Here is a 56,777-nt window from a genome sequence, read left to right on the forward strand (position 1 = left end):
CGTCCCGGTCCGGCACCGACCCGCGCGGCTCACTGCTGCCGGTGGCCGGGCTCGGCGTGGCCGGGGCGTGCACCTGGCAGCTGCCGCCGCCGGCGATTCCCGCGTTCGGCTGCCTGCTGATCGCCGCGCTCGCGGTGGAACGCCGGCCACGTCTCTAGGCTGGACGCCGTGCCCACACTGACCGTGATCATCGCCAGCACCCGCCCCGGCCGCGCCGGCACGCCCGTCGCCCGCTGGGTCGTCGACCGCGCCGAGGCGCACGGCGGCTTCGACGTCCGCGTCGCCGACCTCGCGGAGATCAACCTGCCGCTGCTGGACGAGCCGAACCACCCCCGCCTCCGCCGGTACGAGCACGAGCACACCAGGGCGTGGAGCGCGCTCGTCGACGCCTCCGACGCGTTCGTGATCGTCACGCCGGAGTACAACCACGGGTATCCCGCGCCGCTCAAGAACGCGCTCGACTACCTGCACGCGGAGTGGGCGCACAAGGCGGTCGGCCTGGTCAGCTACGGCGCCGTGGCCGGTGGCGTGCGATCGGTGCAGGCGCTGAAGCCGGTGCTGCAGTACCTGAAGATGATCCCGGCCGGCGAAGGCGTGATCATCCCGTTCGTGGCCCGGCACATCGTCGACGGTGCGCTGCAGCCGACGCCCGCGCTCGAGCAGTCCGCGACCGCGATGCTGGACGAGCTGCGGCGCCTGGAGGCCACGCTGCGCCCGCTGCGCTGACGCGCCGGCCACCTGGTGAAATCCGGCTGCGGCGCCGGCCGGAGATCGCCTACCGTGCCGGTCATGCGTTTGTACCCGTGTTCCCCGCCGGTCGCCCGCTGAGCGGGCGACCCTAAGGGCCTCTCCGGCCCCGGCCCGCCGCGAGCGCCTTCGGCGTGCGCGCGGCGGATGGTCGCTGCCCTCGTTTCGCAGCCCTGATCCGACCATCCGCAGTGGAGCATCCGCATGTCCTGCACACAGACGTCCCACATGTCCACCCCTTCGCCGATGCCGCGGGTCCCGGCCTGGCGCGGCATGGCGCTGATCGCGCTGGCCGCCGTCGCCTGGGGAACCGGTGGCGCGGTCGCCGCCGTCCTCTACCGCACCAGCGGCCTCGGTCCGATCGCCGTCTCCTACTGGCGCTTCCTCATCGGCGCCGTCGCGCTCGCGGTCTACGTGAGCCTCCGCCGCACGCGCCGCGTGCCGCGCGATCCCGCCCGGCGGTACCGGCGGCTGCTCGCGGTGCTCGCCACCGGCGCCGGGCTCGCCGTCTACCAGTCCGCGTTCTACCTCTCCATCGCGCACTCCGGCCTGGCCGTGGCCACCGTGGTCACGCTCGGCGCCGGCCCGATCCTGATCGCCATCGGCGCCCGCGCGTTCCTCGCCGAGCGCCTCGGCCACGCCGGCGCCGCCGCCATCACGCTGGCCCTCTCCGGCCTGGTCGCGCTCTCCCTGGACGGCGGCGCCACCGGCCCGAACCCCGCGCTCGGCCTCGCCTGCGCGCTGCTCTCCGCGCTCGGCTACGCCGTGGTCACCCTGGTCGGCCGCACCGCGGACGCCGCCGGCGACCCGTTCCGGACGTCACTGTCCGGCTTCCTGGTCGGCGGCGTGGTGCTGACCCCGTTCGCGCTGGCCGAGGGCGTGCTCCCCACGGCCGGCGGGCTCGGGGTGACCATCGGCTGGCTGCTCTACCTGGGCGTGGTCGCCAGCGCGCTGGCCTACGGCCTGTTCTTCGCCGGCCTGGCCCACGTCAGCGCCACCACCGCCGCGATCGTCACGCTGCTCGAACCGGTCGCGGCGGCGATCCTCGCGGTCGGCTTCCTCGGCGAGCACCTGTCGCCCGCGGTCCTGACCGGCATGCTCCTCCTGGTCGGCGCCGTGGCGGTGCTCACCCGCCCGGCCCGCCGCTGACGCGCGCCGACGGCGGAGCCGCCCCGGCGGCTCCGCCTTCTCACTCCGCGCCCGTGGCCCGCGGCCGCGCCGAATCCGTGATCCACTCGCTCCACGAGCCCACGTAGAGCGCCGCGTCCGGCCGCCCGGCCAGATGCAGCGCCAGCACCGTGTGCGCGGCCGTGACACCGCTGCCGCAGTACGCCCCGACCGCGCCGGCGTCCGCCGTCACGCCGGCCGCCGCGAACCGGTCCCGCAACCGGCCGGGCGCCAGGAACCGGCCGTCCGCACCGGTGTTCCCCGCGGTCGGCACGTTGACCGCGCCCGGGATGTGCCCGGCCGCCGCGTCCACCGGCTCCACCTCGCCGCGGTACCGCTCCGGCGCCCGCGCGTCGATCAGCACGCCACCCGCCGCGACCGTGGCCGCGCCGGCCGCGTCCAGCACCGGCAGGCCACCGGGCCGTACCGTGAAGTCCCCGGCGTCCACGGCCGGCTCCTCCGACGTGACCTCGAACCCGCCGGACCGCCATGCCCGGAAGCCGCCGTCCAGTACCCGTACGTCCGGATGCCCGGCCCAGCGCAGCGTCCACCAGGTGCGGGCCGCCGCCCACTGGTCGCCGTCGTCGTAGACCACCACCGGCCGGGAACCGGACACCCCGGCCGCGCGCAGCACGTCCTGCAACGCGGCGGGCGCGGGCAGCGGATGGCGGCCCTGCTCGCCGGGCGGCCCGCAGAGCGAGGTGTCCAGATCGACGAAGACCGCGCCGGGCGCGTGCCCGGCCAGGTAGTCGTCGTGGCCGGGCGGTCCGGCGAGACGCCAGCGCACGTCCAGCAGCGTCGGAGCCGCCCCGGAACGCAGCAGCGCCGCGAGGGCCGGGGCATCGATGAGGAGATCGTCCGGTAGGGTCACAATCTCCTAGTCAACACCACCTTCGGCACTTGCCCCCACCATTCCGCGGCCGAGTCCGGTGCCGGGTTCGCAAGGTAGAATCGCCACCCACAGGGAGGGCTGCCGTCGTGAACGACCTTGTCGACACCACCGAGATGTATCTGAAGACCATCCTCGAACTCGAGGAGGAGGGCGTTCCCGCGTTGCGTGCGCGGATCGCGGAGCGCCTGCACCAGAGCGGCCCCACCGTCAGCCAGACCGTTGCCCGCATGGAGCGGGACGGGCTGCTGCGGGTCGAGAACGATCGTCATCTGCACCTGACCGAGGCGGGGCGCCTGCACGCCGTGTCGGTCATGCGCAAGCACCGCCTTGCCGAGCTTCTGCTGGTCAATGTCATCGGCATGCCCTACGAGGAGGCCCACGAGGAGGCCTGCCGGTGGGAGCACGTGATGAGCGACTCGGTGGAGAAGCGGGTCTACGAGCTGCTGAACCGGCCGAGTCGCTCGCCGTACGGTAACCCGATCCCCGGCCTGGAGGCGCTGGGTGACGGACCGTCCACGGAGGAGCGTCCGGGAGAGCGCAACCTCGCGTTCCCGGGCCTGTCCGGCGACGTGGTGGTCTCCCGCATCTGCGAGAGCGTCCAGACGAACGCGGACGTGCTGCGTCAGCTGCACGCGGCGGGCGTCGACCCGGGCGCGATCGTGACCGTGGCGCAGGAGCGCGACGCGGTGACGATCGACCGCTCCGGTGACAAGATCAAGCTTCCGCGCGAGGTCGCGTCCCGGGTCTTCGTGGCCGCGGCGTGAGCTGAGCGGTCCGTTTCATTCCGAGAAACCCCCGGCCCGCGTGCGGAGCGGCCGGGGGTTTGCCGTTTCTCAGGTGGCGACGAGCGTCGCGTCGAGGTCTTTCGCCATGTCGACGAGCACCGGCGCGAGATCGGTCGCGGCGGCCTTCTGCTGATCCTTGGCGAACGTGTACCGCAGCATGAGAATGCGCCCGTTCGACGAGAGCCAGCCGATCTCCGCGGACGGCCCGTGATCCTTGGTGCCGTCCGAGACGAGCTTATAGGCGGCCTTTCCCAGGTCCTTGACCGCTTCCGCGCCCTCGGGCTTCACGTCCGACCCGAAGACCTCCGCGTCCGCCGAGGTCTCGCTCACCGCGAGGCTCAGATCCGGCCACGGGGCGTCACCCTGCTGCAGCACGCAGGTGATGGTCTCCTTCTGCTCGCCGGCCGCGGCCACGTTGAACTCCACGTCCAGGAAGTCGTGCACCACGCCGAAGTTGAGCAGCTCGCAGGCGCCGCCGGCGATCTCCGCCTGGGTGTCCTCGACCCGTGCCCGCACCGGCGGGCCGGCGTCGGTCTCGGTCTCGGCGTTGTTACAGCCGGTGAGCAGGGATCCGGCCAGAATGATGCCCAGCGTCGCCGCCGTCAGCCGGTCACGCACGGTTCCACTCCTCGAATTCGGGTCTGACGCGGAAACCGTACGGGCTGAGCGCCCCGGACGAAAGCCCCGCCACTCCGCTAATTCGGCGAAACCGCAGCGAGACGCGCGACGATATGTTTTGCGATCTCCAATGAACTGGTCGCGGCCGGTGACGGAGCGTTCAGCACATGCACCTGTCCGTCGCGCGACTCGATGAGGAAGTCGTCGACCAACTCGCCGCTCGGCAGAATCGCCTGCGCCCGGACGCCCGCCTCGGCCGGCACCAGATCCGCCTCGGTGATCTCCGGGACCAGTCGCGCGAGGCCGCGCGCGAACAGCGGCCGGGACAGCGACCGGCGCACCTCGGCCAGCCCGTAGCCCAGATGCCGCCGGGCCAGCCGCCACATGCCGGGGAACGCGGCCACCTCGGCCAGGTCGCGCGCGCTGAACCGGCCCCACGAGTAGCCCTCGCGCGCGGTGGCCAGCACCGCGTTCGGCCCCGCGTGCACGCTGCCGTCGATCATCCGGGTCAGGTGCACGCCCAGGAACGGGAAGCGTGGGTCCGGCACCGGGTAGATCAGCCCCTTGACCAGGTGCCGCCGGTCCTCGCGCAGTTCGTAGTACTCGCCGCGGAACGGCACGATCCGCGCGGCCGTCCGGATGCCCGCCAGCCGCGCGATCCGGTCCGACTGCAACCCGGCGCAGTTGATCACGAAGTCCGCCGGGACGTCGCCGGCGCCGGTCTCCACCACGCCGTCGCGGAAGCCGGTGACCGCGGTGCCCAGCATGATCCGTCCGCCGCCGGCCGCGATCAGCGACGCGAGCACCTCGCACACCGCCCGGTAGTCGACGATCCCGGTCGAGGCCACGTGCATCGCCGCCACCGCGGCCACGTGCGGCTCGTGCTCCCGCGCCGCCGCGCCGGACAGCATGCGCACCGGCAGCCCGTTCGCGGTCGCGCGCGCGAACAGCGCGTCCAGGCGCGGCAACTCGTCCGCGGAGGTCGCCACGATCAGCTTGCCGCACGTCTCCACCGGGATGCCGTGCTGCTCCGCGAACGCGACCATCGACGCGCTGCCCGCCCGGCACAGCGTGGCCTTGAGGCTGCCCGGCTTGTAGTAGACGCCCGCGTGGATCACGCCGGAGTTGTGGCCGGTCTGGTGCGCCGCGACCCGCGGCTCCTTGTCGATCACGGTGACCGTGGCGTCCGGGTGGTCGAGCGTCAGCCGATGCGCGGTCGCCAGCCCGACGATCCCCGCGCCGATCACCACGTACCGTGCCATGCCGTTCCCCGTCCGATCGCGTCCCGCACCGCGACGCTACCCGCGCCGACCCGCCCCGAACAGGCAAAAGATCAATCAGCGGTACGTACGCCCACCGTCCACCCGCGGCCCGGCGTCACGAGCGGATCCGCCTGGCCCGGATGCGAGGACTCGGCCACGGTCAGCTCCCCGTCCACGGCCGGGAACCGGTACGGCACGTCGTCCAGGTTCAGCGACGTCACCACCACCTGCCCGCCGTGCGCCGCCCGCAGCGCGATCTGCCGGTTCGTCAGGTGCGTCACCGTCGTCTCCGCCCGGGCCAGCCACGGGAACCGCCGCCGCAGCCCGATCAGCCGCTGGTGCGTCCGCAGCACCTCCGCCCCGAACGGCGCCAACTCCGCCGGTGACGCCGGGAACGCGGGCCGGACGTCGTCGTCCCCACCGGCCCGGTCGTACTTCACGCCGCGGAACGCCTGCTCGTCCCCGTAGTACACGCTCGGCACCCCGGCCACCGTGAACAGCACGGCCAGCGCGTGCCCCAGGTGTCCCGGATCGTCGAGGCGCGAGGCGATCCGCGTCACATCGTGGTTCCCGACGAACGTCAGCGTGTCCGGCGAGTGCCGCCCCAGCGCCCAGGCCAGCTCGAACAGGTTCGCGTCGTTGAGCGCGCTCCAGATCGCCTTCCACAGCTCGTACTGGGTGACCGCGTCCAGGCCCGCCTTCTCCCGGTACTCCAGCCCGTGGATCACCTCGCCGACGATCCACGCGGACGGGTGGCGCTCCCGGACCGCGGGCAGCACCGCCTGCCAGAACTCCGGCGGCACCGCGTACGCCGCGTCCAGCCGCCACCCGGCCGCGCCCCGGTCCAGCCAGTGGTTCATCACGGTGGTGACGTGCTCGCGTACCGCCTCGGCGCCGTGATCGAGCGCGACCAGCGCGTCGTGCCCCTCGAACGTCGCCCACCCGCCGTCGCCCGTGCGCCGGAACCACGCCGCCGCCTCCGCCGCGCCGCGCTCCGCGGCCCGGAACCTCGGAAAGTCCCGCCCCACGTGGTGGAAGACGCCGTCCAGCAGGACCGCGATCCCGCGCTCCCGGCAGGCCGCGATCAGCCGGTCGAAATCCGCGTCGTCGCCCAGCCGGGGATCGATCCGGAGGTGGTCGACCGTGTCGTAGCCGTGCGTCGACGAGGCGAAGACCGGGCCCAGCTGGAGCCCGTTGCAGCCCAGCTCGATCAGGTAGTCCAGCCACGCCTCGACGTGCCGCAGCCGGTGCGTGACCGGCTCGTCCGGCCCGGCCGCGCGCGGTGCCCCGGTGAAGCCGAGCGGGTAGACGTGCCAGAAGATCGCGTGCTCGACCCGGCCCATGCGCCTTCTCCCAAAGATGAGCGGTTTTACTGAGCCTAACTCACTAACGCGGTACGATGGACGCGTGACCCGCACCGATCGACGCCCCCGGCAGCGGCTCGGCGAGGCGGCCCGCCGCGAGGCGATCCTCACCGCGGCCGGCCGAGCCTTCGCCGACCGGCCGTACGACCAGGTCGCCGTGGCCCGCGTGGCCGAGGAGGCGGGCGCGTCCGAGGCGCTCGTGCACCGCTACTTCGGCAGCAAGAGCGGCCTCTACCTGGCCACCGTCCGCGGCTCGGTCAAGCTGCTGCTCGACCGCCAGCGCGCCGCCGACGCGGCGCTGCCCGCGGACGCCACGCCGCGCGACCGGCTCGCCGAGAGCGTCCGCGTCTACCTGGACTCGGTGACCACCTGGGCGGTCGGCTGGCTGGCGCCGCTGCAGTCGCCCGGCGGCGAGCCGCCCACCGCGGCCGAGCTGCGCACCGAGACCCGGGCGTACTACGTGCGCCTGATGCGCACCATGCTCGGCACCGAGGACGGGAGCTGCGACTACGCGCTGCACGGCTACCTCGGCTTCCTGGACGCGGCGTGCCTGGCCTGGGCCGCGCGCGGCTACCCCGACGCCGACCGGGCGCTCATCACCGGCCAGGCGCTGAACGCGCTCGACGGCGCCCTGCGCGCGGCGGGGCATCGGGGGCTGTAGATAGAAGTCTCACAGCTGGTCCGCTGAGCGGCCGATCCGCGTGCGACGATGGCCGCATGGAGAGCCCGACATCAGGTTCAGCCGGCACGGTCGTCGTCTGGGACGAGTCCCTCCTGCAGTACGACCTCGGCGACCACCCGCTCAACCCGGTCCGGGTGGAACTCACCATGGCCCTCGCCCGCGAGTTCGGCATCCTCCGCCGCCCCGGTGTCCGCGTGATCCCGCCCGTCATCGCGGAGGACGCGCTGATCGAGCGCGTGCACAGCCGCGACTACCTGGAAGCGGTCCGCACCGCCATCAACGACCCGTTCTTCTCCGGGTACGGACTGAACAGCCCGGACAACCCGGTCTTCGAGAACATGCACGAGGCCAGCGCGCGCATCGCGGGCGCCACCGTCGCCGCGGCGGAGGCGATCTGGAAGGGCGAGGCCGTCCGCGCGGTCAACGTGGCCGGCGGCCTGCACCACGCGATGCCGTCCCGCGCCGCCGGCTTCTGCGTCTACAACGACCCGGCCATCGCGATCGCCCGCCTGCTGGACCTGGGCGCGGAGCGGATCGCGTACGTCGACGTGGACGTGCACCACGGCGACGGCGTGCAGGCCGCGTTCTACGACGACCCGCGCGTGCTCACCATCAGCCTGCACGAGACGCCGCTCGCGCTGTTCCCCAACACCGGCTTCCCGGACGAGACCGGCGCGCCCGGCGCGGAGGGCTACGCGGTCAACGTCGCGCTGCCGCCCGGCACCACCGATCCGGGCTGGCAGCGGGCCTTCCACGCGGTCGTGCCCGGGCTGCTCCGCGCGTTCCGGCCGCAGATCCTCATCACCCAGTGCGGCGCGGACGCGCACCGGCTCGACCCGCTCGCCGACCTGCGCCTCTCGGTGGACGGGCAGCGAGCGACGTACCTGGCGTTCCGCGCGCTCGCCGACGAACTCTGCGGCGGGCGCTGGCTGGCCACCGGCGGCGGCGGATACGCGCTGGTCGAGGTGGTGCCGCGGGCGTGGACCCACCTGCTGGCGATCGCCACCGGCGAGCCGCTCGACCCGGCGCGGCCCACGCCGCCGGACTGGCGCGCGTTCGCGCGGCAGCGCATCGCGCAGGGTCACCTGGGCGACGCGGACATCCCGTCGCGGATGACGGACGAGGTCGACCCGAGTCACGTGCCGTGGGAGCCGGAGGGCGAGCCGGACGCGGTGGACCGGGCCGTGATGGCCACCCGCCGCGCCGTGTTCCCGCTGCACGGCCTGGACCCGCACGATCCGAGGGACTGATGACCGAGATCGCGGCCCGGACCGCGCGCGACGCGGACGTGCTGCTCAGCGACGGCAGCACGGCCCACCTGCGGCAGATCAGGCCGGAGGACGCGCCGGCGATCGTGGCGATGCACTCCCGCTTCTCCGAGCGCACCCGCTACCTGCGCTACTTCAGCCCGTACCCGCGAATCCCGGAACGCGACCTGCGCCGATTCGTGGTGGTGGACCACCGCGACCGGGAGGCGCTGGTGGTGACCAGCGGCGACAAGATCTTCGCGGTCGGCCGGTACGAGCGTCTCGGCGCGGACTCCCCGGAGGCCGAGGTCGCGTTCGTGGTCGAGGACGCGCACCAGGGCCGCGGCATCGGGTCCGTGCTGCTGGAACACCTGGCCGCGGCCGCCCGGCAGGAGGGCATCACCCGGTTCGTGGCCGAGGTGCTGCCGGCGAACGGCGCGATGCTGCGCGTCTTCGCGGACGCCGGCTACTCGATTCAGCGCAAGTACGAGGACGGCGTCGTCCACCTGACGTTCCCGATCGCGCCCACCGAGCTCTCCCGCGAGGTGCAGGAGCGCCGCGAGCACCGTACCGAGGCCCGCTCGATCGTGCCGCTGCTCTCCCCGCGCGCGGTCGCGGTCTACGGCGCCAGCGCCAGCGGCCAGGGCATCGGCGCCGCGCTCCTGGCGCACCTGCGCGACGGCGGCTTCACCGGCCCGGTGCTGCCGATCCACCCCACGGCCGGGCGGGTGGCCGGGCTGCCCGCGCTGCGCAGCGCCGTGGACGCGGGCACCGAGATCGACCTGGCGCTGGTCGCGGTGCCGCCGGGCGCGGTCGGCGAGGTGGTGGCGGACGCGGCCCGGGCCGGCGTGCGCGGCCTGGTCGTGGTGTCGGCCGGCTTCGCGGAGACCGGACCGGCGGGCGCCGCCGCCGAACGCGACCTGCTGCGCGGAGCCCGCGACGCCGGCATGCGGCTGATCGGCCCGAACTGTCTCGGCATCGCGAACACGTCCTCGGACGTCCGGCTGAACGCCACGCTCGCGCCGCGCCTGCCCACCGCGGGCCGGGTCGGCTTCTTCAGCCAGTCCGGCGCGCTCGGCGTGGCGCTGCTGGACGCGGCGGACCGGCGCGGGCTGGGCCTGTCCAGCTTCGTCTCGGCCGGTAACCGCGCGGACGTCTCCGGCAACGACCTGCTCCAGTACTGGCAGGACGACCCCGCGACCGACGTGATCCTGCTCTACCTGGAGACGTTCGGTAATCCGCGCAAGTTCGCCCGGCTGGCGCGCCGGATCGGCCGTACCAAGCCGGTGGTGGCGGTGGCGTCGTCCGCGCGCCCGGCCTCGCTCGCGCCGTCCGCGTCCGACGTGCCGGGCCTGGACCCGGCCGCGGTCACCGCGCTGTTCGCCCGTTCCGGCGTGATCCGCGTCGACACGGTCGCGGAGATGTTCGACGTGGGCGTCCTGCTCGCGCACCAGCCGCTCCCGGCCGGCCGGCGGATCGGCGTGGTCGGCAACTCCTCCGCGCTGACCGCGCTCGCGGCCGCGGCCGTGCACACGTCCGGGCTGACGCTGGCGGAGAGCTACCCGCACGACGTGCCGCCGGTGTCCGGCGCGCACGACTTCGCGGACGCGCTGGCCGACGCGGCCATCGACGAGCGGGTGGACGCGCTGGTCGCGGTGTTCGCGCCGCCGCTGCCCGGCCAGCACGCGGACGAGGACGTGGATTTCGCCTCGGCGGTGGCGAGCGTGGCGCTGGCGGGGGAGAAGCCCACGGTCGCGATGTTCCTCGCCGGCACGCTGCCGGAGCGCATCCCGTCGTACCCGTCGGTGGAGGAGGCGGTGCGCGCGCTCGCCCGGGTCGCCACCTACGCCGACTGGCTGCGCCGCCCGCCCGGCGCGGTCCCCGACCTGTCCGGCATCGACCGCCCACGCGCCGCGGAGATCATCAAGAACGGCCCGGTGGACGCGGCCGAGCTGCTCGCCGCGTACGGCATCCCGGTCGTCCCGTCCACGACGGTGCACGCCGCGCCGGATGCGGTCGCCGCCGCGGACGCGCACGGCTACCCGGTGGCGCTGAAGGCGGCCGGCGGCGGGCTGCGGCACCGCATCGACCTGGGCGCGGTGCGGCTCGACCTGGGCTCCGCGGCCGAGGTGGAGCGCGCCTACCGCGAGCTGTCCCCGTTCGGCGCCGGCGTGATCGTGCAGCCGATGGTGGCGCCCGGCGTCGCGTGCGTGGTCGAGATGGTGGAGGACCCGCAGTTCGGCCCGATCGTCGGCTTCGGGCTCGGCGGCGTGGCGATGGAGCTGATCGGGGACCGGGCCTGGCGCGCCGCCCCGCTCACCGACCTGGACGCGGACGCGCTGATCGGCGAGCCGCGGAGCGCACCGCTGCTGCGCGGGTTCCGCGGTGCCGCGCCGGTGGACCGGGCCGCGCTGGCCGAGCTGCTGGTCCGCGTGGGCCGGCTGGTCGACGAGCACCCGGAGATCCGCGCGCTCTCGCTCAACCCGGTGCTCGCCCGCCCGGACGGCTTCGCCGTGCTGCACGGTTCGGTGCGGGTGGGTAGCCCGGGGGAGCGCGGCGACCCGGGCCCGCGACGGTTGCGCGGTGGATCGTGACACGAAGGTGTGAGTGCAACTTGCAACTTCCACACTTTGTGTGCACCAGGCGCTCAAAGTCGCATTGATCGACTCATGGTGACCACTTGTTTACTCGTCAGAGTCAGTCAATAGTGGACGGAGAGATCCCCGCCGTACCGTGACGATCGTGCCGACGCCGGCAATCCCGGCCACGCCCGGTCCCTCCCCTCACGGACAACATCGACTTTCCTCGGCCTGCCCGAAGGACGACGCGATGATTGACCATGATGTCCGGATCGAGATCGACCTGTTCCTGCCGGCCACCGACCATGCGCTGGGTGCGGGCGACATCCTCCGGATCGCGCAGACGGACTACTGCTACGGCAACGGTCCACTGACGCTGCGCATCACCCGGCTGGGCGCCGACCCGGCCGCGTACCCCGCGCTCGAGTGGCTCGGCCTCACCGGCGTCGAGCTCACCCCGGACGGCGCGGAGGGCGACGTCCGCCACGTCCTGGTCCGCGCCGACGTGATCCGCGGCGTCCGCGTCCCCGGCCCGCCACGCACCGGCTGACCCCCGCCCCGAGCGGGCGCCGGTCCCCCCAGACCCGCACTCTCCGCAACCGCGGCCCCCGGGCGCCTCGCCTCCCCCCGCGACCCCACCCGGGACGCCGCACCCCGCGCCGGCCGCCGACCCGATCACTCCCCCCCGATCGGTCCGGCGGCCGGCGCGTCCCTCCCCCGCCCCCGCCCCCGCCGCCCCCCTCGCGTCGATCTAGGGCATTTTCCTGCGTTTCGATCTCCATTTACGTGAATACGGCCTAGATCGACGCGGCGGCGCGGTGTGCGCGGCGCGGTGTGCGCGGCGCGGTGTGCGCGGTGTGCGCGGTGTGCGCGGTGTGCGCGGTGCGGGCGGCGCGGTGCGGGCGCCGCGGGCGGCGCGGCGGCGCGGGGGTGATCAGCAGGCGTAGGCCTCGAGGCGGCTGGCGCGGCTGGGGTCGCGGAGCTTGAGCAGCGTGACCTTTTCGATCTGGCGGATGCGCTCGCGGGACAGGCCGAACTCGCGGCCGACCTCGTCGAGCGTGCGCTGGCGGCCGTCGTCGAGGCCGAAGCGGAGGCGGATCACGGCCTGCTCACGCTGGGAGAGCGAGGAGAGCACGATCTCGACCTCGTTGCGCAGCTCGCCGGGGGACGTGCCCTCGCCGGGCTGGGTGCTGTCCGCGGCCACGAAGTCGCCGAGCGCGCTCTCGCCGTCCTCGCCGACGGCCTGGTCCAGGCTGACCGGCTCCCGGTCGTACGAGATGAGCTCGATGACCTGGAACTCCTCGACGCCCATCGCGGTGGCGATCTCCGCGACCGAGGGCTCGCGGCCCAGCGACACGGACAGCTCGCGACGGGCCCGGACCATGCGGTTGACCTGCTCGACCATGTGCACCGGGATGCGGATGGTGCGGGCCTGGTCGGCCATGGCGCGGGTGATGGCCTGGCGGATCCACCAGGTGGCGTAGGTGGAGAACTTGTAGCCCTTGGTGTAGTCGAACTTCTCGACGGCGCGGATGAGGCCGAGGTTGCCCTCCTGGATGAGGTCCAGGAACGCCATGCCACGGCCGGTGTAGCGCTTCGCGATGCTGACGACCAGTCGCAGGTTCGCCTCGAGCAGGTGGTCCTTGGCCTTGCGGCCCTCTGCCACGATGACGGTCAGATCCGCGGCCAGTGCCCCCCGGTCCGCGGTGCCGAGCAGTTCCTCCGCGTACAGGCCGGCCTCGATCCGCTTGGCGAGCTCGACCTCCTGCACCGCGGTGAGCAGCTTCGTGCGGCCGATCCCGTTCAGGTAGGCCCGCACCAGGTCTGCCGAGACGCCGCGCTCGTCCGTGGCGTCCAGGTCGACAACGGTCTCCAGGGCGTCGTCCGCCGTGGCGATGTTGTCTCCGGCCGCGAGGGCCGGGCTGATCGCGTTCTCCGTCATCATCTGCAGGACCACCGTGCGTCCCCTCCCCGCTTCCAACAAGTGGCGCGTTACCAACACGTCGTGCCGGTGAGAGACAGCTTTCTCCAAACCCCGTTAAGCGGAGGTAAGGCGAACCCCTTGTGGCACTAATCCGGGAGATGGTCTCTGCGTCGGGGGCGGATGAGGAGTGCTCAGTCAGGTTTATGGCAGGGTGGCGGCCATGCGAGCGGTGATTCAGACGGTCAGTAGGGCCAGCGTGACGGTGGGTGGAGAGGTGGTCGGCTCCATCGGCGAGGGCCTGCTGGTGCTGCTCGGCGTGACGCACACGGACACGCCGGCGATCGCGGAGACCATGGCCCGGAAGATCCATGAGGTACGGCTGCTGCCCGGGGAGCGGTCCGCGGCCGAGCTGGCGGCGGGGATCCTGGTGGTCAGTCAGTTCACGCTGTACGGCGACGCGCGCAAGGGACGGCGGCCCACCTGGTCGGCCGCGGCGCCGGCCGAGGTCGCGGAGCCGCTGTTCACCGCCGTGGTGGAGGCGCTGCGCGGGCGGGGCGCCAAGGTCGAGACCGGCCGGTTCCGCACCCACATGCTGGTGGAGAGCGTCAACGCCGGGCCGAACACCCTGATCCTCGATCTGTGACCAGGGTGTCCGGGCGCGGTGGTCAGAAGAACAGGCCGCGGCGCTGGGCGGACTGCCGCAGCCAGTTGTCCAGCTGTGCCGTCCAGTTCGTCTGGTCCGCGGTGGCCCAGTCGACCGTGAACCGGCCGAACGCGTCGTGGCCCTCGGTGAAGAGGCCGCCACGCTTGTCGATCTCCAGCACCACCTGGAGGTGCCGGGCGGTGGCCACGAAGGTCAGCTCCAGCTGGTTGATGCCGGACGCGTACTGCGGCGGCGGGTAGAACTCGATCTCCTGGTAGAACGGCAGCGTCTGCTCGACACCGTAGATGCGGCCGCGCTCCACGTCCGCCCGGGTGAAGCGGAAGCCGAGCTGCTGCAACGCGTCCAGGATGCGCTCCTGGGCCGGCAGCGGGAAGATCGCCACCTGGTCCAGGTCGCCCTTGTCCACCGCGCGCGCCACCTCCAGCTCGGTGCGCAGGCCCATGGTCATGCCGTGCAGGTACTGGTTGTAGACGTGCGTGATCGGGGTCTCCCACGGCACGTCGAAGCGGAACGGGATGTCGTGGCGCTGCCCCGGCTCCAGGCGGAACGCGCCGGTCAGCCGCACCCGGTGGAACTCCTGCGTGGTGTCGTACTCGCTGTCGCCGCTCTCCACCTCCACGCGGGTGACCAGGCCGAGCGATACGTACTCGATGTCGGTGGCGTGATCGCCGCCCTGGACGTGCACCTGGCCCTCCAGGTAACCACCGGGACGGGCGTTGGGGTTGGCGAGCACCGTCTCCACCGACGGGCCGCCCACGCCAAGGGCCTGCATGAACCGCTTGAAGACCACGACGTCCTCCGTAGGATCTCTGTCTGGCTCGGGCCCGGGACCGTCCCCCGGGGTGGCTCAGCCTCAGGGACAGTATCCGCCGGTGGCAAGGCCCGCGCTCGTCACGCGGCGGGGACGACCAGCCCGCGTTCGACCAGGTGACCGATCAGCGGCAGCGCGGCATCGACGAGATCGTCCTCCGGTGCGTCGTGCGCGATCGCCAGCACGGACAGCTGCTCGCGCAGCGGCACCCGGCCGTCCGCGCCGCTGACCAGCGCCAGCACCAGCGGGTCCACCTCCTCGGACCAGCGCAGCCCGTGCGTCATCCGCAGCACCTGCCGGTCGACCAGCCAGCCCTCCTCGCCCATGGTCGCCTCCTGGAGAAGCTGTACCCCGTCCGCCAGCGCGTACCGCGCGGCGAGCAGCCCCTCCCGGTCGTGCGCGCGCAGCCAGTCCTGCCGGCCGAACCACTCCCGGACGCGCTCGCCCAGCGTGCCCTCGACCTGCTGGCGGAGGTCCTCGACCCGGACCACCGGGTCGGCCGCGCCGGTGTGCCGCAAGCTGATCAGGCCGAACCCGACGGCCTCGATCCGGTGCTCGTCGAACCAGTCCAGCCACGCGGCCTTGCGGTGCGGGTCGGCACCGTCGGACGCGTCGGCCAGCCACAGGTCCACGTACGCCATCGGGTCCGCCACCTCGCGCTGGATCACCCACCCGTCCAGCCCGGTGCCGGCCAGCCAGCCCGCGACCCGGTCCTCCCACTCCTCGCCGGCCACGTGCACCCAGTTCGCCAGGAACTGCATGGTGCCGCCCTCGGTCAGCAGGCCCGGGGCGGCCTGGGCCAGCTCCGCGCAGACCGCGTCGCCCGGCCGGCCCGAGTCCCGGTAGGTGTGCGTGGCCACGCCCGGCCCGACCACGAACGGCGGGTTGCTGACCACCAGGTCGAAGCGCCGACCGCGGACCGGCTCGATCAGGTCGCCGCGGAGCAGCTCCCAGCTCTGCCCGTTCAGCGCGGCCGTGGTGGCGGCGAAGCGCAGCGCGCGCTCGCTCAGATCGGTGGCGGTGACGTGCTCGGCGTGCTCGTTGAGGTGCAGCGCCTGGATGCCGCAGCCGGTGCCGAGGTCGAGCGCGGAGCCGACCCGGCGGCGCACGGTCGCGGCCGCCAGCGTGGTCGAGGCGCCGCCGACGCCCAGCACGTGATCGGCCGGGAGTGGACGGCCCGGGCGCGCCGGCACGTCCGACACGATCCACCAGTCGTCGCCGTACGGCTCCAGGTCCACGCCTTGGCGGAAGCCGTCGCCGTGCCGCTCCACCAGCCCCGCCTCGATCGCGTCGGCCAGCGGCAGCGGCGACAGCGCGTCCGCGACGTCCCGCTCCGGCTCGGTCTGCGCGCAGACGAACAGCCGGATCAGCGTCGCCAGCGGGTCACGCTCCTCCGTGGCGCGCAGCGCGGCCCGGAAGTCGTTGCGCCCGACCCCGGCCGTCGCGACCGGGCCGAGCCGGTCCGCGATGCCCTTGGCGGTGTAGCCGGTGCGGGTGAGCGCCTCGCGGAGCCGCCGGACGCCGTCGTCGGAGAGGAGCATGTCGGTCACGGCGCCCATTGTTCCCTATGCGAGATTTGCGCTACGCCAGGCGCCAGTCCTCGTACTCGAATCCCGGCGCCACGATGCAGGTGACCAGCGCCGGCTCGTGCCCCGCCGGCGCCGCCGCCTGCCACGTCCCGGCCGGCACCAGCCCCTGCGGTCGCTGCCCCGCCGCCAGGTCCGCGCCCAGCACCAGCGACCGCACGAACTCGCTCGGCCGATCCCCGTCCCCGCCCATCCGCAGCGTCAGCGGCCCGCCCGAGTGCCACAGCCACAGCTCGTCCGAGCGCACCTGATGCCAGCGCGCCTCCTCACCCGGATGCAGCAGGAAGTAGATCGCGGTCGCGGCCGCCCGCACCCCCGGATATCCCTCCGGCGCGAACTCGTGCCCGCTGCGCCAGGTCTGCCGATACCAGCCCCCCTCCGGGTGCGGCGAAAGATCCAGCTCCTCGGCGATCGACGGCCTGCTCATCCCGCCATTCTCCACCACCGCGACGTCCTTTACCGGCCCCTCGCCGGCGCGCCCGGCCATCGGGTAGCAAGATGGCGGTATGACGTTCTCGCTGCCCATCGACGCCGAGGCCAACGCGCTGCTGGACCGCGATCCGCTGGCGATGGTGATCGGCCTGACGCTCGATCAGCAGATCACCATGGAGAAGGCGTTCACGTCCCCGTGGGTGCTGGCACAGCGGCTCGGCCATGAGCCGACCGCGACCGAACTGGCCGAGTTCGACCCGGACGAGCTGATCGCGATCTTCGCGGAGCCGCCCGCGCTGCACCGCTTCCCGAAGGCGATGGCCGCCCGCGTGCAGGAGGTGTGCCGGGCGATCGTCGAGCGGTACGACGGCGACGCCACCGCCATCTGGCGCGACGTGCCCACCGGCGCGGAGCTCTACCAGCGGGTCGTGGCGCTGCCCGGCTTCGGCAAGCAGAAGGCGCAGATCCTGGTGGCCCTGCTCGGCAAGCAGTGCGACGTGCGCCCGCCGGGCTGGCGCGAGGCCGCGGGCGGCTACGGCGAGGAGAACGCCTACCGCTCCGTCGCCGACATCACCGACGACGACTCCCTGGCGAAGGTCCGCGAGTACAAGAAGCAGGCGAAGGCCGCGGCCAAGGCCGCCAAGCCCTGACCGGCGGCCCGTCCCCGCCGGCCCGCTCCCACAGCGCCGCGTCCGGGCTCGCCTCCCACTCCCGCGCGGCCTCCGCGTAGGCACCGCGAAGCCCGGCCTGCCCGTCCATCAGGCCCAGCTCGATCCGCGACGTCGATGCCGCAGTCGGCGGTGACCTCCTCGGGGCCGAAGCCGTTCAGGTGCGGCCAATGGACGAGGCGGGACACGATCAGCGCATGCTCCGGCGACGCGGGCAGCATGATCGCGGTACCGACGATTGCCGGTTCTCGCGGTCCCGTACCACCCTTTCGGTGGCCACGAAGGCCGGCGGCCCCGGCACGCGAGGTGCCGGAGCCGCCGGTGGGGGGATGCGATGATCACTCGGGGGATACGAGTGATCAGTGCTTCTTGATGTACGCCTTCTTGACCAGCGGGATGCTGGCGGCCTTGCAGTCGGTGACCGACGTGTTGTTGAGGATGTTCGACAGCACGTTCACGTTGATGCCGCAGAAGACGGCCGCGACCGGCACGGTCACGTTCTCCAGCACGGTCACCTCGTTGCCGGTGAGCACGTCCTGGACGGTGACGTCGACCAGCGTCGGGCTGGTGGAGCCGGTCGCCATCGCCGGGCCGGCCATGGTCAGACCGCCGAAGGTGGCGACGCCTGCCAGTGCGACACCGGCGACGAACTTCGAGATACGCATGTACTACTCCCAATTTATGTGATTGCGGCCCTTTCTTACGGCCGTGCCAAATTTGTACTCAATTGCCCACCATGATCGGAATGCCGAAACACGCGTAAATCGGGTGAGTCGGTTTTTATACAGGCAAAAGGAATTGCGTTCGGAATTCATCGGAAGGCGTCGGGACGAAGAAAAGTTTCAGTCCCGACGTGTCCCGCGCCCCATCGCGCACGCCCGCCCGGTGGTCCGGTGGAGAAAGTGCGAGGATGGGACATCGGGGGCGCGAAGGCCCCGGAAATGAGGAATCGGTGAGACGCCCCGAGCACAGGCCCAGCCTGATCACCGACGCGCCGCGCAGCCCCGAGGAGGAGCTGCGCAGCCGCCAGATCCGCTACGTCGTGATGATGCTGATCCGCACCCTCTGCCTGATCATCGGCGGCATCCTGCTCAGCGTGCGCGCCCCGTGGCTGCCGCTCTGGCTCTCGCTCTGCGCCGCCGGCATGGTCATCCTGCCCTGGCTCGCGGTCATCCTCGCCAACGACCGCCCGCCCAAGGACAAGCACCGCCTCCGCCGCCCCACCGCACGCGTCGACCCGGGCCCACCCGCACTCCCCGCCCAGCAGGCCCCGCCCACCATCGACCACGAGCCCTGACCCCGAGAACCTCAGAAGCGGATATTCCCGCTTCCGGCCCGGTCCGGCCCGCATGCTCCCGCGGGCAAACCTCCGGCTTCCCTCCGACTCCGCTGGCGCTCCGCTCCGGTCCGCCGGTCGGAGCCGGTGTCCGTGTGGTCACCCGAGACCCCGCCACCCGGCGCCGCCGGTCACCTCCCGGCCGCCGTCCCGTCCCGTCCCGTCCGCGCCGCTCGCCGCTTCCCGAACCGCCCCGCGGAACCGCCCCGCGGAACCGCCCCGCGGAACCGCCCCGCGGAACCGCCCCGCGGCTGAGCGGAGAACATGGTGACCGGCACTGAAGACGGTCCAGCGACGATTCCCGGCGGTCCCCTCGGCGTCCTGCCTGCCCTGGCCCACGACCGCGCCGCCGGCCGTGGTGCTTGATAGCTTCGGCGGCGACCTCGTCGCCTGCCACCGATGCGGGCCGCAGCGGGCACGCCGCGCGGGAGCAGGGCCGCGGTCGGTCGGTGGCGTCGCCGGCCGGCCGGAAGGGTGGGCGTCGATCACGGCCACCACACGGGTGCCGACCGCATCCCCCACGTCAGCCGCGCCGCCCGCCGTCGCGACGTGAGGGCCGGAGGGCGGGTGCGACGCGCGTGACCGAGGCCCCGATCCGTCAGTGACGCTCCCGGACGGCCGGAGGGCGGGCGCCGATCATGGCTACCGCGCGGGCGCCGAGCGCATGGCCCGCGGCGAGCGCGTCCAGCGGCGCTGCACCGCGAAGGAGGGCCGCGAGAAGACCCGCCGCGAACGCGTCTCCCGCCCCCGTGGGGTCCGCCGGGTCGACGGCGACGGCCAGTTCCGGCGGCAGCGCGATCGCCGTGCCGTCCGCCGACGCCCACACCGCCCCTGCCGCGCCGCGCTTCACCACCGCGTTTCCGCCGGTGGCGGCGGCGAGGCGGCGGGCCTGGTCCGGTGGTGTGCCGGGGCCGGCCAGCGCCTCGGCCTCGTCCGCGTTGGCCAACAGGAGGTCGCAGCCGCGTACCCACTCCAGGAAGGTCTTCGCGCCCACCTGCCGCAGCGGGGCCGCGGAGGCCGCGTCGACGCTGGCCGGGATGCCACGGGAGAGCGCGTGCCGCGCGGCCGGGCGGGTGGCCGGGTCGAGCAGCGCGTAGCCGGACAGGTGCAGGCGGGCCACGTCCGGCGTGTGCGCCGCGTCCACGTCGGCCGGGGAGAGCAGCAGGTTCGCGCCCCGGTCGGTGATCATCGAGCGCTCTCCGCCGCCGCTCAGCACGATGATCGTGCCGGTGACCGCGCCGGCGGCCCGCCGCACCGCGGTGGTCACGCCCGCGGCGGTCAGCTCCGCCAGCCGCGCGTCCCCGGCCGGGTCGTCGCCGGCCACGCCGGCCAGCGTCACGGGTACGCCCGCGGCGGCGAGCCAGGCGGCCGTGTTCGCGGCCTGGCCGCCCCCGGCGACGCGGACCGCCGCCGGGGTGTCGGAGCCGGGCGCGAGCGGACCGCCGAGCACGGCCACGACGTCGGTGATCACGTCGCCGACGACGAGGACGCGGCCCACGGTCAGGACCGCGCGGCGGCGGCGACCGCGACCTGCCCGGCCAGCGTGGCGTTGCGCAGGATGATCCGGATGTTGGTCGCCAGGCTGGCGCCCTCGGTCGCGGAGTGGAAGTAGGAGAGGAGGAACGGCGTCACGGCCTTGCCGGTGACCTTGTTCTGCTCCAGCAGCGCCAGGCCGTCCGCGAGCGTGCGGTCGTGCAGCGCGGTGTCCAGCTGCTCGTCCACCGGCAGCGGGTTCGCCACCACGGTGGCACCCTCGGTCGCGCCGAGCGCGGCCTGCGCGGCGATCATCTCGGCGATCTGCTCCGGCGAGTCGACGGACCAGTCCAGCTCGTACCCGCTGTCGGTGATGAAGAAGCCGGGGAACCGGCGCGTGCGGTAGCCGACCACGGTCACCCCGAGCGTCTCCATCCGCTCCAGCGTGGCGCTCACGTCCAGGATCGACTTCACGCCGGCGCAGACCACCACGATCGGTGTGCGGGCCAGCGTGGTGAGGTCCGCGGACTCGTCGAACGTGATGTTCGCCTCGCGGTGCACGCCGCCGAGGCCGCCGGTGGCGAACACGCCGATCCCGGCCGCGGCCGCCACCGCGCTGGTCGCCGCCACCGTGGTGGCGCCGTCCGCGCGCCGCGCCGCCGCCACGGCGAGGTCGCGGACCGAGAGTTTCGCCACGCCCTCCGCGCTCGCCAGGTGGGCGACCCGCGCGTCGTCCAGGCCCACGACCAGCTCACCGGCGATCATGCCGATGGTCGCGGGTACGGCCCCGGTGGCCCGCACCGCGTCCTCGATCTCGCGCGCCACGCGAATGTTGTCCGGATGCGGCAGCCCGTGCGAGATGATCGTGCTCTCCAGTGCCACCACCGGGCGGCCGTCGCGGAGCGCGTCCGCCACCTCGGCGCCGTAGCGGAGTGATGAGTTTTTCACGATCACCACGGTACGGACCTGCGGTTGCGCGGAGTCCGGTGGACCGGTGCCGAGTGAGCTGTCAAACTGGGACCTTTGGAGGTGTGAGGCTATGACGACCCAGATCCTTGAGCGTCCGGAGATCAAGGAATCCGATACCGGACCCGAGATGTTCCACTACGTCCGGAAAGAGAAGATCGCGGAGAGTGCTGTGATGGGCACCTTCGTCATCGCGCTGTGTGGAGAGAAGTTTCCGGTCACCAAGGCGCCCAAGCCGGGTTCCCCGGTGTGCCCCGCGTGCAAAGAGATCTACGACTCGCTGCAGGACTGACGTTCACCCGACCGCGCCGATTCGCCGGGGGGCGATGAGCGGTTCCCGGCAGGCCCAGGCCGGGAGGGCTCATTCGTGACCGGCGCGGTTCCCCGGTGCCGCCCCGCAGCGGTCATCTAACCTGCGGCGGTGAGCACCCCCAGCGCCCTTCTGATCGCCGACCTGGCCGGCGTGGCCGTCTTCGCCGCGTCCGGGGCCTCGGCGGCGATCGTCAAGCGCCTCGATCTCTTCGGCCTCATCTTCGTCGGCTTCGTCGCCGCGCTCGGCGGCGGCATCGTGCGTGACCTGATCATCGGCGCCGTACCGCCGCTGGCCTTCGCGGACTGGCGGTACGCGATCACCGCCGCGGTCGCCTCCGGCGCAACCTTCTGGCTGCACCCGCAGTTCTCCCGGCTGCGCTGGTCCGTGCTGCTGCTGGACGCGGCCGGGCTCGGGCTGATCACCGTCACCGGCACGCTCAAGGCGCTGGAGGCCGGGCTCCCCGCGGTCGGCGCCTGCCTGGCCGGCATGATCACCGGCATCGGCGGCGGCGTCGGGCGCGACCTGCTGCTCGGCGAGATCCCGGTGGTGCTCCGGCGGGAGATCTACGCGGTCGCCTCGCTGGCCGGGGCCGTGCTGGTGGCCGTGCTGGTCGGGACCGGCGTGCACGACGGGCTCGCGCTGGCCGTACCCGCGGTGCTGATCTTCGTGATCCGCGTGATCGCGCTGCTTCGCTCCTGGTCGGCACCGGTGCCGCCGGCGCTCACCTGACCGGGCCGGTGATCTGTCTCCTTCCGGCCAACCGCGATCCTGGCGCGCGGCTATGCTGGATCGGGCCTCCGCGCCGTACGTCTTGACGCGGAGGCATTTCTGTGTAAGCACATCGTCACGGAGGGGGAGCGAGCGGGTGAGTCCGACGGCGCCGGTGCTGGAGACCTTCCCCCCGCTGCGAGCCTGGCAGCGCAAGGCGCTGGTCAAGTACCTCCGGCAGGGCTCCGAGGATTTCCTGGCGGTCGCCACGCCGGGTGCCGGCAAGACCACGTTCGCGCTGCGCATCGCGGCCGAGCTGCTGGTCGACGGCACGGTCGAGGCGGTCACCGTGGTGGCGCCGACCGAGCACCTGAAGACCCAGTGGGCGCAGGCCGCGGCCCGGGTCGGCATCCACCTGGACGCCGCGTTCCGCAACGCCGACCTGCACTCCGCCTCCGACTTCCACGGCGCGGTCGTGACCTACGCGCAGGTCGGCATGGCTCCGCACGTGCACCGCCGGCGCACCATGACCCGGCGGACGCTGGTCATCCTGGACGAGATCCACCACGCCGGCGACTCGCGCACCTGGGGTGACGGCGTGAAGGCCGCGTTCGAGCCCGCGGTCCGCCGCCTGGCGCTCACCGGCACGCCGTTCCGCTCCGACGAGAACCCGATCCCGTTCGTGCTCTACGAGCGCAACGACGCCGGCCTGCAGCAGTCCCGCTCCGACGCCTCCTACGGGTACGCGGACGCGCTGCGCGACGGCGTGGTCCGGCCGGTCATCTTCCTCGCCTACTCCGGCGAGACGCGGTGGCGGACCAACGCGGGCGACGAACTGGCCGCGCGCCTCGGCGAGCCGATGACGCAGGACCTGGTCGCGCAGGCCTGGCGCACCGCGCTGGACCCGGCCGGCGACTGGATGCCGCAGGTGCTGCGCGCCGCGGACAACCGGCTGTCGGTGATCCGAAAGCACGGCATCACGGACGCGGGCGGCCTGGTCATCGCCAGCGACCAGCAGACCGCCCGGTCGTACGCGAAGCTGCTGGAGAAGATCACCGGCGAGCGCGCCACCGTCGTCCTCTCCGACGACGTGGACGCCTCGAAGCGGATCGCCACGTTCTCCGCCGGTGACCAGCGCTGGCTGGTCGCGGTGCGAATGGTGTCCGAGGGCGTCGACATCCCGCGGTTGTCCGTCGGCGTCTACGCCACCAGTGCGTCCACGCCGCTCTACTTCGCGCAGGCGATCGGCCGGTTCGTGCGCGCCCGGAAGCAGGGCGAGACCGCGAGCGTCTTCCTGCCCAGCGTGCCGCACCTGCTCGGCCTGGCCAGCGAGATGGAGGTCCAGCGCGACCACGTCCTCGGCGCGCCGAAGGAGAAGGACGGCCTCGACGACGAGCTGCTGGAGCGGGCGAACAAGAAGGAGGACGCGTCCGGCGAGCTGGAGAAGCGCTTCCAGGCACTGTCCGCCTCGGCCGAGCTGGACCAGGTCATCTACGACGGCGCCTCGTTCGGCACCGGCGCCCAGGCCGGCACGCCCGAGGAGGAGGAGTACCTCGGACTGCCCGGCCTGCTCAGCCCGGAGCAGGTCACCACGCTGCTGAACAAGCGGCAGGCCGAGCAGCTCGCCGCGCAGAAGCGGCGCAAGGCCGCGCAGCGGGACGATGAACCGAAGGTGCCGGCGCAGGCCGCGCCGCTCACCGCCGGCGAGCGGCGGGTGACGCTGCGCCGCAAGCTGAACACGCTCGTCGCCGCGCACCACCACCGCACCGGGCTGCCGCACGGCAAGATCCATGCGGAGCTGCGCCGGCTCTGCGGCGGCCCGCCGAGCGCTCAGGCGACCATCGAGCAGCTCGAAGAGCGCATCGCCACCATTCAGTCGTTCTGACCGACGACCCACGCCGGCCGCTCACTCATGACGTGCGGTCGGACTCCAGCGTGCCGCCGTTCGCCACGTCCTCCCGCTCGATCTCGTCGAAGCGGATGCGGACCGAGGCGCGCCGCGCCTTGAGGATGTCGACCGCGGCCGCGGTCACGGCCTCGGCGAACTCGCGCCGCTGATCCAGCGTGCGGCCGGACAGAAGCTCCACGGTGATGTTCGGCATGAGCCCTCCCTGTTTCGTCAACGAGAACCATGTCCCATGACGCGGAACGCCGTCAAGGCCTTCGTCGATTCTTATGATCGACCGTAATCGCTGCGTTCCATGTATTGACAGCCCGTTCCGTGTAGCAGAACATCTGTAACGCCCGCGTTACGGCACCGGAGGGAGGGCATGTGACCCCGCTCGATTGGATCGTTATCGGTGGATACTTCGTGGTGATGGTCGGCATCGGCCTGTGGGCCAAGCAGCGCATCCACAGCGTTGCCGACTTCTTCACCGCGCGCGGCATGGTGCCCTGGTGGCTATCAGGGATTTCTCACCATATGTCGGGCTATAGCGCGGTCATGTTCGTCGCCTTCGCCGCGGTGGCGTACAACTACGGCCTCGCGATGTACGTCTGGTGGGCGCTCACCATCGGCCTCGGCGTCGGCATCGGCGCGTTCGTCTTCGCCGCCCGGTGGAACCGGCTGCGCTCCAAGCACGGTGTGGCCTCCCCGCTGGAGTACCTGGCCCGCCGCTACAACGTGCCCACGCAGCAGGCCCTGGCGTACAGCGGCGCACTGCTCAAGGTCGTCGACATCGCGGCCAAGTGGGTGGCCATCGCCGTGCTGCTGCGCGGCTTCGCGGGCGTGCCGATCGTCTGGGGCATCCTGCTCACCGGCGCGGTCACGCTCGTCTACATCACCGCGGGCGGGCTCTGGGCGGACGTGCTCACCGACTTCGGCCAGTTCGTCATCCAGGGCGTGGCCGGCATCGCCATGTTCGTCGCGTTCCTGGCCCACCTGGGCGGCGTCTCCGCGCTCTGGACCATGTGGGACGACCTGCCCGAGGGTCACGGCGACCCGTTCAACGGGCCGTACACGCTGACCTTCTTCATCGCACTGCTGTTCATCAAGACGTTCGAGTACAACGGCGGCATGTGGAACCTGGCGCAGCGCTACATGGCCGCGCCGTCCGGCACCGCGGCCCGCCGGTCCGCGCTGCTGTCCAGCGGGCTGTGGCTGGTCTGGCCGCTGATCCTGTTCCTGCCGATGTTCGCGGCGCCGCTGATCGTGCCCGGCCTGGCCAACGCGGAGCAGGCGTACGTCGAACTGGCCAAGACGCTGCTGCCGCCCGGCATCATCGGGCTGGTGCTGGCCGGCTTCTTCTCGCACACCATGGCGATGGTCTCCTCGGACGCCAACGTGATCTCCTCGGTGGTCACCCGCGACATCGCGCCGGTGCTGGTGCGCGCGGTCCGCACGCTCAGCGAGCGCGCCGAGCTGACGTTCGCCCGGGTCACCACGTTCACGTTCGTGGTGATCAGCATGGTCATCGCGATCACCACGCAGGGCCAGGGCGTGGTGCTCAAGATCGTGGTCGACGTGGTGGCCGCGACCATGGGCCCGATCTCCATCCCGCTGATGCTCGGCCTGCTGCCCTGGTTCCGGCGCAGCGGACCGCTGGCCGCGATCGTCTCCTGGGCCGCCGGCCTGGGCGTCTGGGTCGTGGTCCGGTGGGTGCTGGAGGAGACCAGTCAGACCATGGTGGTCGGCGTCCCGCTGGTCACCTCGCTGGTGCTCTACGTGCTGATCGGCCTGCTCCGCCCGGAGCGCAGCACGGAGCGGGACGACCTGATCGACTCGCTCGACAACGACCCGGCCGACGAACCGCGGACGCCGGTCCCGGCCGCCTGACCCGAAGTGAGGGCGGGGCCGGACGACGCTTCGGCCCCGTTCCATACGTCGATAAGCTGTCCTGTGTAACGGGACAAACGGTACGAGGAGGGCTCATGGAGTCACGGCACGCCACGGCCCCGGACCAGCTGACGGGCATGGACACCGAGCAGTTGCGCCGGCGGTTCCTGGTGGAGGATCTGTTCGCACCCGGCGAGGTGCGGCTGACGTACTCGCACGAGGACCGCATCGTGGTGGGCGGCTCGGACGGCGTGACCGAGCTGCCGTGCCCCGCGGAGCTGCGCGCGGAGTTCTTCCTGGAGCGCCGCGAGCTGGGCGTGGTCGCGCTCGCCGACGCCGGCGTGGTCACGGTCGACGGCGAGCGCTACGAGCTGGCCGCCAAGGAGGTGCTCTACGTCGGGCGCGGTGCCCGCGACGTGCGCTTCGACGGGCGGTTCTACCTCGTCTCCACGCCCGCGCACGCCGGTCACCCCACGGTCAAGGCCACGCTGGACGACGCCGAGCCGGTGCGGCTGGGCTCGCAGGACGGCTCCAACGACCGCACAATCTACAAGTACATCCACGTCAAGGGCATCCAGAGCTGCCAGCTGGTGCTCGGCGTGACCGTGCTCGCGCCCGGCAGCATGTGGAACACGATGCCCTGCCACACCCACGAGCGCCGCACCGAGGTCTACTTCTACTTCGACCTGCCCGAGACCGACCGGGTCGTGCACCTGATGGGCCGTCCGGACGCGACCCGCAACCTGATCGTGGCGCCGGAGCAGGCGGTGATCTCGCCGTCCTGGTCGGTGCACTGCGGCTTCGGCACCCGCAGCTACGCGTTCGTCTGGGCGATGGGCGGGGAGAACCAGGCGTACGAGGACGTCGAGCCGGTCGCGATCGGCGACCTGAGGTGACCACGCCGTTCTCGCTGCACGGCCGGACCGCGCTGGTCACCGGCGCCCGTACCGGCATGGGCCGGGCCATCGCGGTGGCGCTCGCCCAGGCCGGTGCGGACCTGGTGCTGCACGGCCGCACCGACGACCTCGGCGAGACCGAGGCGGAGGTGCGCAAGGCCGGCCGCCAGGCCACCCGGTGGGTCCTCGACCTGGCCGAGACCGCCGCCATCCCGGACGCGGTGACCGCGCTGCCCGAGCTGGACATCCTGGTCAACAACGCCGGCATCATCCGCCGCGCGCCGGCCGCGGAGCATCCGTTCACCGATTGGCGCGCGGTGCTCGACGTGAACCTGGACGCGGTCTTCCTGCTCAGCCGCGCGATCGGCGCGCGCATGCTCGCCCGGGGCAGCGGCAAGATCATCTCGGTGGCGTCGATGCTGTCCTTCCAGGGCGGCGTGCACGTGCCCGGCTACGCCGCCGCCAAGCACGGCGTGGCCGGCCTGACCAAGGCGCTGGCCTGCGAGTGGGCCGCCCGCGGCGTGCAGGTCAACGCGGTCGCGCCGGGCTACATGGAGACCGACAACACCGCCGCGCTGCGCGCCGACCCGGTCCGCGAGGCGGAGATCAGGTCGCGCATCCCGGCCGGTCGCTGGGGCCGCCCGGAGGACGTGGCCGGCGCGGTCGTCTTCCTCGCCTCGCCCGCGGCCGACTACGTCAACGGGCACGTCCTGGCCGTGGACGGAGGCTGGCTCGCGCGATAAGGACCCCCGATAGGCTGGATCTTATGGCCAGGGAAGGCAGTTCCATCGACAAGACGCTGGCGGTGCTGGAGGCGCTCGCCGAGCACCACCGCGTCACCGACATCGCCGTGGCGACCGGCGTCTCCAAGTCGACCGTGCACCGCATCCTGCAGGCGCTGGTCATGTGGGGCTTCGCCCGGCCCGACGGCCTCGGCAGCTACGAACCCGGCCCGCGCATCCTCACGCTGGCGGGCCGGGTGATGTACCGCTTCGACCCCGCCCGGCAGGCGTCCGGCACGCTGCGCGCGCTCAGCGAGTCCACCGGCTACACCACGCACTTCGCCATCCGCAGCGCGGACGAGGCGGTCTACGTCGACAAGCAGGAGGGCCGCCGGCCGTACCAGATGCCCTCCCGCATCGGCATGGGCGTCGCGCTGCACACCACCGCCATCGGCAAGGCGGTCCTGGCCCAGCTCCCCGACGAGGAGGTGCTGGCGATCTGCCGCCGCACCGGTCTCGCCCGGCGCACGCCCGGCACGCTGACCAGCGAGGAGGACCTGCTGACCCACCTGGCCCGGGTCCGCACCCTCGGCTACGCCATCGACGACGAGGAGAACGAGCCCGGCATCCGCTGCGTCGGCGCCCCCGTCTTCGACCACACCGGCCGCGTCCTGGGCGGCATCTCCATCTCCACGCTCGCCATGGACAGCACCATGGCCGCGCTCGAGGGCCACGCCCCCGACGTCATCGCCGCCGCCCGCGACGTCTCCGCCGCCCTCGGCGCCGCCGTCCCCACCGCCGGTTCCTGAGTCCCTCCGCTCCCGGCATGACGCGGCCGCGACCACCCGCGCCGCCCCGGCGTGCCCGCTTCCCGCCCGCTCCCGCGCTACCTCAGGACGACAACCGGCGAATCCCGATCTTCCCGCTCCCGGCGTGGTGCGGCCCACATGCTCCCGCGGGCCAACCTCCGGCTCCCCTCCGACTCCGCTGGCGCTCCGCTCCGGTCCGCCGGTCGGAGCCGGTGCCGCCGCTGGTCACCGACAACCCGCCATCTCCGTGGCACTCAGGCCACCGGCGCGGCTGATGCCGGTGAGGCGGGTGCCGCCGTCGCTGATCAGCCGACAACCGGCGGTCTTCGCCGCGTTCGGCCGTCGCGTGGTGGGGTCCTGGATCGGAGCCGTCCTGTCGCCGGACACTCGACAACCCGCGATCTCCGCGGCGCCGAGGCCGTAGGCGCGGCTGGGCTGCCTCCGTCGCTGGTCAGCCGATGACCGGGGGCCTTCGTAGCCTCTCGGTCCGCGCCGGGACACTCGGCAATCCGCGATCTCCGGGGCACTCGGGGCATCGGTGGAGTGGGTGCCGCCGTGGCTGGTTACCGATAGCCGGGGTCTCCGCCGCATTCGGGCCGCGAGCAGGGTTGAGCCCAGGCGGGAGCGGGTGCCGCCGGCGCCGGTCGGTGGATAGCCGGTGGTCCGCGCGGCATTCAGGCCGCCGGCCGCGGCTGGATGTCGGCCGGAGCCGGTCCTGTCGCCGGTTACCGACGAACGCGCGATCTTCGTGGCGCCCGGGGCGCGGCGGAACCGTCTGGGTGCGGACGGGTCTCGTGGAGCTGCCGCGGCCTCTGCCAGGCGGACCTCGTTTCGCCGCTACGGAGATCCCGGGGCCGCTGCGAGTCCGGTTCCGAGGGAGCGGCTACCGGCGTCGCCGCGGTCCGGGCCAGGGGCCGGGAGGTGCGGCGGGCGCGATGTAGGACGGGGAAGGGGTTGGCGGTCCCGGCCACGGATCTGACAGGGAGGCCGGCCAACGGCTGACCGGTGCCCGCGGGAGCGTGCGGACAGTGACCACGCCGGGAGCGGGAAAATCCAGATCTTGAGGGTTGGGCGACGAGATGGAAACGGGGACGCCCCACACCTGGGCGTCCCCGTCATCGGGTCGACTCGTTCGGTTGTGCCGTGGTCCGCCGGGGCCGGCAGGACCAGTTGTGACTTCGGCAGGATCAGCGGCGCATCATGTCCGCGCCGCGCCAGGTGAACTCTGGGTCGGTCGCGTACTGCACTGCGATCTTGACGAGATCGTCGGCGTACTTGTTCGCGTGGTGTCCGCAGAACACCAGCTCACTGCCGCCGGCAATGGTCACCCGCAACTTGCCTGCCGCGCTGCAACGGTCGCAGCGTTCATCGGCGGCTGGGGGAGCCGCCGTTTCTGGCGGCGGCGTGAGGGTCGGGGTCATCGCCTTCCTCCTCGGGTCGTCACCGATGAACAGGTTCTTCGGTAGTGCTTCACCCATTGTCCAACACCCGCAGTGGGTGCGGCCTTCCCATGGTGCCCTCGGGGGACCGAGGTCACACCTGGTATGGACAGTGTGCCGTGCTCCAAGGGTGCCACGTCAACGATCACATCCCCACAACTCTTTGATCACCACCGAAGGATGTACGGGTGGTGATCAAACGGGCACATAAAGTTGACTCAGAAGTCAGCACCCGGATAATTGATCGTTGGGTGAGCAGCCGGACCGGGTGATTTTAACGATGTACCGGCTGAAATCCGCCCAATCGGCTTCTCCGTCCTTTTCGGTACGTTCGCCGGTTCGGCCAGCAGGAATCGCCCGTTCGGGTGTCCCCCACAAACGCGCCAAAACGGACGTCGGCCGCACCCTTCAAGCGGGTACGGCCGACGCGTGGCACCTGGTGCCGGATCAGTCCAGGTAGTCGCGGAGCACCTGGGAGCGCGACGGATGGCGCAGCTTCGACATCGTCTTCGACTCGATCTGGCGGATCCGCTCGCGGGTCACGCCGTAGACCTGGCCGATCTCGTCGAGCGTGCGCGGCTGGCCGTCGGTCAGGCCGAAGCGCAGCCGGACCACGCCCGCCTCGCGCTCGGAGAGCGTCTGGAGGACCTGCTGGAGCTGGTCCTGGAGGAGCGAGAACGACACCGCGTCGACCGCCACGACGGCCTCCGAGTCCTCGATGAAGTCACCGAGCTGGCTGTCGCCCTCGTCGCCGATCGTCTGGTCCAGCGAGATGGGCTCCCGGGCGTACTGCTGGATCTCCAGCACCTTCTCCGGGGTGATGTCCATCTCCTTGGCCAGCTCCTCCGGCGTGGGCTCGCGGCCCAGGTCCTGGAGCAGCTCGCGCTGGATGCGGCCGAGCTTGTTGATGACCTCGACCATGTGCACCGGGATGCGGATGGTGCGGGCCTGGTCGGCCATGGCGCGGGTGATGGCCTGGCGGATCCACCAGGTGGCGTAGGTGGAGAACTTGTAGCCCTTGGTGTAGTCGAACTTCTCGACGGCGCGGATGAGGCCGAGGTTGCCCTCCTGGATGAGGTCCAGGAACGCCATGCCGCGGCCGGTGTAGCGCTTGGCCAGCGAGACCACGAGCCGGAGGTTCGCCTCCAGCAGGTGGTTCTTCGCCCGCTCACCGTCGCGGGAGATCCACTTGAGGTCGCGGGAGAGCTGGAACGCCAGCTTCTCCTCGCCCTCCTCCGCGGCGCGCAGCCGCTCGGCCGCGTAGAGCCCGGCCTCGATCCGCTTGGCGAGCTCGACCTCCTGCTCCGCGTTCAGCAGGGGGACCTTGCCGATCTGCTTCAGGTACGCCCGGACGGAGTCGGCGGAGGCGGTCAGCTCCGCGTCGCGGCGCGCCTGCTTGAGCGCCTCGGACTCCTCGTCGTCCCACTCGAAGTCGTTGCTGTCGGCCTGCGCGTCGGCGGTCGCGGCCGCCACCGCCTCGACCGGCTCGTCGACGACCACGTCCTCGATCTCGGCCGCCAGCTCCTCGGGATCGATGTCCTCCTCGAGCGGCTCGCCGTCCGGGCCCTTGGCGGGCGCCTTAGCGGCCTTGGCCGGCGCCGCCTTCGCGGCGGCCGGGCCGGTCTTCGGCGCGGCCTTCTTCGCCGGGGCGGCCTTGGCGGCGGCGGCGCGCTTGGCCGGAGCCGTGCCGTTCGGGTCGGCGGGGGCCGCGGGGGCCGCCTGCTTCGGCGTGGCGGCGGGCGCGGCCTTCTTGGCGACGGCCTTGGTCGCCTTGGCAGTGGTGGCCTTGGAGGCGGGCGTGGCCGAGCGGGCGGCGGCGACCCGCGGACGGCGGGTGCTGGCCGAACCGTCCACCACGACCGTGACGCCGGCGTCCGCCAGCGCCCGCAAGATCTTCTTAGCTTGGGCCGGGGTCACCTCGGCAGCCTCGACGCTGCGCGCGAGCTCGGCCGACGTCAACTGTCCACCGGCGCGCTCGGCACTGGCGATCAGGGCGTCGGTGAGCGAGCGTACGTCGGCGCCGGTGTGGCGAGCTTCTGACACGAATGACCTTCCGGAGGCGAAGAACGAGCACGGCCGATCCGGCGGGCAGCGCGAGCAGACGTTGCGGGCCGGTGATGTGGTGGCCCCCGAGCCGCGGGCCGATCGGCGTGGCGACCGTCCGTGTCACGTGGGCAGCGTGAATTGTAACGCTGTCTGAGGCAAACAGCTTGCGCCCCGCGCCGCCGGGACGGCGTGGGAGGCGCGAAGTAGGTGGTGACCGGGGGTTTGCCTGTGATGCTACCCCGCTGAAGGGGGCCGTGATTCCCATGGGACGGCAGTATGGACGCGTGCAACACACATCTCCGGATCCCGTGGACCTGCTGAAAATCGCCGTCGACATCGCCCGCCGCGCCGCGGACACCGCGAGCCGGATGCGCGCCGAGGCGGTCAGCGCCGACATCGGCACCAAGAGCACCGACACCGACGTGGTGACCGCCGCCGACCGCGCCGTGGAGCGCCAGGTCGCCGAGGAACTGCGCGCGCTGCGGCCCGGCGACGCGCTGCTCGGTGAGGAGTACGGCTCCACCGAGGCCGCCGGCGACGCCGCGGTCCGCTGGATCGTCGACCCCATCGACGGCACCGTGAACTACCTGTACGGCCTGCCGCAGTACGCCGTGTCGCTCGCCGCCGAGGTGAACGGCGTGGTGGTGGCCGGCGTGGTGCGCAACGCGGCCACCGGCGACGAGTGGACCGCGACGCTGGGCGGCGGCGCGTTCCACGACGGGCGACCGGTCCGGGGCTCCCGGCAGACCGTGCTGGGCCAGGCACTGATCGGCACCGGGTTCGGATACGACGCGGCGCGGCGCGTGCACCAGGCCGCCGTGCTGTCCGGGCTGCTGCCGCACGTGCGCGACATCCGGCGGTGGGGCGCGGCGTCGCTGGACCTGTGCTTCGCGGCCGAAGGGCTGATCGACGCGTACTACGAGAAGGGCCTCAACCCGTGGGACCACGCGGCCGGCGGCCTGGTGGCGCGCGAGGCGGGGTTGACCGTGGCCGGGCTGGCGGGCGCCGAGCCCGGGCTGCCGATGGTGATCGCGGCGCCGCCCGCGCTGTTCGGCCCGCTGCACGACCGGCTGGTCGCGCTGGACGCCTCCGGCGGGGCCTGACGGCATCCGGCCGCCGCCCTCGCCGGAGGGCGGCGGCCGGCGCTCACGCCGCGCAGGCGCCGGGCGGCACGTCGGCCTGGCCCAGCTCGACCAGCGACTGGTTGACCTCGGTGGTGGTGGCGAGCTGCTCGAAGCCGGTGCCGATCACCACGTCCACCACGTCGCTCTCGCGCGTCTCGTCGTACTCGGTCCGCGCGTTGTCCAGGAAGTACGCCCGGAGCAGGTGGGCGGCGCCGACCGTCTTCGGGCCGTACCGCAGGGTGGCCACGTCGTCGCTGGTCTGCTCGCTGTTCTCCGGCTTCTCCACCTGGAACTTGCGGTTGGTGAAGTCGGTGGAGACGCGGGCGCCGAGACCGTTCTCGCCGGTAGCGTTGAAGACCTTCAGCTTCACGTCCTTCGGCTCGGGCAGTGCGACGTTGGCCCGCACATAACCGGCCGGGCACTCCTCGCTCGCGGTGGCCTCGGTCTGCGTGTCCCGCACGAGTGCCACCGCGACGAACACGACGGCGGCGACGGTCAGCACGCTCAGGACGATGAGCGCCCGCATGCGCGCATAGCTCATGTTGGTGAGAGCTCCCCGCAGGTGGGTGGTTTTCCGGTGTCCCGCTGAGGTTAACGCCTAGGGGCCCGGGCCGGGAAAGTGACGACGGTTCCCGGCGTGCCGACGATGATCGACGCGGGGGACCCCCTACCTTGGTGTCGCCTGAATCACATTGGGAACATCTTGGCGGGCCGGGGCGTACAAGCAACGCACGAGAGCGGTAAGGTACCGCGCTCGCTGGGGGGAGTTTCTTGGTGAGCTGTCGTCGTGGTGTCACCATCAGCATCGTCGCTGAGGGTGACGTCACAGTGGCAATTCGTGCCAACGTTGGCCGCCAGGGAACCGAACATCGCCGTGCGGCGTTACAGACGCCGGACGACACATCGATACGGGAGAGTGACAACCGATGGCCACCGACTACGACGCCCCGCGTCGCGACGAGGTCGACCTCGGCGAGGACAGCCTTGAGGAACTCAAGGCACGTCGCGTCGACTCGCAGTCCGGCGCCGTCGACGTGGATGAGGCCGAGGTAGCCGAGAATTTCGAGCTGCCCGGGGCCGACCTGGCCGACGAGGAACTGACGGTCAAGGTGCTGCCGATGCAGCAGGACGAGTTCCGCTGCTCGCGGTGCTTCCTGGTGCATCACCGCAGCCAGCTCGCGCACGAGCGCAACGGCGAGCTGATCTGCCACGAGTGCGCCTGATCCAGTCAGACGGGAATCGGACCGTACGGGACGAGCACAACCGAATAGGGCACACACCGCCGCGTTGCGGGCCGAAGGTGGGCGGTCCGCGGCGCGGTTATGCCACCGGCCACCGGGTCCGGTGGCGTGGATCTGCTTCACTCGATCCACCCGCCATGGCCGGCGTGCCGCACCCTCCGGGTGGGTAGTACCGGTCAGCGGATCGAGGCAGGAGGCGAGATGACGGACGGCAGCGACCAGCAGCGCACCAAGTCCGACGACGTCGTGCCGGCGACCGAGCCGGGCGTGCCGCCCGCCGGGACCGGCGACCCGGAGCGGCTGAGCCAGGCCATCGCGGGCCTAGCCGAGGAGGAGCTGCCGACGCCGGTGCGCCGGCGGCTGCTCGGGCGCCTCGTCCAGCAGGTGCGGACCAGCGGCGCCGGGCGCATGATCCGCCCCAAGGTGGCGATCCAGTGGATGGTCGACACGGTCAGCCAGATCGCGCCGTACGTACCGATCCGTGATCTGGAGACGCTGCGCAAGCATCACCCGGGCATGACCGACGAGGAACTGGCCGACCGTCTGGTGCGCAACGCGTCCCGGGCCACCGCGAGCATCGGCGCGGCCGGTGGCGGCGTCGCCGCGATCGAGTGGGCCGTGCCGCCCACGCTGCTCTCCACGCCCGTGCTGCTGGCCACGGAGACCGTGGCGGTGGTCGCGGTGGAGCTGAAGCTGATCGGCGAACTGCACGAGATCTACGGGCAGCCGGTGGCCGGGAGCGCCACCGAGCGGGCCATCTCCATGCTTCAGTCGTGGTCCAGCCAGCGCGGCGTGAACCCGCTGCTGCCCGGCGCGGGTGTGGGGGCGGTGCTCGGCACGGCCGCGCGCCGCGAGCTGCGCGACATGCTGCTCAAGCGCTTCGGGCGGAACCTGACCACGCTGGGGCCGCTGCTCACCGGCGCGGCCGTCGCCAGCTACCTCAACCGCCGGGCCACCCGCGGGCTCGGCGACCGGCTCCGCGAGGATCTGCGGACCGGCCGCGGCAAGCTCGGCCCGGGGCCGCGGAGCATCGGGAAGTCCTAGGACCCGCCTTGTTCCTTGGCGTCCAGCACGGCCTGTGCCAGCGCGACCGGATGACGCGTGCTGACCACCCAGTACGGCGTGGGGTCGGCCGGGTCGTCCAGCAGCACCTGGACCGCGCCGGAGATCCACGGGCGCTGCACCACGAACGCCAGCGGGTCCGCCGCCACGCCGAGGATCTCCCGGCGGCCCTCCGCGTCCAGCGGGACCACGTCGGAGACGAACCGGACCGGCAGGTGCGCGTCGTCGACCAGCAGCGACGTCTCGCCCTCCGGGCCCGGGCCGACCCCGACCCGGATGCGGCCGAGCGCCCAGAGGCCGAGCGCGGTCAGCGGCAGCAGCACGGCGAACGGCAGCCACGCGCGCAGGCCGGGCGCGCCCAGCCACACCTCCATGGCCAGCGCGGCCGCGGCCGCGAGCGCGACGATCCAGAGCCACCAGGTGACGGTCAGGCGCTCGCGATAGAGGGCGGGCTGCGACGATCGGGTGCCGGGGGGTGCCACGCCAGCCAGGGTACGAGTGCTTCGCGCGGCGCGGCACGGCAGGATATGTGGGTCCGCGAAAACGCCGTCGACGATGAGGACCCGAAGCCGTGACCGAAACCGTGCCCGTGCCGCTGCTGCGACTCGACCCGGACCTGCCGATGCCCTCCTACGCGCACCCGGGGGACGCGGGCGCCGACCTCTACGCGGCGGAGGACGTGGAGCTGGCGCCGGGCCACCGCGCGCTGGTGAAGACCGGCGTGGCGCTGGCCCTGCCGGAGGGGTACGTGGGGCTGGTGCACCCGCGGTCCGGCCTGGCCGCGCGGCTGGGTGTGACGCTGCTGAACGCGCCCGGTACGGTCGACGCCGGCTACCGGGGGGAGATCCTGGTGAACCTCATCAACCACGATCCGGCGTCGACCGCGAAGATCGCGCGGGGCGACCGGATCGCGCAGTTGGTCGTGCAGCGCGTGTCCCGGGCGGTCTTCGAGGCGGTCGACGCGCTGCCGGAGTCGGTGCGGGGCGACGGCGGGCACGGGTCGACCGGCGGGCACGCGGCTCTCTAACCTTCGACATCTACGACATTTCGGTTAATCCGGAAAGGTAATCATGGCGATCTTCAATCGGGGCGGGCGTCACGCGCGCGCCGAGGACACCCCGATCCCGACCGGCTCGGAGTCGGGCGCGACCACCGGGCCGTACGACGCGGCGGACGCGCCCGACGACGTTCAGCGCCTCGACCTGGGCAGCATGAAGATTCCGGCGGTGCCCGGCGTCGAGGTGCGCGTCCAGGCCGGGCCCGAGGGCGTGGTGCAGCAGGTCGTGCTCGGCGAAGGACCCAGCACGCTCCAGCTGATCGCGGTCGCGGCGCCGCGCAGCGAGGGCATCTGGGACGAGGTGCGCGAGGAGGTCGGCGGCTCGCTCGCGGCCCAGGGCGGACAACTGCAGGAGGCGGAGGGGCCGTACGGCGTCGAGCTGCTGGCCCGGGTACCCACTCCGAACGGTCCGGTGGACCTGCGGATCGCCGGCATCGACGGACCGCGGTGGATGGTGCAGGCCGTGTTCCAGGGACCGGTCGCGACCACGCCGGCCAGCGCGCCACTGCTCGGCGAGTGCCTGCGCGGGCTGGTGGTGGACCGCGGCCAGGAGGCGAAGCCGGTGAAGGAGCCGCTGCCGCTGCGCCTGCCAAAGGAGGTGGCCGCGCAGGGACCCGACGGGGCCGCGACGCCACCGGCACCACCGGCGCCGCCCGCCGATGAGCCGCGTCGGCGACCGTCGCCGCGACCGCGTTCCTGATCGTTTACGGGGCGTACTCTGGTCGCGGGTTTGTCCTGACCGGCCGCCGGGGCCCCGGTGGAGGCCAGCGTCGAGAAGGAGTGAGGCCCGCACCATGACGATCGACGAACGCCGGTCGCCGCTGCGGCGGTTCATTCAGCGGCTGACCGCCTCCGAGGCCGAACTGCACGCGGAGGAGTTGCAGCGGGAGAGCGCCGAGTGCGGCGCGATCCCGGTCGGCACGTGCAGCCGCGGCCAGCGGGTCTCCGTGTCCGGCCGGCTGCGCACGGTGGTCTACACGCCCCGGACCAACCTGCCGACGCTGGAGGCGGACCTCTACGACGGCAGCGACGTCATCACGCTCGTCTGGCTCGGTCGCCGGCACATAGCCGGGATCGAGCCGGGCCGGCAGCTGACGGCCCGGGGGCGAGTCGCCGTCCGAGATGACCGTAAAGTCATTTACAACCCTCATTACGAGCTGGAAGCGCCCAGGTGAGCATGACCGGTCCCGACAGAGCAACCGATCCGTACTCGCCCGGTTCCGTCCGGGATGCCATGGCGGCCTCTTCTCCGTCGCCTGCTCCTGCTCCTTCTCCGGAGCAGGAGGAGGAGCGCATTCCGACCATGTCGGAGCAGATGGCGGAGCAACTCGGCGGCGTTCGCGGGCTGATCGAGACCAGCATCCCGGTCTGCGCGTTCGTCGTGCTAAACCTGGTGTGGGACCTCTACCCGGCGATCTTCGGCGCGGTCGGCACGGCGGTGGCGATCGCCATCTACCGCCTGATCCGCAAGCAGCCGGTACGGCACGCGATCAACGGCCTGTTCGGCATCGCGCTCGGTGCGTACCTGGCCGCCCGCTCCGGCGAGGCCCGGGATTTCTACCTGCCGGGCATCCTGCTGACGTTCGCCCAGGCCGCCGTGATGATCATTTCGGTGGCGGTGCGGAAGCCGTTGATCGGCTATATCTGGGCAATCATCGCGGCCGGCGGCAAACACGACTGGCGGCACCATCCGGCGCTGTTCCGCACGTTCCAGTGGCTGACGCTGGCGTGGGCGGCATCCCTGATTCTTCGTGCGGGCATCCAGGGCGCTCTGTGGATCGCCAAGCAGCCCGATCTCCTGGGAATCGCACGCATCGTGATCAGCTGGCCGACATATGTCGGCATGCTGGCACTGACGGTGTGGGCGGTTCGCCGCACACTGAAGGCCTCCCCCATGCCGGCCCCGGACGCCACCTGACACGTTCCGGCGTGGGGTGCGCCGGCGCGCGGTTGTCTCGGGTGCCGTCGCCGCTGTGGGTTCCTCGCGTGCCCGGGAATCGCGGCTCGTCTGATTCCGCGGTCGGCCGGCTGCTTGGCGGGTGCGCCGGTCGATCTCGCGGCCTCGCGCTCGTAGCGGCCGGGAGCCGCAGCGCTAGATCGCGGGTCCCCCCGGGACCGTGGGGCTTCTAGGCCACGGGACCGTGGGGGTTCTTACGCCGCGGGACCGTGGGGGTTCTAGGCCGCGGGACCGTGGGGGTTCTTACGCCGCGGGACCGTGGGGGTTCTAGGCCGCGGGACCGTGGGGGTTCTAGGCCGCGGGGCCGTGGGGCTGCGGGACCGCAGGGCTGCCAGATCCGGGGCCGCGGGCCCGCTAGTTCGCGCGGCTTCTAGATCGCCGGACCACGGGACTGCTAGATCGCGGGGTTACGGCACCGTGGGTATTCGGTCTGCGGCCGGAAGGTCGCCGTATTGAGGGCGAGAGTTGATCGTCCATTGTGGCGATGTGAGGCTCAGGCACGTAATTCCGGCCGAATAACGTGCCTGGGCCTCACAAAGTGAGCGATTGAGCCCGTTTATAGGAAAGCTCGTCGCTCGTGGGCGCGCAGTCCCTTGGTTATTGCGGCGATGTGTGGGCGGGCGCTGAATCGCGTCCCCAATATGCCGAAATTTCGGGCGCGGAGCGCCCGGGCGATCGTCCTGGATGCGCGGCTGTTCACGCGACGCTACGACGGGCCGCGCGCCTGCTCCAGGCCGGGCTTCGCCGGGTCGAGCCACTGATTCACGCGAATGACGGCACGGCGCCATACGGATGGCGGTGAGTCGCGCGAGCAGGAGGTCCGGCGCCATACGGGCGTCGGTGAGTCGCGCGAGCAGTAGGTCCGGCGCCATACGGATGGCGGTGAGTCGCGCGAGCAGGAGGTCCGGCGCCATACGGATGGCGGTGAGTCGCGCAAGCAGGAGGTCCGGCGCCGGTTGGCGCTGCGGGCGGCGGCGGGACCTTCGGTGTGCTGGACCGGGTGCGGGACCGGCAGGGAGGCCGGCCACGGCCGAGCGGTGCCCGCGGGAGCATGCGGAAAGCGGGCACGCCGGAAGCGGGAAATAAACATCGCGAGGTCCCGGCGAGATGGGCGGAGACTCGGCGTAATCGGACAGCATCTTGTCCTGGCTGCTGACACCGCCCGTGCCCGGCAGCCGGTAATCGGAGCCCGATCGCGGAGACTCGCTGCCGCTGCCGCTGCCGCTGCCGCTGCCGCTGCCGGCGCCGCTGCCGGTGCCGGTGCCGCTGCCGCTGCCGGCGCCAGTGCCGGTGCCGGTGTCGATGTCCGGTTTCGTGGGCGCCGGGTGGAGTGCTGTGCCGGCTGCCGCGTGTGGGGCGGCAGCCGGTAGTGAGTGGCCCGGGACGACGTGGGTTAGACGTCGTGGATGGCGGAGGGGCCGAGGATGACGGCGCGGACGGAGTCTTCCACCTCGGCGGTGCAGACGAAGATGAGTTCGTCGCCGGCTTCGAGGGGGTCGTCGGGGCGGGGGACGAGGACGCGTTTGCCGCGGAGGATGGCGGTGAGGGCGGAGTCGCGGGGGAGGGGGACGGCGTGGACGGGCTGGCCGACGTAGGGGGCGTCCGGGGGGAGGGTGATCTCGACGAGGTTGGCCTCGCCCTGGCGGAAGGTCATCAGGCGGACCAGGTCGCCGACCGTCACGGCCTCCTCGACCAGGGCGGCCATCAGGCGCGGCGTGCTGACCGCGACGTCGACGCCCCACTGGTCGGTGAAGAGCCATTCGTTCTCGGCGCGGTTTATCCGGGCGACCACCCGGCCGACGGCGAACTCGGTCTTGGCGAGCAGCGAGACCACCAGGTTGACCTTGTCGTCGCCGGTGGCGGCCACGACCACGTCGCACTGGGCGATCTCGGCCTCCTCCAGGCTGGCGACCTCGCAGGCGTCGGCGAGGACCCATTCGGCCTGCGGTACGCGTTCGGGGCGGAGCATGCGGGGCTCGCGCTCGAGGAGCATGACCTCGTGGCCGTTGCCGACCAGCTCCTGGGCGATGGAGCGGCCGACGTTGCCGGCTCCGGCGATGGCGACGCGCATGTCAGTGTGTTCCTTCGGGTGCGGCGGCGGTGCGCTGGCGCACCCCGGCGGCGATCTCGTCGGTGACCAGCATGAAGACCTGGTCACCGTCCTGGATCATGGTGGACGCGGTGGGCAGGTGGCCGAGGCCGAAGCGCATCAGGTACGCGGTGCGCGCGCCGGCCGCGGACTCCAGCGCGGTGAGCTTGCGGCCGATCCAGCCCTTGTGCACCGGCACCTCGATGATCGAGACGGTGCTGGTCGGGTCGCGGAAGACCTCCAGGTCGCCGGTGGCGAGCACCTGGCGGAGGACCCGGTCGGCGGTCCAGCGGACGGTGGCGACGGTGGGGATGCCGAGCCGCTCGTAGACCTCGGCGCGCTTCTGGTCGTAGATGCGGGCGACCACGCGCGGCACGCCGAACGTCTCGCGCGCCAGCCGGGCCGAGATGATGTTGGAGTTGTCGCCGCTGGAGACCGCCGCGAAGCCGTCCGCGCGCTCGATGCCGGCCTCGCGGAGCACCTCGCGGTCGAAGCCGGCGCCGGTGATGATGGCGCCGCCGAACTCGGGGCCGAGCCGCCGGAACGCGTCCGCGTTCTGGTCGATGACGGCCACGGAGTGGCCGCGGTCCTCCAGGCTGTGGGCGAGGGTGGACCCCACCCGCCCGCAACCCATGATCACGATGTGCACCGAGGCCCCCTGTCCGCCGAAGACGCGATCACCCAGAGCGTGCCATGCGCGATCATCGGGGCCCGCGTTGGCCGTACTCTTACCCGTTGTGGCACGTCCCACCTCACTCGTGAAGCGCCTGCTGCTCGGGCGCCCGTTCCGGTCCGACCGGCTGCAGCACACGCTGCTGCCGAAGCGGATCGCGCTGCCGGTGTTCGCCTCCGACGCACTGTCCAGCGTGGCGTACGCGCCGGACGAGATCCTGTTGACACTCTCCATCGCGGGCGCGACCGCGTACATGTTCTCCCCGTGGGTGGCGCTGGCCGTCGTGGTCGTGATGCTGACCGTGGTGGCGAGCTACCGGCAGAACGTGCACGCGTACCCGTCCGGCGGCGGCGACTACGAGGTGGCGACCGTCAACCTCGGGCCGCGGTACGGCGTGGCGGTGGCCAGCGCGCTGCTGGTCGACTACGTGCTGACGGTGGCGGTGTCGGTCTCGTCCGGCGTGGCGAACCTGGGCTCGGTGGTGCCGTTCGTGGACGAGCACAAGGTGCCGATCGCGCTGGTCGCGGTGGCGCTGCTGACCGCGCTGAACCTGCGCGGCATCCGGGAGTCGGGCACCGCGTTCGCGATCCCCACCTACGGCTTCATGATCATCATCGTCGGCATGATCCTCACCGGGCTGGTCCGGATCGTGGTGCTCGGCGAGCCGCTGGAGGCGCCCAGCGCGGCGCTGGAGATCCACGCGGAGGAGGAGCACCTGAGCGACTTCGCGTTCGCGTTCCTGCTGCTGCGCACGTTCTCGTCCGGCTGCGCGGCGCTGACCGGCGTGGAGGCGATCTCCAACGGCGTGCCCGCGTTCAAGGAGCCGAAGAGCAGGAACGCGGCGACCACGCTGCTGCTGCTCGGCGGCATGGCGATCGTGATGCTGTGCGGCATCATCTGGCTGGCCCGCGCGACCCACCTGCAGTACGTGGAGGACCCGGCGCTGCAGATCGTCAGCGGCCCGCCGAACTACGTGCAGAAGACGGTCACCACCCAGCTCGGCGAGGCGATCTTCGGATCGGGGTCGATCATGCTGTACGTGGTCGCCGGCGCCACCGCGCTGATCCTGTTCCTGGCCGCGAACACGGCGTACAACGGCTTCCCGGTGCTTGGCTCGATCCTGGCGCAGGACCGCTACCTGCCCCGGCAGCTGCACACGCGCGGCGACCGGCTGGCGTTCTCCAACGGCATCCTGTTCCTGGCGGTCGCGGCGGTGGTGCTGATCGTGGCGTTCCAGGCCGAGGTCACGCGGCTGATCCAGCTCTACATCGTGGGCGTGTTCGTGTCGTTCACGCTCTCCCAGGCCGGCATGATCCGGCACTGGACCCGGCTGCTGCGCACCGAGCGCGACCCGGCCGAGCGCCGGCGCATGCACCGGTCCAAGGCGATCAACACGTTCGGCATGCTGCTCACCGGCGTGGTGCTGATCATCGTGTTGATCACCAAGTTCCTGCTCGGCGCGTGGATCGCGATCGCGGCGATGGCCTGCATCTTCGTGCTCATGCTGGGAATCCGGAAGCACTACGACCGGGTGTCGGAGGAGCTGGCGCCGACCGACGAGCGGTACGTGCTGCCGTCCCGCAACCACGCGGTGGTGCTGGTCAGCAAGGTGCACATGCCGACGCTGCGCGCGCTGGCGTACGCGCAGGCGACCCGGCCGGACACGCTGACCGCGGTGACCGTCGGCGTGGACGCGGCGGACACCCGGCACGTGCAGGAGGAGTGGGAGGCGCGGGAGATCCCGGTGCCGCTGACCGTGGTCGACTCGCCGTACCGGGAGATCACCCGGCCGATCATCGACTACGTCAAGGGCGTGCGCCGCAACTCGCCGCGCGACGTGGTGACGGTGTTCATCCCGGAGTACGTGGTCGGCAAGTGGTGGGAGAACCTGCTGCACAACCAGAGCGCGCTGCGGCTGAAGACCCGGCTGCTGTTCGAGCCCGGCGTCATGGTCACCAGCGTGCCGTGGCAGCTGCGCTCCAGCCGCGACCGGGACCTCAACCGGCTCGACCAGTCGCTGGCCCGCGGCCCGGCGCGCGGCCCGCGCGTCTCCTCGTCGCAGGGCACGCAGCCGTCCGGATCGGAGCAGAGCGAGTGACGCAGGTGGAGATGCCCGGCGAGGGGGAGCGGGTCGAGGTGCTGGTCGGCGCCGTGGCGCACGGCGGGCACTGCGTGGCCCGGGTGGGCGGCGACGGCGGGCCGGTGCTGTTCGTGCGGCACGCGCTGCCCGGCGAGCGGGTGATCGCGCTGGTCACCGAGGTGCACCGGGGCTTCGCGCGGGCCGACGCGGTGGAGATCCTCACGTCGTCCGCGGACCGGGTGATCGCGCCCTGCGTCTACGCGCACCCGAACGGCTGCGGCGGCTGCGACCTGCAACACGTGGCGCCGGCCGCGCAGCTGTCCTGGAAGGCCTCCGTGGTGACGGAACAGCTCGCCCGCCTCGGCCGGCTGGATCAAGATCAAATTCGCGATCTGTCGGTACGGGTGGAGCCGCTGCCCGGCGACGGCCTGGGCTGGCGCACGCGCGTGCGGTACGCGGTCGACGGCCGGGACCGCGCCGGCCTGCTCAAGCACCGCTCGCACGAGGTGGTGCCGGTGGACCGCTGCCTGATCGCGCACCCGGCGATCCAGGAACTGCCGGTCACCGCGCGGGACTGGCCGGAGGCGGACGAGGTGCACGTGGTCGCGTCCGGCGGCGGCGACGTGCTGGTGACGCCGCGTCGCGCCGCGGCCGTGCCGGACGAGCCGGACGTGCTGGACGGCGCCTCCGCCGCCGGTGAGATCCGGGAGAAGGCGGTCGGGCGCGAGTGGGTGCTGCCCGGCGACGCGTTCTGGCAGGTGCACCCGGCCGCCGCGGACACGCTGGCCGCGGCCGTGCTGGAGCTGCTGGCGCCGCAGCCCGGCGAGGCGGTCTGGGACCTCTACGGCGGCGCCGGGCTGTTCGCGTCCGCGTTGGCCGCCGTGGTCGGGCCGACCGGCCCGGTGACCGTGGTCGAGTCCGCGCCGCAGGGCGTGGCCGCGGCCCGGCGCAACCTGGCCGGCCTGCCGGGCGTGGCCGTGATCGAGGCGAAGGTGGAGGCCGCGCTGCGCCAGGGGCGGCTGCCGAGGCCGGTGGACCTGATCGTGCTGGACCCGCCGCGGTCCGGCGCGGGCGCGGCGGTGGTCAAGGCGATCGCGCGGACCGGCGCGCGGGCGGTGGCGTACGTGGCCTGCGACCCGGCCGCGTTCGCGCGGGACGTGGCCACGTTCCGCGCGGCGGGGTGGCGGCTGGCGGCGCTGCGCGCGTTCGACCTGTTCCCGATGACGCACCACGTGGAGTGTGTCGGCCTGCTGCTGCCGCCCGCCGGGCGCTGAGCCGCCGGGCCGGGCTCAGCGGCGGCGGTCGCGGAAGCGGATCCAGAGGATGACCGGGATCGCGATCGGCGCGAGCAGCACGGCCAGCAGGCCGATCGCGATCATGCCGAGGATGTGCGCGGCCGCCGGGGCGGTGCGCAGATCACGCGGGGCCGGGTGCGGGTCCCAGCCGGGCTCCGGGTGGTCCGTGGAACGCGGCATGGTGGCCTCGAACGGCGTGCGCGGCGCGAACGGCCGGCGGTGCGGAAGGGGGAGGTTCGGTGAAGGTTGTACTGGCGACTGGGCGTTCATGAAACCGACCTTCTGGATAAAAGCTCCGGATCATCGTACCGCTCTGGGCGATTTATGGGTTTTCAGTCGCCCGGTTGGGTGATGCGGCCGGGGGCTCCTATTGATCACGCGATGGTCTCGGATCGCGGGACGCGGGCCGGGTCGCACTAGACTGGCACCCCATGAGCGTTGAAGAGGATCAGGTCTCGGATGGTCGGTTGCTCAGCAACATCAACGGCCCTCAGGATCTCAAGCGCCTGACGGCGGAGGAGCTGTCGGTGCTGGCCGCGGAGATCCGCGATTTCCTGGTGGCGAAGGTGTCCCGCACCGGCGGGCATCTGGGACCGAACCTCGGCGTGGTCGAGCTCACGCTGGCCATGCACCGCGTCTTCGACTCACCGCGCGACCGGTTCCTCTTCGACACCGGCCACCAGGCGTACGTGCACAAGATCCTGACCGGGCGCCAGGGCGGCTTCGACCTGCTGCGCCAGCGCGGCGGGCTCTCCGGCTACCCGTCGCAGGCGGAGAGCGAGCACGACCTCATCGAGAACTCGCACGCCTCCACCGCGCTGTCCTACGCGGACGGCATGGCCAAGGCGTACGCGCTGCGTGGCGAGGACCGGCACGTGGTGGCCATGGTCGGCGACGGCGCGCTCACCGGCGGCATGTGCTGGGAGGCGCTGAACAACATCGCCGCCACCGACAACCGCCTGGTCATCATCGTCAACGACAACGGCCGGTCGTACGCGCCGACCATCGGCGGACTCTCCGACCACCTCGCCATGCTGCGGCTCAACCCCGGCTACGAGAAGGTCCTCGACCTGGTCAAGGACTCGCTCGGCGCGACGCCCGTGGTCGGCAAGCCGGTCTACGAGGTGCTGCACGCGGTCAAGCGCGGGATCAAGGACGCGGTCGCGCCGCAGTCGATGTTCGAGGACCTCGGGCTGAAGTACGTGGGCCCGATCGACGGGCACGACCAGTCCGCGGTCGAGTCCGCGCTGCGCCGTGCCAAGGGCTTCAACGGCCCGGTGATCGTGCACGCGGTCACCAAGAAGGGCTTCGGCTACCGCCCGGCCGAGGAGGACGAGGCGGACTGCCTGCACAGTCCCGGCGCGTTCGACGCGGAGAGCGGCAAGCTGCTCGCGTCCTCCTCCGTCAAGTGGACCGGCGTGTTCGCGGACGAGTTGGTCTCGGTCGCGGACGAGCGGCCGGACGTCGTCGGCATCACCGCGGCCATGGCCGAGCCGACCGGCATCGCGAAGCTGGCCCGGAAGTACCCCGAGCGGGTGTACGACGTGGGCATCGCGGAGCAGCATGCGGCGACGTCCGCGGCCGGCCTCGCGCTGGCCGGGCTGCACCCGGTGGTGGCGGTCTACGCCACGTTCCTGAACCGCGCGTTCGACCAGGTGCTGCTGGACGTGGCCATGCACCGCCTGCCGGTCACGTTCGTGCTGGACCGGGCCGGCGTCACCGGCCCGGACGGGCCGAGCCACTACGGCGTCTGGGACATGTCCGTCTTCGGGGTGGTCCCGGGCCTGCGCATCGCGGCCCCGCGCGATGCCGCGACGCTCCGTGAGGAGCTGCGTGAGGCGGTCGCGGTGGACGACGGGCCGACCATCCTGCGCTTCCCGACCGGGTCCGTCCCGGCCGACCTCCCGGCGCTTCGCCGGGTCGGCGGCTCGGACGGCGTCTCCGGCGGGGTGGACATCCTGGCCGAGCACGGCACCGCCTCCGACGACCGCAAGGACGTGCTGATCGTCGCGGTGGGCGCGTTCGGGCACCTGGGTGTCGAGGTCGCGGCGCGCGCGTTCGAGCAGGGCTACAGCGTCACCGTGGTCGACCCGCGCTGGGTCCGGCCGGTGCCGATCGAGCTGGTCGCGCTGGCCCGCGAGCACCGTCTGGTGGTGACGATCGAGGACGGCGTCCGCAACGGTGGCGTCGGCGACGCGGTGGCCAAGGCGCTGCGTGACGCAGAGGTGGACGTGCCGCTGCGTGACGTCGGCGTGCCGAACGACTGGCACCCGTACGGCACGCGCGGACAGATTCTGGCAGACCTGGGCATCACGGCGCAGGACGTCGCGCGGGACGTGGCGGCGTGGGCGTCGCGGGTGGTTCCGGCTCGTACCCACTGATCGGTCTGGACCTGGAAAGGGCCCCCGTGCGGGGGCCCTTTCGCTTTTACGTGAAGGTCACGTCCGAGGGGGTGTATTTGCAGGTGGTGCCGTCGGCGCCGGAGCCGGTCTGGGTGGGTTCCCCGCCGGTGGAGTTGCCGGTGAAGCGGGTGCAGACGTCCATCGAGGTGTCGCCGGCGATGGTGACGTTGCGGAAGGTGGCGGCGTCGCCGTAGTTGGCGTTCACCCCGGCCAGCAGGTCACCGGGCGCGGTCGCCCTCACGTTCTCGATCACGACGGTGCGCTTGTACTGGGTGGAGCAGTTGCCGCACGACCGGTACAGCTTCCCGAAGTCGGTGACCTGGAAGTTCTTGATGGTCAGGGTGCCGCCGCCGTTGTGCTGGAAGACCTTGTCACCGGCCTTGCGGGCGCCGCCGCCGTCGACCAGGAAGACCGCGGTGGCGCCGCCGCGGAAGGTGGCGGCGTCCTCGCCGACGTCCTCCCACCACACGTTGATCAGCGTGCAGGTGCCGGCGCAGTGCACGCCGTCCGCGGCCGGGGAACCGATGATCACGTTCTTCAGGGTGGCGCCGTCGGCCAGGTCGAAGATCGGGTCCTGGCCCTCGTCCTGCCCGCTGCCACCGAGGTCACCGGTGCCGTAGTAGCGGGCCATGCCGCCGTCCAGCGTGCCGGAGACCGTCACGGACGCGGCGACCGGCTTGGTGCCGCTCGCGGTCGGCCACGGCGCGTTCGGGGACGTGCCGGAGCTCTGGGTGGGCGCCGCGCTCGCGGTCCTGCTGGCGCTGGGCGCGGGGCTCGCGGTCTTGCTCGGCGCCGGGCTCGCCGTGGTGGGTGCGGGCGCGGCGGTGATCGGTGCGGTGGTCGTGCCCGGGGCCGGGACGGCGCCGGAGGAGGCCGTGGTGGCGAGCACGTCGTCGAAGGAGGCGGACGCCATCGACGTGACCAGGCCCAGCCGGCCCCTGGCCGAGACCGAGCCGGTGCCGGAGCCGACCGGGCTGCCGTCCGCCCAGCCCGTGACGGTCGTGCCGCTCGCCTGGATCCGCAGCGTGTGGAACGTGCCGGTGGGCGCGGCGACCGGCACCGAGCCCAGCACGGTCACCGCGCTGCCCTTGACGCCGTGCAGTTCGGCGGTGCCGGACGCGGTCAGCACCAGGCGGTAGAGCGTGGTCGGGCCGGACGCGCGGGCCGCCACGCCGGCGAAGCCGCCGGGGCCGACCTCGGTCGCCTTGACCCTGGCCGAGACCGCGTAGTCGGTCCAGGCGGCGTCGCCGGCGAGGACGCGGGCGGCCTCGCTGGACGCCTTCGCCTGCCGGTAGACCTTGGAACCGTCGTCGGCGACCGACCAGTCGCCACCCGACTTGGACCAGCCGCTCGGCGCGCCGGACTCGAAGTTCTCGCTGAAGAGCGTGGACGCGTTCGCGGACGGCACGGTGAGTGCGACCGCGGCGGCCGCGATCCCGGCGACGCCGGCCGTGGCGAGGCCCGCGTACAGGCGGCGCCGTGGCTTCCGCGCGGGTTGTTCTGTGGGCATTGCTCCTGCTTTCGTGCGGGGTGCCGGCACGGCGTGGGCGGGTGGCCGTGCCATGATCAAGAAACCACGGGCGCGCGGCGGACTCCATTGGCCGGCGATTAGTTGTCCCTTAAGTTCTCCTTCGTACCGGTGGAATCGGCGCAGCTCGATGCGTTGTCACCCCGGGGCGGTACATTCGGCTCGTGCCCGCTGCGGTGACCATTGACCTGGGCGTTCCCGCTGATGACGAGTGGGGCGGGACGGGTGCGGCCTGGCGCCCGTCGCGCGGGTTGCTGGCGGCCGTGCTCGCGGTGCTGCTGGTGTTCACGCTGGCCGGGTCCGCGCCGTTGAGCGCGTCGGGGTGGCGGGCCGGACAGCTGCCGATCGCGGCCGGGGACGACTTCGCGCTGGTCGGCGATCTGCTGGTGGTGGCCGAGGAGTCGACGGTCACGGCGTACCGGGTGCCGAGGCTGGACCCGGTGTGGACGGTGTCCGTGCCGGCCTCGGAGGGGCACTCGCTCACCCGGGCCGGTGACCTGTTGGTCATCGGCGGGCTGAACGGCGTCGGCCGGCAGTTGGAGAGCACGGCCGTGACCGTGGCGACCGGCGCGGTGCGATGGCGGCACCAGGGCCGGATCATCCCGCTGCCCGGGTCGGACGTGCTGCTCGCGGTCTCCGACGTGCCCAGCGTCTCCGCCTCCGGCCGCCGGCTGACCGGCGCGATCGACGGGATCGACGCGTTTGGCATGCGCCGCTGGTCGGTCCGGCTGCCGTCCAGCGCGGTCGCGGTGCCGCTGCCCGGCGGGCAGTTCCTGCTGGTGCACGACGACGGCGCGACCGAGGTCCGGGACGCCGGCGACGCGTCCGTGCGCGCGACCGGCGAGTTCCCGGCCGCCGCGTACGCGCCGGACAACCCGCGGCTGGTCGGCTCCACCGTCGTGCTGCGGCATCCGGGCGACAACACCAGCAGGATCAGCGGGTACGACGTGCGCACGCTCGCGCACCGATGGTCCCGCACGGTCGGCGGCCTGCAGAGCGTGGACGAGTGCGGCGAACTGGTCTGCCTCGGCACCACGATCGGCGTGCGCGCGCTCGACCCGCGCGACGGCTCCAGCGCCTGGGTCAGTCCGTCCTGGCGCCGCGCGCTGAGCTGGGGAGACGTGACCGTGGCCTACGGCCGGCCGACCGGCGTGGACGCGCGGCTCGCGCTGGTCGAGCCGATGACCGGCGGGCCGCTGCTCGACCTGAGCGCGTGGCAACAGGTGACTAGTGTGACGGATGACGTCGTGTTGGCTCACCCTGACGCGGCTCGCGGGGATACGCTCGTCGCCACGGTGGCCTCCGATCGACGGTCGGTGCGGGTCCTGGGCGCGATTCCCGCGGCCTCGGGCGGCTGCCGGGCCGGTGGCGGCGTGCTCGCCTGCCGGCAGGGGGGCGGGATCTTGGGGGTGTGGGCGCTTGACTGAGCGTGCGCTGCGCGGGGGTGCGCCGGCGTGATCGAGCTGGACCTGCGGGAGGAGCCGGTGCGCGAGGCGCCGGCACCGCGGGACTGGATTCGAGGGTCACGCTGGGTCGCTGTCGCAATTACTCTAGGTCTATTGATCGGGCTGGTGGGCTCCGTGCCGGTCCTCCGGCGGCTCCACCTGACCGCCACCGTGGCGCTTCCGGCCGGCGCCGACTTCACGCTCACCGACCGCCGGGTGTACACGCTGCACGGCGGCACCACCCCGGTCGTCTCCGCGTTCACGCTGAACGGCCAGCGGCTCTGGCAGGCGAACTCCCGGTTCACCGGCGACGTCGCGTTCCACGAGGCCGGCGACGTGCTGCTGGTCACCGGCGTCAACCGCTCCGGGCAGCCGGAGACGCTCGGCGTCGACGCGCTCACCGGCACCCAGCGGTGGACGCGCCCGGAGCAGATCGTGCCGCTCGCCGACGGGCGCACCGGACTGGTCACCACCCCGGTGTTCGACCGCGGCACGCTCCCCGACGGGACCGTCGCGCGCGATCCCGAGGGCAACCCCGTCGCGATCACGCCGACCTCCACCTTGCTGCGCGCGGTCGACCTGGCCGACGGCCACGACCTGTGGTCAGGGTCGTACGCGGGCAGCGCGCGCCGCGAGCCGCTGCCCGGCACCGCCGAGATCGTGGTCGCCGACCCGGCCGGCGTGACCGTGCTGGACGCGCGGACCGGTGAGGCGCGGCGGTCCGTGCCGATCGAGGGCGGGTTCGCCATCGACGACCTGCTGGTCTCGGACCAGTTGATCATCGTGCAGCAGGGCCGGCGCGGCGGCGGGCACACGTACGCGTTCCGGCCGGACACGCTGGAGCGGGTGTGGCGCATCCAGCTTCCCGGCAACACCGCGCTCGGCTTCGGGTGCCACGACGTGCCCTGCGTCACGGACATGGCCACGACCAGCGTGCTCGACCCGGAGACCGGCGCGGTGGCGTACGAGATCCCGATGGCGAGCCTGCTGCGCCTGGGCGGGCACACGCTGATCGACCCGCACGCCGCCGGTGCCGGGCCGAGCGTCGTCACGTCGCCGGACGGCACCAGCACGCCGCTGACCGGGTGGACGCTGGTGTCGCCCAACCTCGACCCCGCCGCCCGCTCCGCCGCGCCCGCGCTGCTCACCCGGGAGGCCGACGGACGGGCCTGGCTGGCGACGCTGAACCGCGCGGGCACCCCGTACGAACTGGGCAGCCTCGCGCCCGCGATACTCGACTGCCAGTCCGCGTCCACGACGATCGCCTGTCGCACCGGACGCCAGGAGATGAGGATCTGGCAGCTCCGGGGGGTACGGCCGTGACCGTCACCGGCTCACCGCGGGCCGCGCGGACCGTCGACGAGGTCATCGACGCGCGCGCCGTCACCACGCTGTTCCAGCCGCTGGTGGACCTGGAGCGCCGCGAGCCGGTCGGCTACGAGGCGCTCAGCCGGGGACCGGCCGGCACCCCGTGGCAGGCGCCGATCGCGCTGTTCGAGGCCGCGCGCGAGGTCGGGCGCGCCGCCGAACTGGACTGGATCTGCCGGGTCCGGGCGTACGAGGCCGCGCTCGCCGCCGGGCTCGACGACTCCATGACGCTGTTCGTCAACATCGAGCCGATGGCGCTGCGCACGCCCTGCCCGGACGACCTCTTCCCGGCCACGGTCGCGGCGCAGAGCAAGCTCCGGGTGGTCACCGAGATCACCGAGCGGGCCATCGCCGGCGACCCGTCCGCGCTGCTCAGCACGGCCGCGGCCTGCCGGGCGATCGGCTGGGGCGTGGCCTTCGACGACGTCGGCAGCGACCCGGCGTCGCTGGCGCTGATGCCGCTGGTCCGGCCGGACGTGGTCAAGCTGGACATGGGGCTGCTGCACGACCCGCACCGCGCCGAGGTCGCGCACGTGGTCAACGCGGCCATAGCGTACGCGGAGCGGACCGGCGCGGTGATCCTCGCCGAGGGCATCGAGACCGAGGAGCACCTGGAGCTGGCCCGGACCATGGGCGCCACGCTCGGGCAGGGACTGCTCTTCGGGGCGCCGGCGCCGCTGCCGGTGCCGTCCGAGACCTGCGGTACGCGCGTGCCGCTGCTGCCGGCGGACGGGGTGCCGCCGGTGTCCGTACCCCCGAGGTCGCCCTTCGAGATCGTCTCCGGTGCCCGGCCGGTGCTGCGGACCACCAAGGCGCGGCTGGCACCGATCAGCCGGTTCCTGGAGTCCAAGGCGCGCGACGAGGTCGAGCCGCCGGTGCTGCTCGCCTGCTTCCAGGAGGCCCGGTTCTTCACGCCGGCGGTGGCGCAGCGGTTCGCGGACGCGGCCACCACGGCCGCGTTCGTGGCGGTGCTCGGCGTCGGGCTGGACGAGCGGCCCGCGTCCGGCGTGCGCGGCGCGCGGCTCAGCGAGGACGACCCGCTGCGCGGCGAGTGGAACGTGATCGTGGTCGGGCCGTACTTCGCGGCCGCGCTCACCGCCCGTGACCTCGGCGCCGGCGGGATGACCGAGGCGGAGCAGCGCTTCGAGTACGCGCTCACCCACGACCGGGAGCTGGTGCTGGAGGCGGCACGGGCGCTGATGCACTGGATATCGCCGGCCTGAGGGATGGAGACTCTGCTGATGGTCTCCATCGATCTCGGCGTGGTCTCCGATCCGGGGCCCGAGCCGCCGGTCTCCCGCCCGCGCCCGCGCTTGACCGCCCGGGCACGCCGGTGGACCGCGGCGGCCGTCTGCCTGGTGCTGGCCGGCGGACTGCTCGGCGCGTCGGCCCGGCCGGAGAGCGACGCACTGCCGGAGGTGCGGCTGTCGTTCGGGCCGACCGACTCCTACTACCCGGCCGGCGACCGGCTGTACGTGGTGGGACCGCACGCCCAGGTGCCGTCGGCGGAGCCGCGGACGATCACGGCGTACAGCGCGCCCGGCGGCGAACGGCTGTGGCAGCGGCCGCTGGCGATCAAGGGCGCGCTGAACGGGCTCAGCGAGGCCGGTGACACGCTGCTGCTGCACGTGAGCACCGGCGACCAGTACCCGATGATGGTCGCGGTGGACGCGGAGACGGCCGAACCGCGGTGGAGCACCGACGCGTTCTGGCCGGTCGTGATGAACGCCGAGTTCGTCGTGACCAGCTCCGAGGGCAGCGCCGCCGAGGAACCGCTCACCTGGGAGGCGCTGCGGACCGGCACCGGCGAGCGGCTGTGGCGGCGGGAGTTCCCGGCCGGGTCCTACACCATCCACGTCGACCAGCACGGCGAGCAGCTCATGGTGGTGCTTCCGCGGGGGCGGGCCGAGCTGTGGGACGTGCGCGCCAACCGGATGCTGGCCGCGGTCGAGGCACCGGGACTGTCCGGCGGGATGGGCGTGGCCGGCCGGGTGGCGCTGTCGATCGACTCCGGCCCCGACGGCGCCGACGTCACCGCGTACACGCTGCCGGACCTGCGGCCGCTGTGGCAGCGGGAGTTCGCGGACGGGCTGGGCCTCGCCGGCTGCGGCAGCGCGGTCATCTGCGCCGCCAACCAGGATCAGGACCGCACGTTCGGACTCGACCCGGCCACCGGCGAGGTCCTCTGGGAGAACCGGCGGTACGGCTGGTACTCCGAGGCCGGGTCGCTGCTGCTCGCCGAGGGGGAGATCCAGCAGGGCGAGACGTCCGCGCTGATCGTCACGGACTCACTGGTCGTGGTGGACGCCCGCACCGGCCGGACGGTCAAGGACTTCGGGAGCTGGCAGCGGATCTACGGCGACACCGTCCACGGCCCGTCGCGGATCGTGGTCGCGCACTTCGACCGGGAGGCCGGCACCGGGCTCGTCGCCGAGGTCGACGTGGACGCGCTGTCGCTGCGCGTGCTCGGGCTCGTGCACGGCATCGGCTCGGACTGCTCCGTGGAACGGGACGTGATGATCTGCCGGATGCTGGACGGCGGCACCGTGATGTGGGACCTGCCCATCGCGCCGTGACCGTCCGATACGTTTCCTCACGGCGGTTTAACACCGGGCCTGATTGGCTTCGGTCGGTACGTCTCGGACGGGATTGGCGGGATCATGCGGGTTCTGGTCGTCGAGGATGAGCGGAACCTGGCCGACGCCATCGTGCGCGGCCTGCGCCGCAAGGGCATGGCCGTGGACGTGGCCTACGACGGTTCCGCCGGGCATGAGATGGCGTTCGTCACCCGGTACGACGTGGTCGTGCTGGATCGGGACCTGCCCGGCGTGCACGGCGACCAGATCTGCGCGGACCTGGCCGCGTCCGGCGCCCTCACCCGCGTGCTGATGCTCACCGCCAGCGTCACCGTCGCCGACCGGGTCGAGGGCCTGCAACTCGGCGCCGACGACTACCTGCCCAAGCCGTTCGCCTTCGACGAACTGGTGGCGCGCGTGCAGGCGCTCGGCCGCCGCGCCACGCCGCCCGCGCCGCCCGTGCTCAGCGCCGGCGACCTCGTGCTCGACCAGGCCCGCCGGGTGGTCACCCGGGCCGGCGCGCTGCTCCAGCTGACGAACAAGGAGTTCGGCGTGCTGGAGGAGCTGCTCAAGGCGCGCGGTGCGGTGGTCTCCACGGAGGAGCTGCTGGAACGGGTCTGGGACGAGAACACCGATCCGTTCACCACGACGGTACGGGTCACCATGAACACGTTGCGCCGCAAGCTCGGCGACCCGCCGCTGATCGAGACCGTGGTCGGCGCCGGCTACCGCATCGCGGGCGCCGCGTCATGAGCGCGCTGATGCGCCCGACGCTGCGGCTGCGGCTGACCGTGCTGAACGGGATTCTGCTGATCGGCGCCGGCGCGATCATGCTGGTGCTGGCCTGGATGCTGATCGACGACGTGCTGCACCCGGCGGACACGCTGCTGCCCGGCACCGAGGTGGCGATTAGCGACGGCAGCCGCCTCTCCGTGGAGGAGTGGCAGGCCCGGATGGTCGACCGCGCCCGCACCGAGCTGATGGCGAAGGGCCTGCTCGCGCTGATCGCGATCGGCGTGGCCGGGACCGCCGGGGCGTACGTGGTGGCCGGCCGGGCGCTGCGCCCGCTGCACCAGGTCACCTCGATGGCGCAGCGGCTCGGCGAGGAGACGCTCGACCAGCGCATCCGCTACTCCGGCGCGAACGACGAGGTGGCCGAGCTGGCCGCCACGTTCGACGCGATGCTGGACCGGCTGAACGAGTCGTTCGAGGCGCAGAAGCGGTTCGTGGCGAACGCGTCGCACGAGCTGCGGACGCCGCTCGCGGTCATGCGTACCGAGATCGACGTGACGCTCAGCGACGACGAGGCGGACATCCAGGAGTACCGGCGGATGGCGATGGTGGTCCGGGACGCGTCCGAGCGGGCGAACGGGCTGGTCGACGCGCTGCTCATCCTGGCCCGCAGCGAGGCGCAGACCGGGCGGCGGCTGGCGCGGAAGGTGCCGTTCGACCTCACCGACGGCGTGCACGCGGCGCTGTCCGCGCAGAAGAACGAGGTGGCCCGGCTCAAGCTGGACGTCGCCACCGAGCTGCGGCCGGCCGTGGTGGTCGGTGACCCGGGGCTGCTGGAGCGGCTGGCGGGCAACCTGATCGAGAACGCGGTGCGCTACAACCACCTGCACGGGCGGCTGTGGGTGCGCACGGAGGTGCCGGCCGCGGGGGTGGTGCGGCTGGTGGTGGGCAACACCGGGTTCGAGGTGGACCAGGCGGACGTACCGGGCCTGTTCGAGCCGTTCCGCCGCGGCGGCCGGGAGCGGACCGGGGCGCGCGGCTCCGGGCTGGGACTGTCGATCGTGCGGGCGGTGTGCGAGGCGCACGGCGGGACGGTCGGGGCGATCGCGCAGCCCGGCGGCGGCCTCGAGGTGACGGTGACGCTGCCGGGCGCGGTGTAGTCCCGCCCGTTCGGTCACGCTGTTCCGCGGTTATCCACAGGGCTGGTGACACGCCGTCGGCGGGCGGCAGCGTATGAGGCGTGTTCGATGCTTGGCGGAAGCGGCAGCGCGGCGTGGTCGCGCGGTGGCAGGCGATCGCCGGTGGTTACAGCCGGTCCACCATCGAGCTGCGGGTGGCCACCGGCCAGTGGCAGCGACTCGCCAACGGGGTCTACGCGACCTTTCCCGGCCCGCTCGGCCGGTTGTCGGAGCTGTGGGCCGCGGTGCTGGCGTCCGGCGCCGGCGCCATGCTCAGCCACCACACGGCCGCCGAGGTCCTCGGGCTGACCGCGGGCGCCACCGGGCCGATCCACGTCACGGTCCCGGCCGGCCGGCATCCGCAGCCGATGCCGGGCGTGGTGATCCACCGGTCCCGCCGGGCGGCGTGGATTCGTGACCCCAAGCGGTCGCCGCCGCAGACCAGGCCCGAGGAGGTCGTGCTCGACCTGTGGGAGGCCGCGGCGGAGTTGGAGGAGGCGCTCGGCTGGGTCGCGGTCGCGTGCGGCCACGACGTGACCTCGCCGGACCTGCTGGCGGTGGCGCTGCAGGCCCGGCTGCGCGTGCGGTGGCGGCCGCAGTTGATGGCGGCGCTGCGCGACATCGAGCTCGGGTGTGGCTCGCTGCTGGAGCTGCGCTATCTGCGCGACGTGGAGCGGGCGCACGGGTTGCCGGAGGGCGAGCGGTGGCCGTGCGGGTCACCGGCGGTGGGTGCGGACCGGGCGGCTCGGGGCGTCGTCTACTACCCGTCGTTCGGGACGAGCGTGCGGCTCGGGCCGGAGGACCCGCGCGGCGGTGCGAGGGCCGCGGAGCGGCAGCGGCTCATCGAGTCGCTGCGTGAGGCGTGCGGGGTGGCACCCGCGGTGGAGGAGACGTTACGTGGGAGGACGTTGCGCTATGACGATGCGGACGTGCTGGAGCATCCGTGTGAGGTGGCGGACGAGGTGGCGACGGCGCTTCGGCGGCATGGGTGGCGGCGGCATCCGCGGCGGTGCTCGCCGTCGTGCGGAGCGCTCACGCCGTGAATGTCCGGGCGCCCCA

Annotated in this window: 55 protein-coding genes (1 of these 55 only partly in view); 35 read left to right on the forward strand and 20 right to left on the reverse strand. The window is 72.6% G+C overall.

Going from position 1 to position 56,777, the window contains the following annotated elements:
- The 3 genes from J2S41_RS01260 to J2S41_RS01270 form a co-directional block, all read left to right on the forward strand.
- On the forward strand, positions 1–158 hold the 3' end of the coding sequence (locus tag J2S41_RS01260; protein WP_310361888.1) for a hypothetical protein. The gene continues 172 nt to the left of window position 1, outside the view; only the last 158 of its 330 coding nucleotides appear in the window; its start codon lies off the left edge, out of view; the stop codon is at positions 156–158.
- A gap of 10 nt (positions 159–168) precedes the next feature.
- Positions 169–726, forward strand: coding sequence for an NADPH-dependent FMN reductase (locus J2S41_RS01265; RefSeq protein ID WP_310361891.1), 558 nt, complete (start codon positions 169–171; stop codon positions 724–726).
- Between the two features lie 249 nt (positions 727–975).
- A complete protein-coding gene (locus J2S41_RS01270; protein WP_310361893.1) occupies positions 976–1,896 on the forward strand; it encodes a DMT family transporter in 921 nt (306 codons plus the stop codon).
- A gap of 40 nt (positions 1,897–1,936) precedes the next feature.
- Here J2S41_RS01270 and J2S41_RS01275 read toward each other — a convergent pair whose 3' ends face one another.
- A complete protein-coding gene (locus J2S41_RS01275) occupies positions 1,937–2,785 on the reverse strand; it encodes a sulfurtransferase (protein WP_310361895.1) in 849 nt (282 codons plus the stop codon).
- Positions 2,786–2,892: 107 nt separating this feature from the next.
- Here J2S41_RS01275 and J2S41_RS01280 point away from each other — a divergent pair, with 107 nt between their 5' ends.
- Positions 2,893–3,570 (forward strand): iron-dependent transcriptional repressor DtxR, encoded by a 678-nt coding sequence (locus J2S41_RS01280; protein ID WP_310361897.1) that lies wholly within the window; start codon positions 2,893–2,895, stop codon positions 3,568–3,570.
- 69 nt (positions 3,571–3,639) lie between these two features.
- Here J2S41_RS01280 and J2S41_RS01285 read toward each other — a convergent pair whose 3' ends face one another.
- The 3 genes from J2S41_RS01285 to J2S41_RS01295 form a co-directional block, all read right to left on the reverse strand.
- Entirely contained in the window at positions 3,640–4,209 is a 570-nt protein-coding gene (locus tag J2S41_RS01285; protein ID WP_310361899.1) for a hypothetical protein, read from the reverse strand.
- Between the two features lie 77 nt (positions 4,210–4,286).
- Positions 4,287–5,471: an L-2-hydroxyglutarate dehydrogenase gene (lhgD, locus tag J2S41_RS01290; RefSeq protein WP_310361901.1), complete on the reverse strand. Its 1,185-nt coding sequence runs from the start codon at positions 5,469–5,471 to the stop codon at positions 4,287–4,289.
- A gap of 71 nt (positions 5,472–5,542) precedes the next feature.
- On the reverse strand, positions 5,543–6,814 hold the full coding sequence (locus tag J2S41_RS01295) for an alpha-amylase family protein (protein WP_310361903.1): 1,272 nt from the start codon (positions 6,812–6,814) through the stop codon (positions 5,543–5,545).
- A gap of 64 nt (positions 6,815–6,878) precedes the next feature.
- On the opposite strand from J2S41_RS01295, the gene J2S41_RS01300 reads away from it, so the two are divergent.
- The 4 genes from J2S41_RS01300 to J2S41_RS01315 all read left to right on the forward strand — a co-directional run bounded on the left by J2S41_RS01300 (position 6,879) and on the right by J2S41_RS01315 (position 11,893).
- Positions 6,879–7,496 carry a TetR/AcrR family transcriptional regulator gene (locus J2S41_RS01300; protein WP_310361906.1) on the forward strand — a complete coding sequence of 206 codons (618 nt, stop codon included), beginning with the start codon at positions 6,879–6,881 and terminating at the stop codon, positions 7,494–7,496.
- Positions 7,497–7,552: 56 nt separating this feature from the next.
- Positions 7,553–8,767 (forward strand): acetoin utilization protein AcuC, encoded by a 1,215-nt coding sequence (locus tag J2S41_RS01305; protein WP_310361908.1) that lies wholly within the window; start codon positions 7,553–7,555, stop codon positions 8,765–8,767.
- Entirely contained in the window at positions 8,767–11,358 is a 2,592-nt protein-coding gene (locus J2S41_RS01310; RefSeq protein ID WP_310361912.1) for a bifunctional acetate--CoA ligase family protein/GNAT family N-acetyltransferase, read from the forward strand. The genes J2S41_RS01305 and J2S41_RS01310 overlap by 1 nt, the downstream gene beginning before the upstream one ends.
- Before the next feature lie 235 nt (positions 11,359–11,593).
- A complete protein-coding gene (locus J2S41_RS01315) occupies positions 11,594–11,893 on the forward strand; it encodes a hypothetical protein (protein ID WP_310361914.1) in 300 nt (99 codons plus the stop codon).
- Between the two features lie 384 nt (positions 11,894–12,277).
- Here the strand turns inward: J2S41_RS01315 and sigB are convergent, their stop codons facing one another.
- Positions 12,278–13,300, reverse strand: a complete 1,023-nt coding sequence (gene sigB, locus J2S41_RS01320) for an RNA polymerase sigma factor SigB (RefSeq protein ID WP_374728099.1) — start codon at positions 13,298–13,300, stop codon at positions 12,278–12,280.
- Between the two features lie 187 nt (positions 13,301–13,487).
- Here sigB and dtd point away from each other — a divergent pair, with 187 nt between their 5' ends.
- Entirely contained in the window at positions 13,488–13,910 is a 423-nt protein-coding gene (gene dtd, locus J2S41_RS01325; protein WP_310361918.1) for a D-aminoacyl-tRNA deacylase, read from the forward strand.
- 22 nt (positions 13,911–13,932) lie between these two features.
- Here the strand turns inward: dtd and J2S41_RS01330 are convergent, their stop codons facing one another.
- The 3 genes from J2S41_RS01330 to J2S41_RS01340 form a co-directional block, all read right to left on the reverse strand.
- The gene (locus tag J2S41_RS01330) at positions 13,933–14,721 is read right to left on the reverse strand and encodes a sporulation protein (RefSeq protein ID WP_310361920.1); all 789 of its coding nucleotides are present in this window, start codon (positions 14,719–14,721) and stop codon (positions 13,933–13,935) included.
- A 101-nt stretch (positions 14,722–14,822) separates the two neighbouring features.
- On the reverse strand, positions 14,823–16,283 hold the full coding sequence (locus J2S41_RS01335; protein WP_310376231.1) for a DUF7782 domain-containing protein: 1,461 nt from the start codon (positions 16,281–16,283) through the stop codon (positions 14,823–14,825).
- A gap of 40 nt (positions 16,284–16,323) precedes the next feature.
- Complete coding sequence (locus J2S41_RS01340; RefSeq protein WP_310361921.1) at positions 16,324–16,755, reverse strand: cupin domain-containing protein; 432 nt, start codon at positions 16,753–16,755, stop codon at positions 16,324–16,326.
- A gap of 79 nt (positions 16,756–16,834) precedes the next feature.
- Here J2S41_RS01340 and J2S41_RS01345 point away from each other — a divergent pair, with 79 nt between their 5' ends.
- Positions 16,835–17,410: an HhH-GPD-type base excision DNA repair protein gene (locus J2S41_RS01345; protein ID WP_310361922.1), complete on the forward strand. Its 576-nt coding sequence runs from the start codon at positions 16,835–16,837 to the stop codon at positions 17,408–17,410.
- Between the two features lie 377 nt (positions 17,411–17,787).
- On the opposite strand, the gene J2S41_RS01350 is transcribed toward J2S41_RS01345, so the two are convergent.
- The gene (locus J2S41_RS01350; protein WP_310361925.1) at positions 17,788–18,093 is read right to left on the reverse strand and encodes a hypothetical protein; all 306 of its coding nucleotides are present in this window, start codon (positions 18,091–18,093) and stop codon (positions 17,788–17,790) included.
- A 287-nt stretch (positions 18,094–18,380) separates the two neighbouring features.
- Here J2S41_RS01350 and J2S41_RS01355 point away from each other — a divergent pair, with 287 nt between their 5' ends.
- Complete coding sequence (locus tag J2S41_RS01355) at positions 18,381–18,725, forward strand: DUF3099 domain-containing protein (RefSeq protein ID WP_310361927.1); 345 nt, start codon at positions 18,381–18,383, stop codon at positions 18,723–18,725.
- A gap of 637 nt (positions 18,726–19,362) precedes the next feature.
- Here J2S41_RS01355 and J2S41_RS01360 read toward each other — a convergent pair.
- Positions 19,363–20,268, reverse strand: a complete 906-nt coding sequence (locus J2S41_RS01360) for a carbohydrate kinase family protein (protein ID WP_310376232.1) — start codon at positions 20,266–20,268, stop codon at positions 19,363–19,365.
- Positions 20,265–21,185 (reverse strand): pseudouridine-5'-phosphate glycosidase, encoded by a 921-nt coding sequence (locus tag J2S41_RS01365; protein WP_310361930.1) that lies wholly within the window; start codon positions 21,183–21,185, stop codon positions 20,265–20,267. The genes J2S41_RS01360 and J2S41_RS01365 overlap by 4 nt, the downstream gene beginning before the upstream one ends.
- Positions 21,186–21,276: 91 nt before the next feature.
- Here J2S41_RS01365 and J2S41_RS01370 point away from each other — a divergent pair, with 91 nt between their 5' ends.
- The 3 genes from J2S41_RS01370 to J2S41_RS01380 all read left to right on the forward strand — a co-directional run bounded on the left by J2S41_RS01370 (position 21,277) and on the right by J2S41_RS01380 (position 24,109).
- Positions 21,277–21,495 carry a DUF3039 domain-containing protein gene (locus tag J2S41_RS01370; protein WP_310361933.1) on the forward strand — a complete coding sequence of 73 codons (219 nt, stop codon included), beginning with the start codon at positions 21,277–21,279 and terminating at the stop codon, positions 21,493–21,495.
- Positions 21,496–21,624: 129 nt separating this feature from the next.
- On the forward strand, positions 21,625–22,245 hold the full coding sequence (locus J2S41_RS01375; RefSeq protein WP_310361935.1) for a trimeric intracellular cation channel family protein: 621 nt from the start codon (positions 21,625–21,627) through the stop codon (positions 22,243–22,245).
- Between the two features lie 136 nt (positions 22,246–22,381).
- Positions 22,382–24,109, forward strand: a complete 1,728-nt coding sequence (locus tag J2S41_RS01380) for a DEAD/DEAH box helicase (RefSeq protein ID WP_310361937.1) — start codon at positions 22,382–22,384, stop codon at positions 24,107–24,109.
- A gap of 25 nt (positions 24,110–24,134) precedes the next feature.
- Here the strand turns inward: J2S41_RS01380 and J2S41_RS01385 are convergent, their stop codons facing one another.
- Positions 24,135–24,326: a tautomerase family protein gene (locus J2S41_RS01385; RefSeq protein ID WP_310361939.1), complete on the reverse strand. Its 192-nt coding sequence runs from the start codon at positions 24,324–24,326 to the stop codon at positions 24,135–24,137.
- A gap of 170 nt (positions 24,327–24,496) precedes the next feature.
- On the opposite strand from J2S41_RS01385, the gene J2S41_RS01390 reads away from it, so the two are divergent.
- The 4 genes from J2S41_RS01390 (at position 24,497) to J2S41_RS01405 (ending at position 28,426) form a co-directional block, all read left to right on the forward strand.
- Entirely contained in the window at positions 24,497–25,999 is a 1,503-nt protein-coding gene (locus J2S41_RS01390; protein WP_310361941.1) for a sodium:solute symporter family protein, read from the forward strand.
- A 95-nt stretch (positions 26,000–26,094) separates the two neighbouring features.
- Positions 26,095–26,895 (forward strand): 5-dehydro-4-deoxy-D-glucuronate isomerase, encoded by an 801-nt coding sequence (gene kduI / locus J2S41_RS01395; RefSeq protein WP_310361942.1) that lies wholly within the window; start codon positions 26,095–26,097, stop codon positions 26,893–26,895.
- Complete coding sequence (kduD, locus tag J2S41_RS01400) at positions 26,892–27,638, forward strand: 2-dehydro-3-deoxy-D-gluconate 5-dehydrogenase KduD (RefSeq protein ID WP_310361945.1); 747 nt, start codon at positions 26,892–26,894, stop codon at positions 27,636–27,638. The genes kduI and kduD overlap by 4 nt, the downstream gene beginning before the upstream one ends.
- Before the next feature lie 23 nt (positions 27,639–27,661).
- Entirely contained in the window at positions 27,662–28,426 is a 765-nt protein-coding gene (locus J2S41_RS01405) for an IclR family transcriptional regulator (protein ID WP_310361947.1), read from the forward strand.
- A gap of 1,187 nt (positions 28,427–29,613) precedes the next feature.
- On the opposite strand, the gene J2S41_RS01410 is transcribed toward J2S41_RS01405, so the two are convergent.
- Entirely contained in the window at positions 29,614–29,847 is a 234-nt protein-coding gene (locus J2S41_RS01410) for a DUF7455 domain-containing protein (protein ID WP_310361950.1), read from the reverse strand.
- A gap of 465 nt (positions 29,848–30,312) precedes the next feature.
- Positions 30,313–31,908 carry an RNA polymerase sigma factor gene (locus tag J2S41_RS01415; protein WP_310361953.1) on the reverse strand — a complete coding sequence of 532 codons (1,596 nt, stop codon included), beginning with the start codon at positions 31,906–31,908 and terminating at the stop codon, positions 30,313–30,315.
- A gap of 266 nt (positions 31,909–32,174) precedes the next feature.
- On the opposite strand from J2S41_RS01415, the gene J2S41_RS01420 reads away from it, so the two are divergent.
- Positions 32,175–33,014, forward strand: a complete 840-nt coding sequence (locus J2S41_RS01420; protein ID WP_374728100.1) for an inositol monophosphatase family protein — start codon at positions 32,175–32,177, stop codon at positions 33,012–33,014.
- 43 nt (positions 33,015–33,057) lie between these two features.
- Here J2S41_RS01420 and J2S41_RS01425 read toward each other — a convergent pair whose 3' ends face one another.
- On the reverse strand, positions 33,058–33,561 hold the full coding sequence (locus J2S41_RS01425; RefSeq protein WP_310376233.1) for a LytR C-terminal domain-containing protein: 504 nt from the start codon (positions 33,559–33,561) through the stop codon (positions 33,058–33,060).
- Positions 33,562–33,961: 400 nt separating this feature from the next.
- Between J2S41_RS01425 and J2S41_RS01430 the strand changes: the two genes are divergently transcribed.
- Both J2S41_RS01430 and J2S41_RS01435 read left to right on the forward strand, forming a co-directional pair.
- The gene (locus J2S41_RS01430) at positions 33,962–34,258 is read left to right on the forward strand and encodes a DUF4193 domain-containing protein (protein WP_033344790.1); all 297 of its coding nucleotides are present in this window, start codon (positions 33,962–33,964) and stop codon (positions 34,256–34,258) included.
- A gap of 219 nt (positions 34,259–34,477) precedes the next feature.
- Entirely contained in the window at positions 34,478–35,320 is an 843-nt protein-coding gene (locus tag J2S41_RS01435; RefSeq protein ID WP_310361959.1) for a hypothetical protein, read from the forward strand.
- Here J2S41_RS01435 and J2S41_RS01440 read toward each other — a convergent pair.
- Positions 35,317–35,820, reverse strand: a complete 504-nt coding sequence (locus tag J2S41_RS01440) for a DUF3093 domain-containing protein (RefSeq protein ID WP_310361961.1) — start codon at positions 35,818–35,820, stop codon at positions 35,317–35,319. The genes J2S41_RS01435 and J2S41_RS01440 overlap by 4 nt on opposite strands.
- A gap of 89 nt (positions 35,821–35,909) precedes the next feature.
- Between J2S41_RS01440 and dut the strand changes: the two genes are divergently transcribed.
- From dut to J2S41_RS01460, 4 genes are all read left to right on the forward strand, one after another.
- Positions 35,910–36,365 (forward strand): dUTP diphosphatase, encoded by a 456-nt coding sequence (gene dut, locus J2S41_RS01445; protein WP_310361963.1) that lies wholly within the window; start codon positions 35,910–35,912, stop codon positions 36,363–36,365.
- 43 nt (positions 36,366–36,408) lie between these two features.
- Positions 36,409–37,095: a DUF3710 domain-containing protein gene (locus J2S41_RS01450; RefSeq protein ID WP_310361965.1), complete on the forward strand. Its 687-nt coding sequence runs from the start codon at positions 36,409–36,411 to the stop codon at positions 37,093–37,095.
- A gap of 94 nt (positions 37,096–37,189) precedes the next feature.
- Entirely contained in the window at positions 37,190–37,570 is a 381-nt protein-coding gene (locus tag J2S41_RS01455; protein ID WP_310361968.1) for an OB-fold nucleic acid binding domain-containing protein, read from the forward strand.
- A gap of 59 nt (positions 37,571–37,629) precedes the next feature.
- A complete protein-coding gene (locus tag J2S41_RS01460; RefSeq protein ID WP_310376235.1) occupies positions 37,630–38,313 on the forward strand; it encodes a DUF3159 domain-containing protein in 684 nt (227 codons plus the stop codon).
- A 1,432-nt stretch (positions 38,314–39,745) separates the two neighbouring features.
- Here the strand turns inward: J2S41_RS01460 and J2S41_RS01465 are convergent.
- Positions 39,746–40,423, reverse strand: coding sequence for a potassium channel family protein (locus J2S41_RS01465; RefSeq protein WP_310361971.1), 678 nt, complete (start codon positions 40,421–40,423; stop codon positions 39,746–39,748).
- Between the two features lies 1 nt (position 40,424).
- Entirely contained in the window at positions 40,425–41,090 is a 666-nt protein-coding gene (locus J2S41_RS01470; protein ID WP_310361974.1) for a potassium channel family protein, read from the reverse strand.
- Between the two features lie 88 nt (positions 41,091–41,178).
- On the opposite strand from J2S41_RS01470, the gene J2S41_RS01475 reads away from it, so the two are divergent.
- Together J2S41_RS01475 and J2S41_RS01480 are read left to right on the forward strand one after the other, a co-directional pair.
- On the forward strand, positions 41,179–43,212 hold the full coding sequence (locus J2S41_RS01475; RefSeq protein WP_310361978.1) for an APC family permease: 2,034 nt from the start codon (positions 41,179–41,181) through the stop codon (positions 43,210–43,212).
- Complete coding sequence (locus J2S41_RS01480; protein WP_310361981.1) at positions 43,209–44,468, forward strand: class I SAM-dependent RNA methyltransferase; 1,260 nt, start codon at positions 43,209–43,211, stop codon at positions 44,466–44,468. Before J2S41_RS01475 ends, J2S41_RS01480 begins: the two co-directional genes overlap by 4 nt.
- A 15-nt stretch (positions 44,469–44,483) precedes the next feature.
- On the opposite strand, the gene J2S41_RS01485 is transcribed toward J2S41_RS01480, so the two are convergent.
- Positions 44,484–44,669, reverse strand: coding sequence for a hypothetical protein (locus J2S41_RS01485; protein ID WP_310361984.1), 186 nt, complete (start codon positions 44,667–44,669; stop codon positions 44,484–44,486).
- A gap of 251 nt (positions 44,670–44,920) precedes the next feature.
- Between J2S41_RS01485 and dxs the strand changes: the two genes are divergently transcribed.
- Positions 44,921–46,870 (forward strand): 1-deoxy-D-xylulose-5-phosphate synthase, encoded by a 1,950-nt coding sequence (dxs, locus tag J2S41_RS01490; protein ID WP_310361986.1) that lies wholly within the window; start codon positions 44,921–44,923, stop codon positions 46,868–46,870.
- 46 nt (positions 46,871–46,916) lie between these two features.
- Here the strand turns inward: dxs and J2S41_RS01495 are convergent, their stop codons facing one another.
- Complete coding sequence (locus J2S41_RS01495; RefSeq protein ID WP_310361989.1) at positions 46,917–48,401, reverse strand: pectate lyase; 1,485 nt, start codon at positions 48,399–48,401, stop codon at positions 46,917–46,919.
- 182 nt (positions 48,402–48,583) lie between these two features.
- On the opposite strand from J2S41_RS01495, the gene J2S41_RS01500 reads away from it, so the two are divergent.
- From J2S41_RS01500 to J2S41_RS01530, 7 genes are all read left to right on the forward strand, one after another.
- Entirely contained in the window at positions 48,584–49,846 is a 1,263-nt protein-coding gene (locus tag J2S41_RS01500) for a PQQ-binding-like beta-propeller repeat protein (RefSeq protein WP_310361992.1), read from the forward strand.
- Positions 49,847–49,873: 27 nt separating this feature from the next.
- Positions 49,874–51,187, forward strand: a complete 1,314-nt coding sequence (locus J2S41_RS01505) for an outer membrane protein assembly factor BamB family protein (protein WP_310361995.1) — start codon at positions 49,874–49,876, stop codon at positions 51,185–51,187.
- Positions 51,184–52,455, forward strand: coding sequence for a sensor domain-containing phosphodiesterase (locus J2S41_RS01510; RefSeq protein WP_310361998.1), 1,272 nt, complete (start codon positions 51,184–51,186; stop codon positions 52,453–52,455). The genes J2S41_RS01505 and J2S41_RS01510 overlap by 4 nt, the downstream gene beginning before the upstream one ends.
- 18 nt (positions 52,456–52,473) lie before the next feature.
- The gene (locus J2S41_RS01515; protein ID WP_310362001.1) at positions 52,474–53,808 is read left to right on the forward strand and encodes an outer membrane protein assembly factor BamB family protein; all 1,335 of its coding nucleotides are present in this window, start codon (positions 52,474–52,476) and stop codon (positions 53,806–53,808) included.
- Between the two features lie 84 nt (positions 53,809–53,892).
- Positions 53,893–54,561: a response regulator transcription factor gene (locus J2S41_RS01520; RefSeq protein ID WP_310362004.1), complete on the forward strand. Its 669-nt coding sequence runs from the start codon at positions 53,893–53,895 to the stop codon at positions 54,559–54,561.
- Entirely contained in the window at positions 54,558–55,700 is a 1,143-nt protein-coding gene (locus J2S41_RS01525) for a sensor histidine kinase (RefSeq protein ID WP_310362005.1), read from the forward strand. The genes J2S41_RS01520 and J2S41_RS01525 overlap by 4 nt, the downstream gene beginning before the upstream one ends.
- 80 nt (positions 55,701–55,780) lie before the next feature.
- On the forward strand, positions 55,781–56,761 hold the full coding sequence (locus tag J2S41_RS01530; RefSeq protein WP_310362007.1) for a hypothetical protein: 981 nt from the start codon (positions 55,781–55,783) through the stop codon (positions 56,759–56,761).
- Positions 56,762–56,777 lie beyond the last annotated feature (16 nt).

Source organism: Catenuloplanes atrovinosus, from assembly GCF_031458235.1.
Taxonomy (GTDB): domain Bacteria; phylum Actinomycetota; class Actinomycetes; order Mycobacteriales; family Micromonosporaceae; genus Catenuloplanes; species Catenuloplanes atrovinosus.

Coding starts and splice junctions, on each gene's coding strand:
- J2S41_RS01345 (WP_310361922.1), top strand. CDS start 16,835: ATGACGTTCTCGCTGCCCATCGACGCCGAGGCCAACGCGCTGCTGGAC.
- J2S41_RS01435 (WP_310361959.1), top strand. CDS start 34,478: ATGACGGACGGCAGCGACCAGCAGCGCACCAAGTCCGACGACGTCGTG.
- J2S41_RS01350 (WP_310361925.1), bottom strand. CDS start 18,093: ATGCGTATCTCGAAGTTCGTCGCCGGTGTCGCACTGGCAGGCGTCGCC.
- J2S41_RS01520 (WP_310362004.1), top strand. CDS start 53,893: ATGCGGGTTCTGGTCGTCGAGGATGAGCGGAACCTGGCCGACGCCATC.
- J2S41_RS01465 (WP_310361971.1), bottom strand. CDS start 40,423: ATGCGCGTCGCCATCGCCGGAGCCGGCAACGTCGGCCGCTCCATCGCC.
- J2S41_RS01450 (WP_310361965.1), top strand. CDS start 36,409: ATGGCGATCTTCAATCGGGGCGGGCGTCACGCGCGCGCCGAGGACACC.
- J2S41_RS01420 (WP_374728100.1), top strand. CDS start 32,175: ATGGGACGGCAGTATGGACGCGTGCAACACACATCTCCGGATCCCGTG.
- J2S41_RS01305 (WP_310361908.1), top strand. CDS start 7,553: ATGGAGAGCCCGACATCAGGTTCAGCCGGCACGGTCGTCGTCTGGGAC.
- J2S41_RS01430 (WP_033344790.1), top strand. CDS start 33,962: ATGGCCACCGACTACGACGCCCCGCGTCGCGACGAGGTCGACCTCGGC.
- J2S41_RS01295 (WP_310361903.1), bottom strand. CDS start 6,814: ATGGGCCGGGTCGAGCACGCGATCTTCTGGCACGTCTACCCGCTCGGC.
- J2S41_RS01335 (WP_310376231.1), bottom strand. CDS start 16,283: ATGCTCCTCTCCGACGACGGCGTCCGGCGGCTCCGCGAGGCGCTCACC.
- J2S41_RS01340 (WP_310361921.1), bottom strand. CDS start 16,755: ATGAGCAGGCCGTCGATCGCCGAGGAGCTGGATCTTTCGCCGCACCCG.
- J2S41_RS01310 (WP_310361912.1), top strand. CDS start 8,767: ATGACCGAGATCGCGGCCCGGACCGCGCGCGACGCGGACGTGCTGCTC.
- J2S41_RS01315 (WP_310361914.1), top strand. CDS start 11,594: ATGATTGACCATGATGTCCGGATCGAGATCGACCTGTTCCTGCCGGCC.
- J2S41_RS01405 (WP_310361947.1), top strand. CDS start 27,662: ATGGCCAGGGAAGGCAGTTCCATCGACAAGACGCTGGCGGTGCTGGAG.
- J2S41_RS01370 (WP_310361933.1), top strand. CDS start 21,277: ATGACGACCCAGATCCTTGAGCGTCCGGAGATCAAGGAATCCGATACC.
- J2S41_RS01270 (WP_310361893.1), top strand. CDS start 976: ATGTCCACCCCTTCGCCGATGCCGCGGGTCCCGGCCTGGCGCGGCATG.
- J2S41_RS01485 (WP_310361984.1), bottom strand. CDS start 44,669: ATGCCGCGTTCCACGGACCACCCGGAGCCCGGCTGGGACCCGCACCCG.
- J2S41_RS01460 (WP_310376235.1), top strand. CDS start 37,630: ATGGCGGCCTCTTCTCCGTCGCCTGCTCCTGCTCCTTCTCCGGAGCAG.
- J2S41_RS01385 (WP_310361939.1), bottom strand. CDS start 24,326: ATGCCGAACATCACCGTGGAGCTTCTGTCCGGCCGCACGCTGGATCAG.
- dxs (WP_310361986.1), top strand. CDS start 44,921: ATGAGCGTTGAAGAGGATCAGGTCTCGGATGGTCGGTTGCTCAGCAAC.
- J2S41_RS01455 (WP_310361968.1), top strand. CDS start 37,190: ATGACGATCGACGAACGCCGGTCGCCGCTGCGGCGGTTCATTCAGCGG.
- J2S41_RS01525 (WP_310362005.1), top strand. CDS start 54,558: ATGAGCGCGCTGATGCGCCCGACGCTGCGGCTGCGGCTGACCGTGCTG.
- lhgD (WP_310361901.1), bottom strand. CDS start 5,471: ATGGCACGGTACGTGGTGATCGGCGCGGGGATCGTCGGGCTGGCGACC.
- J2S41_RS01410 (WP_310361950.1), bottom strand. CDS start 29,847: ATGACCCCGACCCTCACGCCGCCGCCAGAAACGGCGGCTCCCCCAGCC.
- J2S41_RS01495 (WP_310361989.1), bottom strand. CDS start 48,401: ATGCCCACAGAACAACCCGCGCGGAAGCCACGGCGCCGCCTGTACGCG.
- J2S41_RS01425 (WP_310376233.1), bottom strand. CDS start 33,561: ATGCGGGCGCTCATCGTCCTGAGCGTGCTGACCGTCGCCGCCGTCGTG.
- kduI (WP_310361942.1), top strand. CDS start 26,095: ATGGAGTCACGGCACGCCACGGCCCCGGACCAGCTGACGGGCATGGAC.
- dtd (WP_310361918.1), top strand. CDS start 13,488: ATGCGAGCGGTGATTCAGACGGTCAGTAGGGCCAGCGTGACGGTGGGT.
- J2S41_RS01515 (WP_310362001.1), top strand. CDS start 52,474: ATGGTCTCCATCGATCTCGGCGTGGTCTCCGATCCGGGGCCCGAGCCG.